The organism is Bacteroides sp. ET71 (genome assembly GCF_023336905.1).
Classification (GTDB): Bacteria; Bacteroidota; Bacteroidia; order Bacteroidales; family Bacteroidaceae; genus Bacteroides.
The window spans coordinates 1-57,671 of record NZ_JAMBLS010000005.1 but is presented as its reverse complement, the minus strand read 5'-3'; the positions used below and the strand labels follow the sequence as shown (position 1 = coordinate 57,671).

At 57.8% G+C, this 57,671-nt stretch carries 40 protein-coding genes (1 of these 40 running past the window's edge); 15 read left to right on the top strand and 25 right to left on the bottom strand.

The annotated features are described in order from the left end of the window. The 4 genes in view from lpxA to miaA are tightly spaced (at most 56 nt apart) and all read left to right on the top strand, a layout consistent with a single transcriptional unit that may run on beyond the window. Nucleotides 1-621: the 3' portion of an acyl-ACP--UDP-N-acetylglucosamine O-acyltransferase gene (gene lpxA, locus M3090_RS04675; protein ID WP_249054235.1), read on the top strand. 156 nt of this gene lie to the left of the window's left edge; the window shows 621 of its 777 coding nt (coding positions 157-777); the start codon falls outside the window, past its left edge; the stop codon is at nucleotides 619-621. Between the two features lie 30 nt (nucleotides 622-651). Then, nucleotides 652-1,218, top strand: a complete 567-nt coding sequence (locus M3090_RS04670) for a plasmid pRiA4b ORF-3 family protein (RefSeq protein WP_249054234.1) — start codon at nucleotides 652-654, stop codon at nucleotides 1,216-1,218. A gap of 25 nt (nucleotides 1,219-1,243) precedes the next feature. Continuing rightward, the gene (locus M3090_RS04665) at nucleotides 1,244-2,377 is read left to right on the top strand and encodes a DUF5700 domain-containing putative Zn-dependent protease (RefSeq protein ID WP_249054233.1); all 1,134 of its coding nucleotides are present in this window, start codon (nucleotides 1,244-1,246) and stop codon (nucleotides 2,375-2,377) included. 56 nt (nucleotides 2,378-2,433) lie between these two features. Then, nucleotides 2,434-3,333 carry a tRNA (adenosine(37)-N6)-dimethylallyltransferase MiaA gene (gene miaA / locus M3090_RS04660; protein WP_249054232.1) on the top strand — a complete coding sequence of 300 codons (900 nt, stop codon included), beginning with the start codon at nucleotides 2,434-2,436 and terminating at the stop codon, nucleotides 3,331-3,333. A 7-nt stretch (nucleotides 3,334-3,340) separates the two neighbouring features. On the opposite strand, the gene M3090_RS04655 is transcribed toward miaA, so the two are convergent. After that, complete coding sequence (locus M3090_RS04655; RefSeq protein ID WP_249054231.1) at nucleotides 3,341-5,656, bottom strand: TonB family protein; 2,316 nt, start codon at nucleotides 5,654-5,656, stop codon at nucleotides 3,341-3,343. 2 nt (nucleotides 5,657-5,658) lie between these two features. Further along, the gene (locus tag M3090_RS04650; RefSeq protein WP_249054230.1) at nucleotides 5,659-6,021 is read right to left on the bottom strand and encodes a BlaI/MecI/CopY family transcriptional regulator; all 363 of its coding nucleotides are present in this window, start codon (nucleotides 6,019-6,021) and stop codon (nucleotides 5,659-5,661) included. Nucleotides 6,022-6,416: 395 nt separating this feature from the next. Here M3090_RS04650 and M3090_RS04645 point away from each other — a divergent pair, with 395 nt between their 5' ends. Together M3090_RS04645 and M3090_RS04640 are read left to right on the top strand one after the other, a co-directional pair. Further along, complete coding sequence (locus M3090_RS04645; protein ID WP_249054229.1) at nucleotides 6,417-7,121, top strand: hemerythrin domain-containing protein; 705 nt, start codon at nucleotides 6,417-6,419, stop codon at nucleotides 7,119-7,121. Further along, the gene (locus M3090_RS04640; RefSeq protein ID WP_249054228.1) at nucleotides 7,111-7,722 is read left to right on the top strand and encodes a response regulator transcription factor; all 612 of its coding nucleotides are present in this window, start codon (nucleotides 7,111-7,113) and stop codon (nucleotides 7,720-7,722) included. The genes M3090_RS04645 and M3090_RS04640 overlap by 11 nt, the downstream gene beginning before the upstream one ends. A gap of 320 nt (nucleotides 7,723-8,042) precedes the next feature. Here the strand turns inward: M3090_RS04640 and ccsA are convergent, their stop codons facing one another. The 13 genes from ccsA to M3090_RS04575 all read right to left on the bottom strand — a co-directional run bounded on the left by ccsA (nucleotide 8,043) and on the right by M3090_RS04575 (nucleotide 25,649). Further along, entirely contained in the window at nucleotides 8,043-10,292 is a 2,250-nt protein-coding gene (gene ccsA, locus M3090_RS04635) for a cytochrome c biogenesis protein CcsA (protein WP_249054227.1), read from the bottom strand. Nucleotides 10,293-10,500: 208 nt separating this feature from the next. Beyond that, nucleotides 10,501-12,189, bottom strand: a complete 1,689-nt coding sequence (locus M3090_RS04630) for a di-heme oxidoredictase family protein (protein ID WP_249054226.1) — start codon at nucleotides 12,187-12,189, stop codon at nucleotides 10,501-10,503. 121 nt (nucleotides 12,190-12,310) lie between these two features. Further along, entirely contained in the window at nucleotides 12,311-13,621 is a 1,311-nt protein-coding gene (locus tag M3090_RS04625) for an imelysin family protein (protein WP_249054225.1), read from the bottom strand. Between the two features lie 42 nt (nucleotides 13,622-13,663). Continuing rightward, on the bottom strand, nucleotides 13,664-14,989 hold the full coding sequence (locus tag M3090_RS04620) for a hypothetical protein (RefSeq protein ID WP_249054224.1): 1,326 nt from the start codon (nucleotides 14,987-14,989) through the stop codon (nucleotides 13,664-13,666). Between the two features lie 208 nt (nucleotides 14,990-15,197). Continuing rightward, the gene (locus M3090_RS04615) at nucleotides 15,198-15,662 is read right to left on the bottom strand and encodes a hypothetical protein (protein ID WP_249054223.1); all 465 of its coding nucleotides are present in this window, start codon (nucleotides 15,660-15,662) and stop codon (nucleotides 15,198-15,200) included. A 117-nt stretch (nucleotides 15,663-15,779) separates the two neighbouring features. Further along, nucleotides 15,780-15,998: an Arc family DNA-binding protein gene (locus M3090_RS04610; RefSeq protein WP_249054222.1), complete on the bottom strand. Its 219-nt coding sequence runs from the start codon at nucleotides 15,996-15,998 to the stop codon at nucleotides 15,780-15,782. A 51-nt stretch (nucleotides 15,999-16,049) separates the two neighbouring features. Further along, a complete protein-coding gene (locus M3090_RS04605) occupies nucleotides 16,050-17,405 on the bottom strand; it encodes an alpha/beta fold hydrolase (protein WP_249054221.1) in 1,356 nt (451 codons plus the stop codon). 16 nt (nucleotides 17,406-17,421) lie between these two features. Beyond that, on the bottom strand, nucleotides 17,422-18,387 hold the full coding sequence (locus M3090_RS04600; protein ID WP_249054220.1) for an SPFH domain-containing protein: 966 nt from the start codon (nucleotides 18,385-18,387) through the stop codon (nucleotides 17,422-17,424). Nucleotides 18,388-18,520: 133 nt separating this feature from the next. Next, nucleotides 18,521-20,848: an outer membrane beta-barrel protein gene (locus M3090_RS04595; protein ID WP_249054219.1), complete on the bottom strand. Its 2,328-nt coding sequence runs from the start codon at nucleotides 20,846-20,848 to the stop codon at nucleotides 18,521-18,523. A 438-nt stretch (nucleotides 20,849-21,286) separates the two neighbouring features. Next, the gene (locus M3090_RS04590) at nucleotides 21,287-22,930 is read right to left on the bottom strand and encodes a hypothetical protein (protein WP_249054218.1); all 1,644 of its coding nucleotides are present in this window, start codon (nucleotides 22,928-22,930) and stop codon (nucleotides 21,287-21,289) included. Nucleotides 22,931-22,941: 11 nt separating this feature from the next. Then, the gene (locus M3090_RS04585; protein ID WP_249054217.1) at nucleotides 22,942-24,111 is read right to left on the bottom strand and encodes a MalY/PatB family protein; all 1,170 of its coding nucleotides are present in this window, start codon (nucleotides 24,109-24,111) and stop codon (nucleotides 22,942-22,944) included. A 24-nt stretch (nucleotides 24,112-24,135) separates the two neighbouring features. Continuing rightward, the gene (locus tag M3090_RS04580) at nucleotides 24,136-24,750 is read right to left on the bottom strand and encodes a CPBP family intramembrane glutamic endopeptidase (RefSeq protein ID WP_249054216.1); all 615 of its coding nucleotides are present in this window, start codon (nucleotides 24,748-24,750) and stop codon (nucleotides 24,136-24,138) included. Beyond that, nucleotides 24,747-25,649, bottom strand: coding sequence for a prenyltransferase (locus M3090_RS04575; protein WP_249054215.1), 903 nt, complete (start codon nucleotides 25,647-25,649; stop codon nucleotides 24,747-24,749). Before M3090_RS04575 ends, M3090_RS04580 begins: the two co-directional genes overlap by 4 nt. Nucleotides 25,650-25,910: 261 nt before the next feature. Between M3090_RS04575 and M3090_RS04570 the strand changes: the two genes are divergently transcribed. From M3090_RS04570 to M3090_RS04555, 4 genes are all read left to right on the top strand, one after another. Further along, the gene (locus M3090_RS04570; RefSeq protein WP_249054214.1) at nucleotides 25,911-26,699 is read left to right on the top strand and encodes a Cof-type HAD-IIB family hydrolase; all 789 of its coding nucleotides are present in this window, start codon (nucleotides 25,911-25,913) and stop codon (nucleotides 26,697-26,699) included. Next, entirely contained in the window at nucleotides 26,696-28,441 is a 1,746-nt protein-coding gene (locus M3090_RS04565; RefSeq protein WP_249054213.1) for an ATP-dependent RecD-like DNA helicase, read from the top strand. Before M3090_RS04570 ends, M3090_RS04565 begins: the two co-directional genes overlap by 4 nt. Before the next feature lie 79 nt (nucleotides 28,442-28,520). Then, nucleotides 28,521-29,132, top strand: coding sequence for an L-threonylcarbamoyladenylate synthase (locus M3090_RS04560; RefSeq protein ID WP_249054212.1), 612 nt, complete (start codon nucleotides 28,521-28,523; stop codon nucleotides 29,130-29,132). A gap of 83 nt (nucleotides 29,133-29,215) precedes the next feature. Continuing rightward, nucleotides 29,216-30,304: a linear amide C-N hydrolase gene (locus tag M3090_RS04555; protein WP_249054211.1), complete on the top strand. Its 1,089-nt coding sequence runs from the start codon at nucleotides 29,216-29,218 to the stop codon at nucleotides 30,302-30,304. A gap of 64 nt (nucleotides 30,305-30,368) precedes the next feature. Here M3090_RS04555 and M3090_RS04550 read toward each other — a convergent pair whose 3' ends face one another. The 8 genes from M3090_RS04550 to M3090_RS04515 form a co-directional block, all read right to left on the bottom strand. Then, nucleotides 30,369-32,921 carry a glycosyl hydrolase family 95 catalytic domain-containing protein gene (locus M3090_RS04550; protein ID WP_249054210.1) on the bottom strand — a complete coding sequence of 851 codons (2,553 nt, stop codon included), beginning with the start codon at nucleotides 32,919-32,921 and terminating at the stop codon, nucleotides 30,369-30,371. Nucleotides 32,922-33,208: 287 nt separating this feature from the next. Next, nucleotides 33,209-35,428, bottom strand: coding sequence for a glycoside hydrolase family 3 C-terminal domain-containing protein (locus M3090_RS04545; RefSeq protein WP_249054209.1), 2,220 nt, complete (start codon nucleotides 35,426-35,428; stop codon nucleotides 33,209-33,211). A gap of 81 nt (nucleotides 35,429-35,509) precedes the next feature. Then, nucleotides 35,510-38,035 carry a glycoside hydrolase family 2 TIM barrel-domain containing protein gene (locus M3090_RS04540; RefSeq protein WP_249054208.1) on the bottom strand — a complete coding sequence of 842 codons (2,526 nt, stop codon included), beginning with the start codon at nucleotides 38,033-38,035 and terminating at the stop codon, nucleotides 35,510-35,512. Between the two features lie 148 nt (nucleotides 38,036-38,183). Further along, nucleotides 38,184-41,066 (bottom strand): TIM-barrel domain-containing protein, encoded by a 2,883-nt coding sequence (locus tag M3090_RS04535; protein WP_249054207.1) that lies wholly within the window; start codon nucleotides 41,064-41,066, stop codon nucleotides 38,184-38,186. Nucleotides 41,067-41,186: 120 nt separating this feature from the next. Beyond that, entirely contained in the window at nucleotides 41,187-45,269 is a 4,083-nt protein-coding gene (locus tag M3090_RS04530) for a hybrid sensor histidine kinase/response regulator transcription factor (protein WP_249054206.1), read from the bottom strand. Nucleotides 45,270-45,412: 143 nt separating this feature from the next. Beyond that, on the bottom strand, nucleotides 45,413-47,431 hold the full coding sequence (locus M3090_RS04525) for a glycoside hydrolase family 2 protein (RefSeq protein ID WP_249054205.1): 2,019 nt from the start codon (nucleotides 47,429-47,431) through the stop codon (nucleotides 45,413-45,415). A gap of 56 nt (nucleotides 47,432-47,487) precedes the next feature. After that, complete coding sequence (locus M3090_RS04520) at nucleotides 47,488-47,664, bottom strand: hypothetical protein (RefSeq protein ID WP_249054204.1); 177 nt, start codon at nucleotides 47,662-47,664, stop codon at nucleotides 47,488-47,490. A gap of 26 nt (nucleotides 47,665-47,690) precedes the next feature. Beyond that, nucleotides 47,691-48,980 carry a glycoside hydrolase family 5 protein gene (locus tag M3090_RS04515; protein ID WP_249054203.1) on the bottom strand — a complete coding sequence of 430 codons (1,290 nt, stop codon included), beginning with the start codon at nucleotides 48,978-48,980 and terminating at the stop codon, nucleotides 47,691-47,693. 496 nt (nucleotides 48,981-49,476) lie between these two features. On the opposite strand from M3090_RS04515, the gene M3090_RS04510 reads away from it, so the two are divergent. The 5 genes from M3090_RS04510 (at nucleotide 49,477) to M3090_RS04490 (ending at nucleotide 56,455) form a co-directional block, all read left to right on the top strand. Next, entirely contained in the window at nucleotides 49,477-51,045 is a 1,569-nt protein-coding gene (locus M3090_RS04510) for a glycoside hydrolase family 43 protein (protein WP_249054202.1), read from the top strand. A 63-nt stretch (nucleotides 51,046-51,108) separates the two neighbouring features. Further along, on the top strand, nucleotides 51,109-51,336 hold the full coding sequence (locus tag M3090_RS04505) for a hypothetical protein (RefSeq protein ID WP_249054201.1): 228 nt from the start codon (nucleotides 51,109-51,111) through the stop codon (nucleotides 51,334-51,336). 127 nt (nucleotides 51,337-51,463) lie between these two features. Further along, nucleotides 51,464-53,494 (top strand): M13 family metallopeptidase, encoded by a 2,031-nt coding sequence (locus tag M3090_RS04500; RefSeq protein ID WP_249054200.1) that lies wholly within the window; start codon nucleotides 51,464-51,466, stop codon nucleotides 53,492-53,494. A 181-nt stretch (nucleotides 53,495-53,675) separates the two neighbouring features. Continuing rightward, nucleotides 53,676-56,159 (top strand): TIM-barrel domain-containing protein, encoded by a 2,484-nt coding sequence (locus M3090_RS04495; RefSeq protein WP_249054199.1) that lies wholly within the window; start codon nucleotides 53,676-53,678, stop codon nucleotides 56,157-56,159. A gap of 125 nt (nucleotides 56,160-56,284) precedes the next feature. After that, the gene (locus tag M3090_RS04490) at nucleotides 56,285-56,455 is read left to right on the top strand and encodes a 4Fe-4S binding protein (RefSeq protein ID WP_249054198.1); all 171 of its coding nucleotides are present in this window, start codon (nucleotides 56,285-56,287) and stop codon (nucleotides 56,453-56,455) included. A gap of 171 nt (nucleotides 56,456-56,626) precedes the next feature. On the opposite strand, the gene M3090_RS04485 is transcribed toward M3090_RS04490, so the two are convergent. Together M3090_RS04485 and M3090_RS04480 are read right to left on the bottom strand one after the other, a co-directional pair. Then, a complete protein-coding gene (locus tag M3090_RS04485) occupies nucleotides 56,627-57,133 on the bottom strand; it encodes a hypothetical protein (protein ID WP_249054197.1) in 507 nt (168 codons plus the stop codon). Nucleotides 57,134-57,454: 321 nt separating this feature from the next. Further along, a partial coding sequence (locus M3090_RS04480) for an ABC transporter C-terminal domain-containing protein (protein WP_249054196.1) occupies nucleotides 57,455-57,671 on the bottom strand: 217 nt, incomplete at its 5' end.

Below are 57,671 nucleotides of genomic sequence, written 5' to 3'. Positions count from 1 at the left end.
GGAAACACCATCTTCCCGGGAGCAGTTATCGGCGCCGTGCCCCAAGACCTGAAGTTCAGAGGCGAAGAGACTACCGCCGAAGTAGGTGACAATAACCTCATCCGCGAAAACGTAACCATCAACCGCGGCACAGCAGCCAAAGGGAAAACGGTAGTAGGCAACAACAACCTGCTGATGGAAGGAGTGCACGTGGCCCACGACGCAACCATAGGAAACGGATGCATCATCGGTAATTCCACGAAGATGGCAGGCGAAGTGGTGATAGATGATTACTCCATCATCAGCGCCAGCGTACTGATGCACCAGTTCTGCCGCGTGGGCGGATACGGCATGATACAAGGCGGCTGCCGTTTCAGCAAAGACGTTCCGCCCTACATCATTGCCGGACGCGACCCCATCTGCTATGCCGGCATCAACATCGTGGGACTGCGTCGCCGGGGCTTCTCCAACGAAACCATCGAGCAAATCCACAACGCTTACCGCATCATTTACCAGAGCGGCCTGAACACGACAGACGCTCTGAAGAAGATTGAGGAAGAAATGGAAATGACTCCGGAGCTGAACTACATCGTGACCTTCATACGCGAATCGGCACGAGGCATCATCCCGGGCAGCAAATAATTACTGAAAAAGACCAACGAACTTACAACTATGATATACAGATTTACCCTTATCTCGGACGAGGCGGAAGGCTTCCTCCGGGAAATACAGATAGACCCGGAAGCCACGTTCTATGACTTGCACGAGGCTATCATTCAGTCAGTAGGCTATACCGATGACCAACTCACGTCGTTCTTCATCTGCGATGACGACTGGGAAAAAGAGAAAGAAATCACCCTCGAGGAAATGGACGACAATCCGGAAATGGACAGTTGGGTGATGCGTGACACGCGCATTAACGAACTGGTGGAAGACGAGAAACAGAAGTTGCTTTACGTGTTCGACATCATGACGGAGCGCTGCTTCTTCATCGAACTTTCTGAAATCATCACCGGCAAACACATGACGGGCGCCAAATGCACCAAGAAAAAAGGCGACGCCCCCAAGCAACTGATGGACTTCAACGAGTTCGAAGCCAAAACCAACGCTGCGGCCATGGACCTGGATGAAAACTTCTACGGCGACCAGGACTTCGACATGGACGACTTCGACAAGGACGGCTTCGGCGGCTTCGACGAAGGAAGTGGCGGCAATCCGTACGACGACGAAAGATACTAAAAGGAAAGTATAAACCGAGCGGAAAATGAAGAAAGCATTTGTCATCCTAAGCCTGTCCTTGTGCATAGGCTTAGGATTTATTTCTTGTTCACAAAAGAAGATACCAGTAGAAGGCGAAGAATACTCCATCGAGTCTGCCCAACGTTTTATGGAAATGGCGCGTCAAGCCATGGACGGCACACAACCCACCGATGAAGACTGGCGTGCCTTGTTTGCCACGAAAGGTTACCACACTTTCTTCCAGGTATGGAACTGGACAGACTCTACCGAGTGGCAACGCAATATCCGCAACGGCTTCGACCTGGCTTTCAATCCCGCACGCAAGGCACAGTTAGACAGCATCGTCGCAAGACCGTTGGGCGAGGAAAGCTCGGACGAAGACTTCTTCACGTACAACTTCTACCTGACCAAGCAACGCTTTAACGAACTATACGAGTTCATCCACACAGCCGACTTCGGCCAAGTGATGCAGCAGGCCCACGAGCGTGTACTCCAGTTCCTTCCCGCCGGGGCAGATACCCTGGATTTGCCGCCCATGAAATGCTACTACCTGGCTTTCGACCCCGAAGAACGTACCGGCAACGGCGTCATCTTCTACGACTATAACACCGCTTTCGAAGACGGACCGGAAGGGCTGGTCAACGGCATAGCCCACGAACTCCACCACCAATACATGGGTTTGCTGATGAACGCACGTTACCACAGAGACTGCGACGATGCCGCCCTCCAGGCCATCGTGCGCAACCAACTGGAAGGTGCGGCCGACCTTATCAACAAGGGCACGATGCCCGTAGACAAACTGGGCGCTTACGGGCCGGACATCGTGAAGATGTACAACGATGACTATTTCGACAGCCCCAACGTGCTTCGCCAGCTCGATTCGCTGACCTGTGGTTACCTGGCAGGCAAGCTGGACGCCAAGCAATACCAGGCCGCAGCCGGATGCGCCCACTTCGAAGGCCATACCACGGGCGACTACATGGTGTTCCTCATCCGCGACCAACTGGGCCAACAAGCAGCCATAGACTGCCTGGGCGACTTCTCTGCTTTCGTCCAGCGCTACAACGAGGCAGCGCGGAAAGCCGACGGGTATGTTTTCAGCGAAACTTTCGTGTCGCACATAGACAGTATTTGTTCGGATTTGCAGACGGGAGAATAACTGCTTGCCCCTTTTCTGATAAGATTTTCCTGGTTGAAATACAAACAATGCACCCAATGCCCACCCTCATCGTACTTATCGGCCCCACGGGCGTCGGGAAAACCGAACTGAGCCTGCGCCTGACCGAAGCTTTCCGCACCTGCATCCTTTCGGCCGACTCACGGCAACTGTACGCCGACCTGCCCATAGGAACGGCTGCGCCCACGCCCGAGCAACTGGCAAGGGTGAAGCATTACTTTGTCGGCACGCTCCGACTGACAGATTATTACAGCGCCGCACAATACGAGGCCGATGCACTCAGGTTGCTGGGTGAATTGTTTGCCACACACTCTACCGTGGTACTGACGGGCGGCTCGATGATGTATGTCGATGCCGTATGCAAAGGAATAGACGACATCCCCACCGTCGATGCAGACACGCGCCAACTGCTCCTGCAGAAATACGAGACCGAAGGGCTGGAACGCCTGTGCGCCGAATTGCGGCTGCGCGACCCGGAATATTACCGCGTGGTCGACCTGAAGAACCCCAAGCGCGTCATCCACGCACTGGAAATCTGCTACATGACGGGGCGCACCTACACTTCGTTCCGTACACGGACAGCCAAGGAGCGGCCCTTCCGCATACTGAAAGTAGGACTGACGCGCGACCGCGAGGAGCTGTACGACCGCATCAACCGGCGTGTGGACCAGATGATGGACGACGGACTGCTGGACGAGGCGCGGCGTGTCTACCCGCTGCGGGCGTGCAACTCGCTCAACACCGTAGGCTACAAGGAACTGTTCAAATACATCGACGGCGAATGGACATTGCCCTTCGCCGTCGAAAAAATCAAGCAAAATTCGCGCATCTATTCGCGCAAGCAGATGACGTGGTTCAAGCGCGACGCCGCCATCCGGTGGTTTCACCCCGACCAGGAAGCGGAAATCCTGGCCTACCTGCGCGAGCGTGTAGAGTAAAGAACCGCTATTCTGCCTTCAAGGTTATTTTCATCTCCGGTTGCGCATCGGCACGGACAGTCTCAAAGCCCACGTACATGCACTCCAGCCGGGCGTCTTTCGGCGTCTTCAGACTGAAACGCCCTTCGGTGTCGGTCACGACTCCTTTTCCCGAGCCGTCCGTCCGTTGCACGATGGCGCCGACGATAGGTTCGCCTTTCTCATCCACCACCTGGCCGTTCACGACAAGCTGTCCTTCGGCCTCGGCGGCAGCTTTCGTGGTTATCTCGATAGCTCCGTCCTTGGCCTGGTCGCCATATTTCTTGATGGCCTGTTCACCTTTCAACACGCGCATCTCGGCGATGTCCGACGGGGGCAACGCCTTGACTTCTTCATAAGAAACGACTTTTTCGTCTATCACCCACACAGACTTCTGCCGGGGCAACGCTCCGTCTTCGTTCAGCGAGAAGGCGACGGGCACCGTGTAGCGCACGGACACCGCCTTGCCGTCCTGCATTCCCGGCGTCCAACGCGGCATGGAGTTCACCAGGCGGATGGCCTCGGCGTCCAACGACGGGTCGATGCTGCGCACCACCTTCGGGTCGGTCACCTGCCCCGTCTCGTCCACCACAAACTGGAGGATGACGCGGCCTTGTATGCCGTTTTCCTTGGCAATCTGTGGATACTGCAAGTTTTCTTTGATGAACTTCCTCATCGCCTGCGGACCGCCGGGAAAGGCAGGAGCCTGCTCCACCACCTCGTAGACACCGGCCACTTGCCCTTTCAGCCCGCCGTTCTGTGCCTTGGCTCCCTTCGTGACAACCACCATCACGCCGTTCTGCTGCCCGCGCGTGCCATAGGCAGCGGCTTGCTCGCCCTTCAGGACAATGACGCTCGCAATGCGGTCGGGCGTTATCTCTTTAGAGAAAGAAGCCTCGTCCATTGGCTTGCCGTCCACCACTATCAAGGGAGACTCTTTCTGCTCCACCTTAGAGAAATTCTCGGCCAGCGTCGAGGGGAAATCGACGTACACGACATAGGTGGAGGCTACGGGTTTCCCGTCCTTCATCATGGGTGTCCAACGGGGCATCTCTTTGACGAGGCGGATGGCTTCGGCGTCAAAGGCTTCGGCAATCCCTTTACTGACCTTAGGCTGAGTGACACGCCCTTCTTCGTCAATGACAAAGCTAACGATGACCGTCCCGCTCCGGGTGTCGGCCAAGGGCGAACGCCGGTTTTCGGCCAGATACTTCTTTAAAGCCTCCTGGCCGCCCGGGAACTCGGGCACCTGTATAACGGTGTCGACCGATGCCGGGGTCTCGGCCACAGCCGGGACGTCCGGGGCAGCCTCCGACGGCAGGACGGACGTTTTTTCCACCTTGTTTTCTTTCACAATCGCCGCCAAATCCGTAACTTTGGCGCCGGAAAGCTGGTTACTGACTCCCGATACTTCGGGCCGGGCGAAAACGGCAACCGCTACGGCTGCCAGCGGAAGTACGTAGAGATACTTCGCACACGCCCACTTACTTGATTTTTCTTTCGTCATCATAGTGATACGCTTTTTAAGTTTACTGTGATTCAAGCTGTTGGCCATAGAGTAGAGCCTTGTGCCAACAGCTTTTTTTATTAACAAGAGTTGATATTCCTTCGCGTTGACGCCGGCGCAGAGCACCGCTTCGTCGGCCTCGTATTCGTGCACCGTCTGCAGCTCCTGCTTCAAGAGCCAGGCGGCGGGGTTAAACCACTGCACGAAGCAGCAGAGGTCGGCCAGCAGCAAGTCCCACGAGTGGCCGCGCCGGATGTGCGCCAGTTCGTGCAGCAGGATGGGGCGGCCTTCTTCCTCCAAGTCGCGGCGGGCGATGACGATGCACCGCATCCAACTGAACGGGGCGATGTCCTGCCCGTGCACCAACAGCCAGACACGGGGCGCACCGGGCACATAGCGGCGGATGTCTTCGCGATGCGTCCCCCGCAGCAGTTGGCCCAGGCGGAAGAGCGAACAGACGTTGCGCCCCAGAAAGAAGAACACGCCCAAGGTGTAGACCGACAACAGCACCAGCGGCCACACCGCCCTCGACTCCTGCACGGGGGCGGGCGACGCCTCGGCCATCGCTTCGGCCAGGGCCAGCCACTCTTCCAGCGTCAGCATCCCCTGCCCCACGCCCGTGGGTTGCTTCGTGCTGACCTCTATCAGCGGCACCACGGCCGACAGCAGCAGCACGCCCAACAAAGCCACGCGGTTGAAGCGGTGCAGGGTCTCACGGCTCAGCAACAGGCGGTAGAACAGGTAGAACGCCGCCAGGCAGAGGGCGGACTTGAGGATGTAGACTAAGAAGATGCCCATCGTCAACGTCCTCCTTCCTCCACTTGCTTAATCAGTTGCTTCAGCTCTTCCACCGAAATCTTCTCCTCCTGCACCAGCGACGAGACGACGCCCAGGTAGGAATTGTCGAAATACTTGCTGACGACGCCGCGCAGCGTGCCCCGGCGGTAGTCGTCGCGCGTCACCGTGGCGTAGTATTGATACGTGTTGCCGAAGGTCTTGTGCGACACGAAACCCTTTTCCTCCAGCCCGCGCACCACGGTGGACAGGGTGTTGAAGTGCGGCTTCGGGTCGGCGTAAAACGCCAGCATCTCCTTCACAAACAGCGGGCCTTTCTCCCAGAACAAGGCCATCGCTTCTTCTTCTTTCGCAGTCAGTCTTTTCATCGTTTCTTGGTTTTGATTGCAAAGAACTAAAATATTTAGTTCATTACCTAATTCTTTTAGTTAAACAAAACTAAAGGCTTTAGTTTACCACGGCGGACGGGCGGCAGCAGAGGGTCGGCGGCCCGTGTGCGGAAGAGGCAGGGCTCGCTCCCGGAAGAGGCACGGCCCGTGTCCGAAGGAAATCTCCAAGCATCTCGGAAAGGCTATCCAAGCATCTTGGAAAGGGCGTCCAAACATCTTGGACAGGGTGTCCAGGCATCTTGGACGCCGGAGAGAGGCATCAGCACAAATAGGTAGGCCGCGTGCGGAAAATACCTACAAATGGCGATTGCAGATGTCGGCGGAAATGCCTTACTTTGTGGGTTGAAACGAAACCAAGTAACCAGTAAACCGCAATGAATGAACCGCATAAATACCGCGCGACGGACAAGATGAGCGACCTCATCTGCGACAACTACTCGCTGCTGATGGTGATGAGCCGCTTCGGCCTGTCGCTGGGCTTCGGCGACAAGAGTGTGAAAGACGTCTGCGAAGCACAAGGCGTGGACTACCGCACGTTCCTGGCCGTGGCCAACTTCATCAGCGAAGACCAGTGCACGTACGACGAAGACAGCACCGATTTCTCGCTCGCCGCCCTGATGGACTACCTGAAGCGCGCACACACCTACTTCCTGGACTTCAACCTGCCGGCCATACGCCGAAAGCTCATCGAGGCCATCGACTGCTCGGCGCCCGACGGCGTGGCGATGCTCATACTGCGCTACTTCGACGAATATGCCAAAGAGGTGCGCCGCCACATGGAGTATGAAAACGAAGCCGTCTTCACCTACGTCGACGGGCTGCTGGACGGACGGCTGGACGACCGCTTCAGCATAGCCACCTTCGTGAGCAAGCACAACAGCATAGACACCAAGCTGAAGGAACTGAAGAACATCATCATCAAATATTATCCGGAGACGGGCAACAACAACCTGCTGAACGCCGTGCTGTTCGACATCTTCAACTGCGAACAGGACCTCGCCTCGCACTGCCGCGTGGAGGACTTCCTCTTCGTACCCGCCGTGACGCAAATGGAAAGGAAACTGAAAGATGAACAATAGCCCATCATTGAAAATAGTCGTCGCAGAGACCTCGGTCATCATACGCAGCGGACTGGCTTCCGTACTGAAGCGCATCCCCAACCTGAACGCGCAACCGGTCGAGATTGGGTCGCCCGAATCGCTGTCACACTACATGCAGATGCACACGCCGGACATCGTCATCGCCAACCCCACCTTCGGCGGATGGTTCGACCTGCTGGCCTTCAAGGCTTCTCACGAACGGGCGGCAAGCACCAGATTCATGGCGCTGGTCTGCTCGGTGATTGACCAGAATGTGCTGAAAGCCTACGACGGACACTTCTCCATCTGCGACGACACCGACGCCATCAGCGAACACATCAGCCGCCTGCTGCACACCGGCGACGAAGAAGAAGATACGGGCGGGGCCGACGTGCTGAGCCAGCGCGAAAAGGAAATAATCACGTGCGTGGTAAAAGGCATGACCAACAAAGCCATCGCGGACAAGCTGTTCCTCTCCATACACACCATCATCACCCACCGCAGGAACATCGCCCGCAAGCTGCAAATACACTCACCGGCCGGACTCACCATCTACGCCATTGTCAACAAGCTGGTGGCACTGGAAGATATCAAATTATAATGGTGAATGGTTAATGGTAAATGGTTAATACGTTTCTGTTGAAACATATCGCTTACTGCACACCTCGTAATAATCACTAACCATTAACCATTGACCATTAACCATAAAAAACATTCCCGCCTCCCGATATCACATCGGAAGGCGGGAAATCTTTTATCTTCATAAAAGTGGTTACGTAATTATGACTAACTAATTCATTCAAATCTCATGCGACAAAGGTACGGCTTCCTGCCCAACCGTGCAATCGCTTGATTTAGGTATAATACGACGCTCCGGTCATTACAAATAGGTAATGCTGCGGACACGCCTCCCGCCCCGCCTCAGGCATAACTGTGCATCCCCCCCAGCAGGAAGTTCACCCCGAAGTACGTGACCAGCACGCACAGGAAAGCCAGCACGGCAAACACATGGAAGAACAGCGGCCGGCGAAACCAAGGCAACGAAGCGGAATGTAGCGCAAAGGCATAGACCAGCAGCGTGACGAGCGCCCACACCTCCTTGGGATCCCAACCCCAGTAACGGCCCCACGACACGTTGGCCCACACCGCACCGATGAAGATGCCGACGGCCAACAGAAAGACGGCCGGATAAAGCAGCAGGCGACTGAGCACCTGAAGACGTTCCACCTCCGTGCGGGAATCTTCGCCGCGAGCAGTCAGGTGCACTACCAAAGCCGTCACGCCGTTCAGCATGACGAAGGCCAACAAGGCGTAAGCCAGCATGATGACCACCACGTGAAAGCTGAGCAGGGGCGACGAAAGGACAGGCATCAGGTGTGACACTTGGGGATTGGCTTCGCCCATCATCGACACAAGCAGAGCCAGACCGCCCAGCAGGAAACCGAAAGACACCGACAAGGGCAGGCGACGGCGGAAGAACCAGGCCAACAGCAAGGCACAGGCCGCCAGCAGTTGCATGGTCTCGTGGCCGTTGGACAGGGGCAGGTGCCCGCTTGCCAAACCGCGCAGCGTCATCGTCGTGCAAAGGAAAAGCAACTCGACAAACAGCAACACGGCCAGCCCGCGACTGACCCACGTCTGTCCCCGACGGCGGAGCATCAGGCGGCGACAGTAGTAGACGAAGGCCAGTAAGCCTATCGTCACCGAGGCGATGGCCAGCGGACGGCTGTTGTTCAGGCGGTTGTACAGCATCTCGGCACGGAAGCGCAGGGACGAAGGCAGATAGCCTGCCGCCGCCCGCTCCTGATAGGTGCGAATCTTCCCGACCAAATGCTCCACCTGCGCAAAGTCCTTGCGGGCCACCTGTTCGGCCACGTAGTTCATGCTGCCGCGCACGAACGACTGCTCATCAAGAGGCATCGCGCGAGGCGGACGGTCGGCCAGAGAGAGCCACGTCAGGTGCTGCCCGCCCGGCAGGCTGTCGGCCTCCTCCACAAAGGGGTAGAGGCGCCAGATGCTTCCGGCCGCCACCTGGCTGACCAGGCTGAACTGCTCGTTTGCCTCTTCCAAAGCGTGCCGTTCTTGGGCGGAAGCGCGTTGCAGCACGTCTTCGTCCAGCTTATAGCCCTCGCGCCCCACGAAGTCCGTCAGGCAGGCATAACGCCCTTCAATGCCCAGACGGAAGCGCACCGCCGCACTCCGGATGCGAATGACGGGCTCGGCCTTCCAGTCGTCGTAATAAAAGAACCAGCCGGTCAGCACCTGCTCGGGCGTCAGGCCCTTGTAGGAGGGTTTTCCGCAGAGCTTCACGGTGAAGTCTTTCGCCAATGTCTGGAGGGGACAGATGCGGTCGTTGTAGTAGACATAGAGTCGGCCGAAGGCGGCAGCCGTCTCGCGGGGCAGGGCGCGGGGCGCATCGGACGACGCGGCTGCCGAGAGCGGCAACGACAGGGTGCACAGGCAGGCACAAACGGCCGCCCCGCGCAGCAAAGGATGATGCCACAGCCGGCGGAACTCGCTGCGGCGGTCGAAGAAGAAGAGGATGCACGCGAGCAGCAGCAAGGCATAGCCCGCGTAGGTGATGCCGATGCCCCACGGGTCGTAGGCGACGGACAAGGTGGCGCCCCGCCCGTCGGAGTCGTAACGTGCCTGGTAGAAGCGGTAGTGGCGGTGGCGGAAGATGCGGTTCATGGACACTTCGCCCTCGCGGGAAGTGCCGTCGGCCTCCGTCACGGTGAAACGGCTGACGAAGTCCATCGGTGCCGTCGTGCCCGGGTAATACTCCAGCCGGAACTCCCTGAGCGAAAGTCCGAAAGGCAGAGGTTCTTCCCCGCCGCCGGCCGATGTGAACGTGCGGAGCGGTGCGGGGGCATCTTGCCTGAGATGCACCGACCCCTGTTGCCCGGACAGATGAGTCACCAATGCCCCGGCCAGAATCAGCAGGAACGAGACGTGGAGCAGGAACGTGGGCAAGCGGCGATATAAACGATGCTCCACGTAAACCGCCGAAGCTACGGCCACCACTGCCCACAGCCCGACGAACCAGGGCGAAGCGTAGACGGCCTCCAGCGCAAAGGCGGTGCCGCGCAGTTTCTCGAGCACCGTGGCTGCCATCAGCACCAGTACCAGCACGGCAGCCCCGCCAAAAGATAGATATTTCAGTCCTTTCATACGGATAGTTTTTGTTCTTAAACAGACGCGAAAAGACCCCACTCGTGGGGTCTTCCGATACCCCACGAGTGGGGTATCACAAAGGGTCACTCGTGGGGTACCTCAAGGGGTCACCCGTGGGGTATCTTCATAGGCCACTCGTACCCTCCTTTAAAGGGTCTTCGTGCCCCTCCGGCCGCCCCTTCGGCATATAAGAGGAAGAATCTGCTCAAATGGAATCCAGGAACTTGACCACTGCGTCACGGTCCTCCTTCGACAACTCACGGAACTTCACGACTGTCTCGTAAGCATCACTCTCCGTGCTTGTGCCGTGCCACATGATGGCCTCGAGCGTGGTACGCGCGCGGCAGTCGTGCAGACGGTCGGCATACTCGGCGCCCGTGCACCGCTGGTGCAAGCCCCGTCCCCAGAGCGGAGTGGTACGGCACCAACCTGTCCGGATGTCGTTCACCATGTGCAGCTTGTGCTGAACCATGTCACTGTACGGCCAGATCTTCTGATAGGGATAGCGGGGCAGTTGGTCCGCACGCTCGCCGACGAAGAATCGGGCCGGGTCGCGGATTTCGTCGCTGCCCGTCGTCCACGACGGCTTGTGGCAATAGGCACAGCCCAGCTCCTCGAACAGTTGCTTGCCGCGGAGCACCTCTTCGTCGTCCACGTTGCGGGCGGCGGGCACGGCCAGTCCGCGGTGCCACACCATGAGGTCGATGTAGTTCTGGTCGGAGACTTCGACGTCCAGCTCCTTCGAATTGAGGTAGTTGTAGATGTTCTGTTCTTCATCATACGTGCCGTCCGGGCGTTGGATGTGCCAGTCGGCGTGGTTGCGTTCGGGGTCAGCCTCCTCGATGTATTCCCTGAATCCGGCCTGCACCTCCGGGTCTTGAGATGAGTATAGTGCGTACGTGCCCGCTGCATCCAAGTAATGGAAGCGACGGTCGCTGCGCGTGGCGTTGGTGATGTTCCAGAAAGCATTGGCACCGGCCGCATCCTGCAGAGGCCCGCGGCTCAAGGCATACGTGTATCGGTAGGGATACTTGGTACCGTCGCCGCCCTGCGTCGTGTTGGCATACTGTCCGGTCCACTCGCCGTTGGCGAATATGTTAGGGTTCAGTCCGTTCTTCAAGTATCCGTCCTGTTCCTGCTTGGTGTATTCCGCCTTCAGGTCTTCGTCACTGATGGCATCCAGCAGTCCCGTGCCATAGATTCCGATGGTCGACTCCAGACGCACCTCGTAGCTGCCCACGTCGTAGCCCTTGTTGGCCACATAGATGGCGCTTTGGGGAATCTCCACCTCCGGGTAACGCAAGGAATATGTCTCGCCGTCGGGAAACTCATTGTTCCAAGCATCGGTATATTCATGCCACGACAGGCTAATCTGGCTCTCGTCCAACGGCTCCTTGAAGGGTGCTACAGCCTTGGTCTGAGGCATACCGGCCAGCCACGACACATAGGCATTGGTGGCCGGGTTATATACTACCAGCAGATAGCCGTTGCCAATCTGCGTGGTGTTGAACGAGCCTTCGGGCTGGCTTTTCCCGTGGCCGTAGCCGGGATGGCAATGCGTGCAAGAGGTACGGATATAGACCGGGCCGAGTCCGTGGCGCACGCCGGAGAAGTTGGTCGTAAACGGTTTCTCGAAGAGCTGCTCGCCGCGGTTGAAGCAGTCCGTCATGTTGGCGTCGGCGTCGACCACCGGCGTGGGCTGCTCGAAAGCTGTCTGCGAGGAGACGAACGACGTGCCCAGTTCGCCGCCCGTATAGTACCAGTCGGGCAAATCCGTAGGTTCTTCGCCGCCTCCGGGCACTTCGCCCGACACTTCGTCGTCCTGGCAAGCCGCCAGCGACAAGCCTGCGCATAGCAGGGCCATGACATAAAAGCTGTGTTTTTTCAATAACATAATGAATGGTTTAGTTAGTTAGACATATCAGTTTCAAGCACTGCGGGCGAACACCCGCCCCAACAGGCCGATGTCCGCCGACAGGTTTCACGTTCAGCATCTTCCGCTCTGCGTACCTCTGTCAACGTTGTTCCTCAATCAGTCGCAGCACTTCGTCGAAGATGTCGTTCAACGCGTTGCAGGCCGTGATGGCGGCGCGGTTCACCTCGACATACGGTCCGGACGAGGAGCAGGTCACTACGAACGGCTCTTGCATCTCGCTGATGGCATCGTAGGCCGCCGTGATGGCTGCCTGCACGCGGGCATCGAGGTCGGCATCCAGCGAAGCCACGTAGGCGCTGAGCGAGTGGTCCACCGGACGGATAAGGGTTTCGCCGCTGTTGTAGTCCTTGGAAGACTGGATGCCCATGTAGGCATTCTCGATGGAAATGATGTTACCCTTGAAGTCGTTAATCGAATTGAGGCTGTAGGGCGACTCAATGTAGTTGGGGTCGTACTCGAAGTCGTCGCCCGTTCCCATGCCGGTGGGGTTGCCTATCTTCACGTTGCCCACCTCGTTGGCAATGTTCTGGATGCCGTCGGTCACTACGGCCTGGATGGCGTCCAGGTAGTTCACAAAGTCGTTTCCTCCGCCTTCGGACGGATTCTTCATCAGGTCGGCATAACACAAGCCGTTGGCCAGGTCGGTCAGCACCGTGCGGATGGAAGTATTGTTGGCTGCAAAGTCAGCCACGCTGCGTACTTGTGCCAGAATGTCTTGCTTGCTCGAACTGATGTTGTCCTCGCCCACCCAGGCTGCCTCCAGAAAGATGCAGTGGTTGCGCAGGTCGCCCGCCACGCCGGCAATGTAGCTGAGCTCTTCGGCCGTATAGTCCGTGCTGTGGGGCACTGACGTCTGCGACATGCCCGAGCCTTCGATGGCAAAGAGCATGTACTCCAGCGCATGGAAGCCCAGCAGGCCGTAGTCTTGGGAAGAGATGTACACGCCATCCGCATCCATCTTGGCCATCTCGGAGCTGTTGGCCAAGAGGTCGTCCAGCAGTCCTTGGTCCAAGGGCCAGGAGTCGATGTGGGGGTCGACGTTGTAGTCGCCGGCCGGGCCATAGAGCCAGGCTTCGCTACGCTCCCAATACTCGCGGGCCTTCTTCCAGGCCTCGCCGGCCGTCTCCACCTGGGCCGACGTGACGTTGCCCACGCCGGCGTTGTACATGGCCAGACACGCCGTGTGCAGTTCGACGGAGGCATCCGCCAGTTGCTCATAGGTAGGAATCACGGTGCGGTCCACGTAGTCGTTCACTACAAGCCGGAGGGCGGCTTCGCGCTCGTCGCGCGCACTCGTGCCGGGACCTTCGTCGTCACTACAAGATGCCACGCCCGCAGTCATCAGGGCGAGGCTTGCCACGTAAAGCGGCATTTTCAGATACTTTTTCATGTTCATTGTTGATAGGATGTTTAAATGATTGTTATTCTGAGATTACATGTTGAACAAGCCTGCGTAGGCCACACCGAACGAAAGCGAAGGTTCGTTGTTGTAGCGGCTCTTCAGCAGCCCGATGGAGTATTCGCCTTTCAACACTATGTCCTTGATGGGGTAATAGTTCACACCCACGGCCACGCGGTGGCGTCCGCAGTACTGGAAATCGACGATGGAAGGCGCCGTGTCGTACATGGAGTCGTAGTAATCGTAGCGTCCGAAGAGGTAAAACTTCTGGCCCTGCTGGTGCAGCTTGTTAATCTGCGAGAAGATGTTGTAGCCCACCTCGATGCCTGCGGCCAGGGCAGCAGAGCCCACCGACTGCTTGGGGCTGGGCGAAGTGTTGGTACCGTCCATGTTGTAGGCCGTGATAACGTCAGAGTCGGACAGGTGTCCGTAGTCGAAGTTGCCGCGGGCCACCCAGTTCCAGCGGTCGAAGTGGAAGTCGAAAGCACCTATCAGCACCGTGCCTTTCACGTTGTCGTAGCTGCTGGAGGGCGTTTTCAGGGTGTTATGGAAAGAGTTGCCGGCATAGCCGCTCACAGAGAGGCGCAGGCCCTTGATGGAATAGTTGTCGATGCGGAAAGCCCCTGCCAGGGAGTTGGCAATCTTAAACTCGTAGGGCGATGCCGAACCGTCGTGAATCCAGCCCTTGCGCCCGAAGCGCTCCGAGTCGAGGCCGGCAATCAGCAAGGCTTCGTAACGCCAGTCGCCCGTCTGGCCCCAAAGGCTGACGCCCGTCTCGTGCCAGGTGCAGGGGAATATAGTGTTTTCGCCCTCGGGACGGTAGACGCCGAAGAACTCGGTGGGCAGATGGTGGGCATTCGTGGCACCCACAGGTACGATGATGTGACCCAGACGGATGTTGAACTGGGGACAGAAGGACTTCTGAATCCAGAACTGCTCCAGGGCCACTTCCCCGCCGCGCTCGATTTCGCTCTCGTATTCGCCGCCTTCTTCTTCTTCAATCTCGATGGCACTCTCCGTACCGCCGTGCTCAAACTCGATTTCGGTGCCGAACGACCAGCCTTTGCCGAAGTCGTAGCCCAGCATCAGCACCACGTGCGGCAAGTCGAAGCGGCTGTGCTTCTCGTCTTTGTGGGCATCAGCACTGGTATAGCGCAGGTAGCTGTCGCTGTAGAAGTTGCGGCTGTAGACCGCCTCGCCATATCCGCCGATGGTAAAGCGCGATTTCTTCGTCTCCTTCTTCTCCGTGTCATTATGAGCGGCAGCATCGGCCTTGCCAACCTCTCCCAGCCCCTCTGCCCAGGCAGTGCCCAGACCGAACAGCGCGCCCAACAGAACCATTAACAGTTTTTGTCTCATTGTCTTTTTTCTTTTGATTTTTCCTGCCGCAAAGGTAGAGGGAGTTAAAAAGTGGGGCAATACCTAAAAAATGGTATAATACGGAGAAACTGGTAATGAGTAGGTATGGCGCATTTCTCCCTAAAAAAGTCCCCTGAGACCTTCCGGCAACAACGGTGGGAAGGAATCAGGGGAAGAAAGACAAAGGGACGGAAAGGGGCGGCGGACGTCAGCGGGCGCGCCACGCCAGCCAGAAGTAGCCTGCGAAGACCGCTATCAGCAGCACCAGGCAACCCGCCCGGGCGGCATCGGCCCAGGGATGGAAGACGGCCAACGTGGCGAAAAGGAACATCAGGGACAGCACGATGTTTATCGCCCGGCAGAAGCGAAGCGCCAACACGTATTGGCGGGCGGCGGTGTGCGGCTTCAGACGGAAGGGGAAGTTGATGCTGTTCAGAGGCAAGTAGCCCGCGCCAAACAGCAGGAGGAACAGCAGCAACGCCGTCAGCAGCAAGGAGTAGCAGTCGGAAGGCAGGGCATCGCCCAGCCGGCGCCATTGCACCAGGACGTAGATGCCGTTGGCCAGCAGCGGCAGCAGGGCCGCCAACTCCAGCAGGCGGTCTGCCGGGGCGGGACGGAAACGGAGGTTGGGAAGGTTTTGCGGGGAAGCGGGCCCCAGATGAATGAGTTTCATAAGCTGATTACATGATGTTCTACATAAAAATAGACGAAGCGGAGAGACGCCATGCTTCTTCCGCACACGAAGGAAGGCTCTTGTCCGCACGAAGCGTGCCCCTTGCGGACGGCAGGGTCAGCCTGTTTCCTCTTCCGCAGCGGGAGGGTCAGGCGGGGCGGCCGGACGGCGCGATTTCTTCAGGCGTCCGTTTTTGCGCAGGGCTTCGGTGATAATCCACTGGAGCTGGCCGTTGATGCTGCGGAACTCGTCGGCAGCCCACTTCTCGAGGGCGTCCATCGTGGCAGCATCCACGCGCAATACAAAAGTCTTTATGTTCGATTCTTTCTTTGCCACTGTCTGAATGAAGAATGATGAATGAAAAGTGAAAACATGAGAAGCAGACCTTCAGTCCACGCGGCCGGTGCGGATGAAGCGCACCAGGTCGTCGGCCACATAAGCCGGGACGGGCGAGGACTGCTGGTATTCGTCGGGCGTGGCCTTTCCCGTGCCTTCCTGCAACAGATGGTTCAGGCGCGGATAGGACTTGCAGACGGCGTTCCGCTGCCTCAACAGCCCGGCACGCCACAAGCCGAAATCGTGCATCGTCACCTGATAATCGCGCTCGCCCTGCAACACCAGCAGGGGGCACGTCAGACGGACGGCTTCCTCCACAGGGCGACAAGCCACGGCATCGGCCCAGTACGAGCGGGGCATCCCCAAGGGCAAGGCGATAGTGTCGCAAAACGCAGACGTGCCCAGCCGCTTGACGTTGGCCACCTGCCGCTTCAGCTCAGCCTCCTGCCGACGGCCTTCCGCCGAGGGGGCAAGGCTGTTCAGATAGGCCACCTGTTCCAGCAGCAGATCTTCCAGCGGGCGTGCCGGGGCAGCCAGCAGGATGACGCCGGCCAAGGCTTCTTCGGAACGGAGGGCGATGCGCGGCGCCAACATCCCGCCCAGGCTGTGGCCCAACAGGTAAACGCTGTCGGCATCCACGCCGGGCAGTCCCCCTTGCGCCAGGGCGATGGCGGCCACAGCGTCGTCCACGACCTCGGTATCATAATCGGCCTCGCGGCCTTCGGGCACGAAATCTTTGCCGTAGACCCGCGTGCGCTTGTCATAGCGTAGGGTGGCGATGCCCCGCTCGGCCAATCCCCACGCCAGGTCGCGGAAAGGCTTGTTGGGACCAAAGGTCTCGTCGCGGTCTTGCGGGCCGGAACCGTGCACCAAGACCACGCAGGGCACCCGTTTGCCTTCCGGCAGGCGGGGCAGGGTCAGCGTGGCGGGCAGTCGGAACTTGCCGCAGGCCACCACCGTGTCGCGCTCTTCCATCTTCCGACTGTCAAAAGCCGCAGGCGGTTCGGACGAAGCACGGGGCGCAGGCTTCACGAACAACCCCGCGATGCGTCCCCCGGCATCGAAAGCCGCCTGGAAGCGCAGGGCATAACGCTGGAAGGTCATGTCGCGCAGGCAGACTTTCAACCCTTGCGCCTCGACCTGTTGCCACTCGCCCTCCGACTGCAAGGGGCCAAACTGGGCTTCCAACTGCGCATACATCCCGCCCAAGACCTGTGGCGACAGGGCGGCCTGCATCTCCGCAGTGAGCATGACGTAGAGGCTGTCCCCCTGTCCGGCCACGAAGTAACGGTAGGCGCGCCGGGCTTCCGACAGGGCGTCGGACTCCTGCGCCTGCACCCTGACCGGCCACAGGACACACACCGCCGACAGCAGACACGCATATAAGAATAAGGTATAAGGCTTCATCGTCGGCGTCCTCCGGTCAATGGTTAAGGGTTCCTGTATTCAGCACCGGCTGGGCGGACTCGTCGGCACAGAGCACCACGAGCAGGTTGCTCACCATCGCCGCCTTCTTGTCCTCGTCCAGCTCTACTATGTTGTCTTTCTCCAGCTTCTCCAGCGCCATGTGTACCATGGACACGGCGCCTTCCACAATCTTCTCGCGGGCGCCGATGATGGCCGATGCCTGCTGGCGGCGGAGCATGACGGCGGCAATCTCGGGCGCATAGGCCAGGTAGTTGATGCGGGCCTCCACCACCTCCAGGCCGGCCATGACGAGGCGTTCGTTCAGTTTCTGCTCCAACTGTTCGTTAATCTCCTCGCCACCCGAGCGGAGGGTCAATTCACCGGCCTCGCCCTCGTTGTCATCGTAGGCATACTGCCCGGCCACCTGGCGCAAGGCAGCGTCGCTCTGCACACGCACGAAGTTCTCGAAGGCATTCATCCGTCCGGCCACGGTGTTGCCGGCGTTAATGCTCACTTCCTTGCCGTTGCCGGCGGGGACGGAAGCCGCAGCCATCGTCTGCGAATCGATTTCGAACATCGCCTTGTACGTGTCCTTCAGTTTCCACACCAGCACCAGACCGATGAGTATCGGGTTACCTACCTTGTCGTTCACCTTGATAGGCTCCACGTCCAGATTCCTGGCGCGGAGGGACAGCTTCTTTTTGTCGTAGAACGGATTCACCCAGTAGAAACCCGTCTCCTTGAACGTGCCCTTGTAGCGTCCGAAGAACACCATTGCACGCGCTTCATTCGGCTCCAACTGCATGTAGCCCGCCAGCAGAATCAGCCAACACAAAATGCACACGCCGCCCAAGACATAGAGGCACGTGCCACCCATCCAAAAACAGGCCACAATGAAGGCCGTAAACACAACTAAATGAAGGAAAAGCATCCCGAACCCGTTCAGGCGGAAGCCTCTGAAGTTAGTCTCTTTCGTTTCCATAACTATACAAGTAAAGTGATATTAAATTGATAGCACAAAAGTAGTGAGAAAAAAAGAATGTAGCCATACTTCGGAGGCAATATTTCACCGATATATGCTGCATAACATACAGAAGCATCGCCGGAGGCTGTCGCTACATGCGGCTGCGCTGCTCCTGTCCCGCACCGGTGCCCTTGTACTTGCTCTTGGCGGCGTTGAACTTATAGCGCAGGGTAAGACTGACGCGGCGGCGTGTCTCCTGGTCGATGGTCATCAGGCGGTTGCCGCTGTACAGGGTCAGCGGGGCACGGCTGGAGTTGAAGAGGTCGGTCGCCCGAAGCTGGAGGCTGAGGCGGTCGTTGAGGAAGCCTTTATAGAAGGAGGCATCCATGTACCAAGAGGGACGGAGCACGCGATAGCTCTCGTCATGGCCGCGCGTCTCGGCCCAGAAATCCACGTCCAGTTGGAAGCCGGCAGGCAGGCGGAAGTTATTGTCCCACCGGAAGGAACCTACGGGACGGCCGAAGTTCTCGCGCCCCCGGGGCGTATCGACGTAGAACCATTGCTTGGACAGCATGGAGGTGAACTGGGGCGACCAAAGGCCGATGGTGGGAGCCAGGGTGAGGGTGGCGTAGAAACGGTCGGCATCGGTGGTGTTAACGTATTGGACGAGGCTGATGGCGGGGGACTCTTCGCTATACGTGCCGCTGTGATAGAGGAAGCCGTCCCGCACGTGCAGGTAGCGCAAGTTCAGGTAGACCCAGCGGTACGAAGCGTTGAGGGACAGGCGGTGCATCAGCGAGGGCTTCAGCACGGGGTTGCCGCTCTCGTAGGTATAACGGTTGATATAGGTGACACTGTTACGGAGCAGCCAATAGTCGGGGCGGTTGATGCTGCCGACATAGGAAAGCTGCAACTGCACGTCGCCCACGGGCAGGGCCAAGGAGACGGAAGGGAAGACGTTGTCGTACGTACGGCTCTGGCCAGCGATGCGGCGGCCTTGTTCGTAATAATCGGAGACGAGGTGCTCGTAACGCACGCCCACCTGTGCCTGCAAGGGGCCAAAACTTCTGGCATACTCCAGGAAGGCCGACCAGGCGTTCTCGCGGATGCGGCTGTCGTCGTTGCGGAGGATGCCTTCGGCGTTGACGTAGCTGTTCTCGGTGTGGCTGTACGTATATTCGCCGCCGAAGGAGAGATTCCCTTCCCACAAGGGATGGCTCGCGATGAGCTTCGCGGCATAGAGGCGGCTGCTTCTGACGGTGCGGTTGGTGACCGGCTGCTCGGTGGTGCCGGTGGCCGAGGTGACTTGCTCCAGCATGTCTTGCGGGGTCTTCGAGTCCGTCCAATAGCCGTCGGCGTTGAAGTCGATGGACCAGTCGGCAGCGCGGCCGTTGTAGTAGACGTTCACGGCATGGGAAGTGTTCAGGCGATTCTCCCAGCCACTGCTGAGGCTGGTTTCGCAGGGTTCGCCGTCGCGATAGACGATGGTGGGCAGGGGAAGAATGTCCCACTTATCCTTGGGCGTGCGGTCGAAGTCATAACGGAGTCCGGCGGAGTGGCGGTCGTTAAACTGGTAGTTCGCGGAGAGGCTTGCCGACAGGTTCTGCTTGTGGGCGCGGCTGTTTATCGTGCTCTCCTGCCGCCAATCGTAGTCGAGGAACGTCTCCTGTACCAGCCCCTTGTTGTCCTCGTCGTGACTGTCCGAGGCGAAAAGCATGGCGCCGAGGTCGAAGCCCCCGCGACGGTAGTTCATGTTCAGTTGGTCGAGCACGCTCCACCCGTATTGGTAGCTGGTGTAGAAGCGGTTGTTGAAGCCGAAACCTTCCCCTTGGGGCTTGCAGGTGTAGATGCGCACCACGGCCTGCACCGAGGCATCGTAGCGGGCGCCGGGGTTGCGCACGACCTCCACGCTCTTGATGTTGTCCGACGAAAGTTGGTCCAGCTCCGAAGGGTCACGCATCTTGCGGCCGTTGATATAGACTTCCGCCTGCCCGCTGCCAAAGACATTCACCGTGCCTTCGTCCGCCGAGACGCCGGGCAGTTTGTCCAGCAGGTCATTGCCTGTGCCGGCCTTTTCCAGCACACTGCCCTGCACGGTGGTCACTTGGGCGTCGCCTTTCAGCCGCACTTTGGGCAGGTTGGCACGGACGGTCACCCCGTCCAGCATCTGCGCGTCGGGCAGCAGCGTCAGAGTGCCCAGGTCCGGGCGGTCTGCTACCTTATATATAGTGGTGTATCCGACGAAGGAGACACGCAGCAACAAGCCTGCTGCCGGGGCCCGTAGCGAGAAGCGTCCGTCGTCGCCGCTCACCGTACCGGCCACGAAGGCGGAGTCGGACGGGGAGAGAAGCACGACATTGACATAGGGGAAGGGCTGACGGTGTTCGTCGACCACCTGTCCCGAGAAAGTTTGTTGGGCGAAGGCGCCCGTGCCCGCCAGCAGGAGGAGGCACAGCAAAGAGAGAATGAATCGTTTCATATCAAGTATCTGTTTGAGTTTCTTTGCCTGCAAAGTTAGGCCGGAAACGCCTCTCAAACGGTCTATATGCACGATTAAAAAGTCTATATCACACCGAAGGGGAAGGCTGATAATCAAGCCCTTCCATCGCTGTCATTCTATATCGAAGGGGGCGGAAGCTATATGACGTCTATACCGTGGTAACTTAATTCTCCTCCTCCGGGGAGGAGGAGTACTCATAGAGGGAGGCGGTAGCGATAGTAGTATACTTAAAAATATGGGCTTGTCTGCCACTACCACCCCGCCCTGCGGGCACCCCTCCTCCGGGGAGGAGGGGAATTAAGTTACCTGCCGTTCATCCGATGTGAGACTGTACAGTTTGCCATTAACGACACTCCCTAAGGGTACGTACCCCCACCCGCCTAAGGGTGCACACCCCCACCGGCGGAAACGGCAAGGTTATGCGTTCAGGAAGCCGATGATGTCCCCCTTCTCGTCCATGCCGAGTTTCTTGCGGATGGTGGTCTTGCGCTGGTAGATGGTGGGGACGCTTTGGGCGGTGAGGACGCTGATTTCCTTCGTCGTGAAGTCGGCGCGGAGCAGGCAACAGAGTTGTTGTTCCTTGTCGGAGAGCAGCGTGCCGAAGCGGGCGACGAGCCGGGCGTGGAAGCCGTCGTACAGGCGGTCGATGAGGGGATAGAGGTCGTCCCACACCAGCAATCCCTCGCCGTCCACGCCCGGATGCGGCAGGGTGGAGAAGCGGCGGAGCAAGTCCTGGTTCTGCGCCGTGGGCTGCCCAGCCACGAGGCGAATCAGCCCCAACTGTTGCAGGAGGGTGCGGCGCAGCAGGTGGTCGTCGTCGGCAGGGACAGAGGCCGGGACAGGCGCGGCGGCAGATGCTTCGGCCAGCAGGCGGTCGAGCGTCTCGATGCGCTCTTCGGCTTCGACAAGACGGGCACGGCGACGGCGCAGGTAGTAGAAGGCCGCCCCGCCCGTGAGCAGCAGGAGCAGCAGCGCGCCCAGCAGCCAGAGCTGCATCCGTTGGCGGTCCACCAGCAGGCGCAGGTTGGCGGCAGAGAGGTCGTCGTGCGTATGGTCTTTCTGGCGGATGGTGCCGCGCAGGGCGTAGAGGGCGTTGCCCACGGAGTCGTTGTAGCGCATCAGGTCGAGGTAGTCGAAGGCGCCGGTGCGGGTGTAGGTGATGAGGCCTTGCAGGTAGCCCAGCTGGTTCTCGGCCGTGACGAACTTGCGCCCTTCGCGGCGGTAATACTCACGTCCTTTGTCCAAATAATACTGGGCAGAGTCCAGAAGCCCCAGCTTCAAGAAGCACTCGCTCAGCGTGCAGCAGGAGATGTCCAGCACGTCTGCCCGGTCGGTCAGGGCCATCAGGCGATGGAACTGGCGGATGGCCGCGCGGTAGTCGGACGCGACGTAAACCATCATCTGGGCGTAGTTGCGCAGGTAGTGGAGGGCACGGGCGGTGTCGCCGCGCTGCATGGCCATCTGCACGCTGAGGTCGGTGTGCCATAGGGCCGAGTCGGCCTTCAGCAAGCCCAGGCAGATGCCCAGCGAGAAGTGGTTGTCGGCGGTGTCGCGCAAACGCAAGGCCGCGCGGTAGGAATCGGCGCCCCGGCGATAGTCTTTATAAGTATAGACATAGCACTCGCCCTTCTCCGCCTGGTAGTCGCCCGCCCAAATGCTGTCGCCCAAGGCCAGGGCCCGCACGCTGCCGCTGTCCAGCACGGCCAGTTCCCCGGCGTGACGGTCGCGGGCATGCAGGTAGGCGGCCTTCAACAGATAAGAGGTCAGCAGGCGGGCGGTGTCGCTTTGCGCCGTGAAGTAGTCGAAGGCGGGGAGCACCAAAGAGTCCTCGGTCATGGACGTGTAGTTTGCCTGATGCACGTATGCCCTCAGCCAACCATAGCGCAACAGCTCCTCGCGGGGCAGGAGTTCGGGACGCCTCACTTGCGCCAAGAGGGCGGCGGTGCTGTCGGCATCCGTCTGCCAAAGGGCATCGGCGCGGCGCAGCAAGGCGAGGTCGTCCGTCGGGCGGTGACAGGCGGCCATCAGCAGGCAACAGGCTATCAGCAGCAGGAGACGCATCGGCTTCGTCGTTATAGGTGAGAAACGGCCTCTTCCAACTGCTCCAACGCCCGGCGGAGCACCGAGCGAGGGCAGCCCACGTTGAGGCGCATGAAGCCTTCCCCTCCGCGTCCGAACATCGTGCCGTCGTTCAACGCCAAGTGCGCCTTGTCGACAAAGAGGTTCACCAGTTCGGGTTGCGGCAGGCCGAGACGGCGGCAATCCAGGAAGATGAGGTAGGAGGCCTGCGGGCGTATCATGCCGATAGCGGGGATGCGCTCTTTCAAGAACTGTTCCGTAAAGTCGATGTTGCCCTGTATGTAGTCCAGCAGTTGCCCGAGCCACTCCTCGCCCTCGCGGTAGGCGGCGGCACAACCCACGTAGGCCAGCATGTGTCCCTCTCCGAACTCGCCCGCCTCCAGGAACGTCTGGAAACGGCGGCGGATGCTCGGGTCGACGGCAATGGCGTAAGAGGATGCCAGCCCCGGCATGTTAAAGGCTTTGCTGGGCGCCATAAACGTCAGGCTGATGGCGGCAGCCCGGGGCGACACGGTGGCAAACGGATGATGGCGATAGCCGGGCAGGGTAAGGTCGGCGTGTATCTCGTCGGACAAGACCATCACGCCCCGGCGATGGCAGATGTCGGCCACGCGGCGCAGCTCGTCTTCCGTCCAGACACGGCCACCGGGATTATGGGGATTGCAGAGGATGAGCACGCGGCACCCGTCGAGGTCTTGTTCCAGACGGGCATAGTCGATGTGGTAGTGGCCGTCGCGCAGCACCAGAGGCGAGAAGACCACCTCGCGCTCCAGCCGTTGCGTCACCAGGAAGAAGGGATGGTAGACGGGGTTCATCACCGCCACGCGGTCGCCCGGGCGGGTGAAGCACAACAGGGCCAAAGCCTGCGCCCGCACAATGCCGGGCACGAAGCTAATCCACCCGGTCTCCACCTGCCAGCCGTGACGGTGAAGAAGCCAGTCGCAGATGGCGGGCGCCCAGTCGGCACAGGGGCGTGTATAGCCCAGGACACCGCCCGAGAGCTGCCGCTTCAGGGCCTCCATCACAAAGGGAGGAGTGCGGAAGTCCATGTCGGCCACCCACAGGGGCAGCAGGTCATCGCGTCCCCACACATCACGCACGCCGTCCCACTTCACCGAATCGGTGCCTCGGCGCTCGAGCAGTTCGTCAAAGTCGTATGTCATAATCGGAGAGTATAAGGTAGTTTGCTAAATCGGGAACCAGATGAACACGGCTACGTCCCACAGGGCATGGGACAGGATGATGGCCGCGAAGCGCTCGGGGAAGAAGCGGTAGAGGCCGCCCCACATCACGCCTGCCACCAACGCCGCCATCACGAGCATGAAGTTGCACGACCCCGCATGAACCAGGGCGTAGCAGAGGGTGGAGACCGCAAAGCCCGCATTGGCACCCCAGCGCAGGGAAAGGGTGCGTTGCACGTAGCCGCGCCAGAAGATTTCCTCGGCCGGACCAATCAGAAGGAGCATCAGCACACTAAGCACCCACGGCGACCAGCCGGACTTCATCCCGTAGATGGCATCGACCTGCGGCCGGGCGAAGTCGAAAAGCCAGGCAGACACCTTGTCGCCCGTCCAAAACACCAGCCAGAGGCCAACGGCGACGAGCACGCCCAGCACAACGTTCGAAGCCGACCAACGTAGCTGCCGCCACCAGCCAGGGTTGAAACAGGTGGACAGGATGCAGAGCGTCAGGGCCGAACCAGCCATCGTCCACCAGAAGGGGACGTGCGGAGCCGTCCACGGCGAGAACATCACCGTCCACAGCACCAGGGCCAGCAGCAGGGTGAAGACGAGCCGCTTCATGAGGCAGACAATCCAACAACGACAAAGGCCACGGTCAGCACCAGGCTGAACAGCAGTTGCAGCTTGGCCGTGGCTTCGTCCAGGTTAGCAATGGCCGTGGCCCCGCCGCGGAAGTAGCTGATGACCACACGGACATTCATGCAGGCAGGAACAAAGGCAAGCCAGGCCAGCAACGTCCACAGGGGCAACACACCCGCCAGGGCGCACCCGCTAATCCACAAGAAGGGGAACAGCACCTCGAAACAATAGAGCCACACCGACGCCCGTCCGCCCAGGTTCATGGCCAGGGTACGGATGTGCGCGCGGCTGTCGGTCTGTATGTCTCGCGTATTGTTACAGTGCAAAATGGCGACGGTTATCAGCCCGATGGGCACCGCCAGCAGCAGCACCCTCCAGTCTACGTGGCGCGTGGCCGCGTAGGCCGTGCCCAGCGTAGGCAGCAGGGCATAGGCCACGAAGATGACGTAGTCGCCGCACGCCCGGTATTTCAGGTAGGGATAAAGCAACGAACAGAGCAGTCCGCCGAAACCGATGAGCAGCAACGGCCAACCGGTGCGCAGCAGCAACCCCACGCCGGCCACCAGCGCGACGGACAAGAGGATAAGGGAAAGACGGTAGATTTCGCGCGGCGAAAACATACCGGTGGTCAGCGTATGCACGCCGTAAGTGTCTTCAGCATCCACCCGGCGTTTGTAATCGAAGTAATCGCTCCACGTGTTGCCTGCGGCATGAAACACGACAATATTCACCAAGGCCCACAACCCGTTGGCCCAATTCATCTCTGTCCCCGAGGCAAACAGATAGCCCAACGTCACCACCACCGGCATGGCCGAGGCAGGAAACGACCACGGCCTGACGGCTATCATCCACTCACGAAACGTATGCTTCTTCTTTCTCATGCGTATACATCGATTTTTCAATATTGGCCGCAAAAGTACGAAATTAGCGGGAGATTTCGTACTTTTGTACCCAAAATATACACCGGGCGAAAGGCACTCCGGACGCCACCACAAGCCGCCGCCACACCCCCTCCGGAAGCGGTCGGCCCCGTGTCCGGAACGGGCAGGCCCCGCGTTCGGAAGAAGCGCGCCCCGTGCCCCCAAGAAGCAACGCCCTTGTGTGGCTTCCGCCCATCTTCACCGACAAACAAGAAAACGATTATGGTAAAAGCCATCTTTTTAGACATCGACGGGACGCTGGTCAGCTTCCAGACCCACGAGATTCCCGAATCCGCCGTCAGGGCCATCGCCACGGCACGCGGACGCGGCTCGAAAGTATTCATTGCCACGGGACGCCCCCGCATACTCATCAACAACCTGGGAGCGTTGCAAGAGCGCGGCCTCATCGACGGCTACGTCACCATGAACGGCGGCTATTGCTTCGTCGGCGACGAAGTCATCTACAAAAGCGCCATCCCCGCCGGCGAAGCGCACACGCTGCTCAGCTACTGCACGGAGCGGTCTGTCCCCTGCGTCGTGGTGGGCGAGCACGACATCTGCGTCTGCCATGCCGACCAGCGGGTGCGCAGCATCTTCTACGACTACCTGCACGCCGCCCCCATCCCCGAGGTGGCGCCCGACGAAGCCTTGCGCGGCCGCGAGGTGTTCCAGATGACGCCCTTCATCGTCGAGACACAGGAGGCTGAGCTGCGCCCGCACCTGCCCCATTGCGAGATAGGACGCTGGCACCCCGCCTTTGCCGACATCACCGCCCTGGGCAACACCAAGCAGCGGGGCATCGACCAGGTGTGCCGTCGCTTCGGCATCGCGGTGGACGAGACCCTGGCCATCGGCGACGGGGGCAATGACATCCCCATGCTGCGCCACGCAGGCATCGGCGTCGCCATGGGCAATGCCAACCCCACCGTACAGGCAGCAGCCGACTACGTGACGGACACCGTAGACAACGACGGTCTGGCCAAGGCCTTGCAACACTTCGACCTGGCATGAAATTCCAGCCCGACACCAGCAACCGCGAGTTCCGCCAGGCGCTGGAGCTCGTCAAGTACACCCGGCAGTCCCTCTTCTTGACAGGCAAGGCCGGCACGGGCAAGTCGACCTTCCTGCGTTATATCTGCGACAATGTCCGGAAGAAGCACGTCGTGCTGGCCCCGACCGGCATCGCCGCCATCAACGCCGGAGGCAGCACGCTGCACAGCTTCTTCCGCCTGCCTTTCCACCCACTGCTGCCCGACGACCCCAACCTGAGCCTGCAGCGCGGACGCATCCACCAGTTCCTGCGCTACACCAAGCAGCACCGCAAGCTGCTGGAAGAGCTGGAGCTGGTCATCATCGACGAGATTTCCATGGTGCGGGCCGACATCATCGACGCCGTAGACCGCATTCTGCGCGTCTACTCGCACAACCTGCGCCAACCCTTTGGCGGCAAACAGCTCTTGCTCGTGGGAGACGTCTACCAATTGGAACCGGTGCTGAAGGCCGACGAACGCGAGATATTGAACCGCTTCTACCCCACCCCTTTCTTCTTTTCGGCACGGGTGTTCAACCAAATCGACCTGGTGTCCATCGAACTCCAGAAGGTCTACCGCCAGAGCGACCCGGCCTTCGTCAGCGTGCTCGACCACATCCGCAACGCTGCCCTGGGCGACGACGACCTGCGCGTGCTGAACGCCCGCTGCGATGCCCGTATCGAAGACAGCGAGGCGGACATGTACATCACCCTGGCCACGCGGCGCGACACCGTAGACTACATCAACGAGCGCAAGCTGGAGGCACTGCCGGGCGACCCGGTCACTTTCCCCGGACGGGTGGAGGGCGACTTTCCCGAGAGCAGCCTTCCCACGACACGCGACCTGGAACTGAAGCCGGGGGCGCAAATCATCTTCGTGAAGAACGACCCCGAGCGCCGCTGGGTCAACGGGACCATAGGCGTGGTGAGCGGCTTCAGCCTGACGGACGACGTGCTGTACGTCATCACCGACGACGGCCACGAATGTGACGTGCGGCCCGAGTCGTGGCGAAACATCCGCTACCGGTACAACGAAGAGAAGCGGGAAATAGAAGAAGAAGTGCTGGGCACCTTCACGCAATATCCCGTCCGCCTGGCTTGGGCCATAACCATCCATAAGAGCCAGGGGCTGACCTTCAGCCGCGCCGTGGTCGACCTGACAGGCGGCGTCTTTGCCGGCGGACAGACCTACGTGGCCCTGAGCCGATGCACCTCGCTCGAAGGGCTGCAACTGCGCCAGCCCATCCGCCGGGCAGACGTGTTCGTGCGGCCGGAAATCACGCAGTTCGCCCGCCGCTTCAACAACCCGCAAGCCATCGACCGCGCTCTGAAACAGGCACAGGCCGACATCCAATATGCTGCGGCTGCCCGCGCTTTCGACCAAGGGGACTTCGACACCTTCCTGACGGAGTTCTTCAAAGCCATCCATTCGCGCTACGACATCGAACAGCCCGCCGCCCAACGCCTCATCCGGCGCAAGCTCAACGTTATCAACCGCCTGCGCCAAGACAACATGCGCCTGCGCCAAGAAGCCGTGGAGAAGGAGAAAGCCCTGGTGAAGTACGCCCGCGAGTACATACAGATGGGCGACGAATGTCTCGACCTGGGCATGAAAGACGCGGCGATGCGCAACTACGAGAAAGCGGTGACCCTTTGCCCCAAGTTCAAGGAAGCATGGACCAAGATTAAGAAGCTGGAGAAGGAGCTGCGGAAGGAAACATAAGTTTTATCTGCCCGAATCGCGTCCACCTTTTGTTTTTTATAACTACCTTTGCCCATGAAACCTCAATCTTCTCACACTCATGCTACTGAAACTCTACGACAAGAACAATGACCCCGAGGATTTGCAGCGCGTCGTCGACACGCTGAACGACGGCGGCCTCCTCATCTACCCCACCGACACGATGTACGCCATCGGCTGCCACGGCCTGAAGGAACGAGCCATCGAGCGCATCTGCCGCCTGAAAGGCATTGACCCGAAGAAGAACAACCTTTCGATTATCTGTTACGACCTGGCCGCCATAAGCGAATACGCCAAGGTAGACAACAACACCTTCAAACTGATGAAGCGGAACCTGCCAGGCCCGTTCACCTTTATTCTGAACGGCACGACGCGACTGCCCAAAATCTTCCGGAACCGGCGCGAAGTCGGAATCCGCATGCCCGACAATCCTATCATACGGGAGATAGCACGGCTGCTGGACGCGCCCATCATGACCACTACCCTGCCCCACGACGAAGAAGACGACCCGGAATACAGCACCGACCCGGAACTTATCAACGAGAAGTACGGCGAACAGGTCGACTTGGTGATAGACGGAGGCATCGGAGGACTGGACGGCTCGACGGTAGTGGACTGCACGGGCGACGAACCCGTCATCGTACGCCAAGGAAGCCAAGAGCTGGAGTATTAAAAGGGGAAATGAACAATATCAGCCTGCCAGCGGTTAATAAGTAGTATATCTCAGATTTATCACCCCCTTTATTCATTTTATTTATGAGAAAGACATTATCCATCACACTACTGGCAGCCGCCCTGTCGGGCGCAGCCGCTCTACCGGCTGACGCCTGCACCGGCATCACCCTGAAAAGCAAAGACGGGCATACCGTCGTGGCACGCACCATCGAATGGGGCGGCAGCGACCTGAACAGCCAGTACGTCGTCGTGCCGCGCGGCTACCGGCAACAATCGCTGTTGCCCGGCGGACAAACGGACGGCATGAACTTTACGGCCCGCTATGGTTACATCGGGCTGTCCGTGGAACAGGAACAATTCGTGGCCGAAGGGCTGAACGAAGCCGGGTTATCTGCCGGACTGTTCTACTTTCCTGCGTATGGCCAATACGAGGCTTATGCACCGGAGAAAAAGGCGTCTACCATCGCCGACCTGCAACTGGTGGCATGGTTGCTGGGCGAATGTGCCACGATTGACGAAGTGAAAGAGGCCGTGAGGCAGGTTCATGTGGTGCAGATAGACCCGCGTGCCTCGACCGTACACTGGCGCTTTGTCGACAAGACGGGCCGCCAAGTGGTGCTGGAGATTGTCGACGGCGGGGAACTGCGTTTCTACGACAACCCGCTGGGCGTGCTGACCAACTCGCCCGACCTGCCCTGGCACCTGACCAACCTGAACAACTACGTCAACCTCTACCCCGGCCCTGCCCCGGCCCAGCAACTGGGCAGTGCGGAGCTGAAGCAGTTTGGCGCCGGCAGCGGATTCCTGGGCATCCCCGGCGACGTGACACCGCCTTCGCGCTTTGTCCGCGCGGCTTTCTACCAGGCTACGGCTCCGCAGCAAGACACTGCCGAAAAGGCCGTATTGCAGGGATTCCAGATACTAAACAATTTCGACATCCCTGTGGGCATCGAATTTGCCGGGGGCAAGGTACCGGCCGACATCCCCAGCGCCACGCAGTGGACTTCGGCGACAGACGCTGCCGGTGGAATCATTTACTTCCGCACCATGTATAACAGCCGCATCCGCAGCATCGACCTGAACAGGATTGACTTCGCCCGTGTCTCCTATCGCGCCGTACCCATGGACAAAGCCAAGGCACAGCCGATTGAGGACATCACCATCGAATGAGCAGAAAGGAATACGAGAACAGGCTCGGCGCACACTGTCTGTGCAGTCCGAGCCTGTGTTGTTTTCAATAAGAGAAGCTGATGCTGACAAACTGCCTTTCCGACAAGTCCAACTCTATCATCGAGCCGGCACGCGTCATGTCCCAAGCCCGGCCGTTCACCTCGGCAGACACGGCTCCGGCAGGAATCTTCACCCGGAACGTGCCCGGCCGGAGGGCATGAATCGTGACCGACCGTGCTTTCCCGTCTGCCCAATCCAGGTCTACGGCAGCCCCTCCCCTTACGCGCAAGCCCCGGAAGCTGCCTTCCCGCCAGCAGTCAGGCAGGGCAGGAAGCAGGTGTATGAAGCCTTCGTGGCTCTGCAACAGCATTTCGCCAATGCCGGCCGTGCCCCCGAAGTTTCCGTCTATCTGGAAAGGCGGGTGTGAACAGAACAGGTTGGGGAACGTGCCGCTCCCGTGTTGGCCGCTGGCCGGGTCGACTGCCGGCTGCAGAAGACTACGGAATAGCTTCCATGCCCGATTCCCATCGCCCAGGCGCGCCCAGAAGTTCATCTTCCACGCCCGGCTCCAGCCGGTGGCCTCATCGCCCCGACGGTTCAGGGTGACACGGCAAGCTTCGGCCAGTTCGGGCGTACGCGAGGGAGAAATCTGGTTACCGGGATGCAAGCCGTAAAGGTGAGAGACGTGGCGGTGATGTACGTCGGTCTCGCGGTAATCCTCCAACCATTCCTGCAAGTAACCGCGCTCGCTGATTTGCATGGGCGGGAACTGCTTCATGTCCTTCTCCAGACGGGCGGCGAACGCCCTGTCCCGGCGCAAGATGCGGGCTGCGGCCGCCACGTTGGTGTACAGTTCGGTGAGCAACTGCACGTCCATCGTCGGCCCCATGCAGACGCTGACGGGATGCGTACTGTCGCCCGGCAGGTAGAAGGAGTTCTCGGGCGACGAGGTGGGCGCCGTCACCAGCCAGCCGTGCCCGGGTTCGTGCACGGTGGTGGAGAGGAAGAACTCGGCCGCCCCCTTCAGTATGGGATAGATACGCTTCAGGTAGTCCACGTCCTGCGTGTAGAGGTAATGGTCCCACAAGTGCGCACAGAGCCAGGCGCCGCCCGTGTTCGTGGCGCCCCACGACGGATGCTCGCCGGGCGCGGTGTAGTTCCAGACGTTGGTCATCATGTGCAGCACCCAGCCGCGTGCCTCGTCGCCATAGAACGCCCGGGCGGTTTCTTCGCCCGAAGGGAGGAGACGCTCAACGAGCGTGACTAGCGGGGGGAAGAGGTCGGACAGTCCCGCCTGCTCCAGCGGCCAATAGTTCATCTGGATGTTGATGTTGGTGTGGTAGTCGCCGTTCCAAGGCGTCCACAGCGTGTTGGCCCACAGGCCTTGCAGGTTGGGCGGCAAGGAGCCGGGGCGCGTGCTGCTAATGAGCAAGTAACGGCCATAGTTATAGTAAAGCGCGGCCAGACCGGGCGAGGGGTTCTCCTTGAACCGCAGCAGGCGTTCGTCCGTGGGTAAGGCGTCGTCGGGCGAAGCGGGCAGGGAGAGGGAGACGCGGTCGTACAGATCCTGGCACGTAACGAGGTGCATGAACAGGAGATTCTCACCCAAGTCGAACGAGTTCAGTATATCGAGCAGCTTGGGACGGGCGGAAAGGCTGTCTCGCTCCGACTGGCGATGCCGCCCCAAAAGATAAAATCTATCGGTTATAGCCAAAGGCATCTTTGCCAACCGCGCAGCCTGCTCCAACAGCTTGTCGCACTCGGCCTCGTAGCGTTCGCCGGGGAAGTCCGTGCCCGCCGCGGCAAAGGAAGTTGTGGCCGAAATCAGCAGGCAGGCTTCCGTGCCGCCTTCCAGCGAGAGCCCTTCGGTTGAGGCTTCCGTCCGACCGTCCTTGGCAATCAGGCGCATGGCCACGCGGTATTTCATGCCCGCTTTATCGGGATTGCCGCTGTCCAGTTGGCCGGTCATCACCAAGGCATCGTCCTCGACGGCCAGCGAACAACGTTCCTGCCGACCCAGCGCAGCGGAGAAGGAAAGCGCGCCCGGACGGTCGGCCACGAGGCGGATGAACATCACGTCCGGCTGGCGGGAGACGAAGTAGGTGCGCTCATAACGCACGCCGCCCCGGGTGAAGGACGTGCGTGCCACGCCGTCGCGCAGAGACAGCTCGCGCACATAAGCCTCCGCCACCGTGTCTGCACCGGCATAGCGGAAACGCAGGTCGAGATTGCCCAACACCTGGTACGAGCCATAGCGCCCATCGGTCTCCTGCTTCTTGGGCACGAAGCTGCTGTACATCAGTTCCTGCGCCTCGAGGTTCTTGCCTTCGAAGAGCAGTTGGCGAATCTGCGGCAGGCTCCGGGCGGCGTCGGGGTTGCGGTAGTCAGCCTCCGAACCGCTCCACAGGGAAATCTCGTTGAGGACGATGTGTTCGTGGCTGATGCCGCCGTCGGGCATCATGCCCAGACGGCCGTTGCCCAGGGGCAAGGTTTCCTCCCAAATGCGGGCGGGGGTTGTGTACCACAAACGGTGGTTGCACGTATCGGCAGGGACATCGGCCACTGCCGCAAGAGAAACTGACAGGCAAAAAGACAATAGGGTCAAGAAAGGTTTCATACGCAAAATGGTTAGACTTCAAAATAGCGGACGCACACAGGCACATCCTCAGAAAAAACAAAAAACACCGGAAATGGTTCACCGGCGGATGGGAAGAACAGCATCTGCCTCTCTGAACAAGACCCGCCGGAAACGGAAGGATTTCCACCCCCGAAAGGAAAAGCGTCCTTGTCCGAAAGAAGCCGGCTTCGTGTTCGGAAGAAAGGACGCTCTTGTCCGGAAGGAAGAAACGCTTGCGGCGCTTCCTCCTTTCCCTTGCTCAAAACGGCAGATGCTGCAACCGCTGGCTACAACAGCTCGAAGGTCGCCGTGCCACGAATGTCGGTAGACGAAGCACCCACGTAGAGTTTGAACTTGCCCGGCTCGGCCACCCACCGGCCGACACGGTCGTCGTAGAACTTCAGGTCGTCGGGCGTGATGGTGAAAGTCACCGTCTTCTCTTCGCCGGGCTGCAGCAAGATTTTGTCGAAATGCTTCAGTTCCTTTTGCGGACGGAGCAGGCTGCACTTTTCGTCGCCCACGTAGAGCTGCACGATTTCCTTGCCGGCCACGCTGCCCGTGTTCTTCACCGCCACGGAAAGGGTCAGCGTGCCGTCGGCCTCCATCTTCTTGGCAGAAATGACAGGCTTTCCGTACTCAAAAGAAGTATAGCTCAAGCCATAGCCGAAGGGGAAGAGAGCGGGAATCTCTTTCGTGTCATACCAACGATAGCCCACCAGAATGTCTTCCTTGTACTCTTCCTTAATGCTGTCGCCGGGATAGGCCATCGAGTCGAAGGCGTGTGCCGGGCAATCGGTCAGCTTCTTCGGGAAAGAGAAAGGCAACTTCCCGCTGGGGCAGACGGCGCCTCCCAAGACATCGGCCAGCGACTTGCCACCCATCGAACCCAGGTACCATCCCTGCACGATGGCAGGCACCTTGTCCAGCCACGGCATATCCACCGCATTGCCGGTGAGCAGCACCAGCACCAGGTTCGGGTTGACAGCCTGCAAGGCCTCTATCAGTTCATCTTGGCCGAAAGGCAAACCAAAGTCGATGCGGTCTCCTCCCTCGCAGTCCTGGTGGTGGTTCTTGTTCAGACCGCCCACGAGGATGACGAGGTCAGCCTCGCGTGCCATCGCCACAGCCTCGTCGCGCAACGAGTCGACCACCGCCTGCGGCACTTCTTCTACCTGTCCGTACATGGGACGGCCGGCCAGGTAGCCATGCGCATACTGCACCTTGTCACCGTAGAGTTCGCGCAACCCGTCAAGGGGAGAAACCATGTCTTTCACCTTCAGCTCGGACGAACCGCCGCCTTCGTTGAGCAGCCGCACGGCATTGTCGCCCACCACGAGGATGCGTTCGTATTTCGACGCGTCGATAGGCAGCAAGGGGTTGCCTTTCTTCGTCACGGGGTCGTTCTTTAAGAGGACAATGCCTTCATCACCTATCTCACGAGCCACGGCATAGTGTTCGTCGGTGCAGAGCGAGCCGTATGGCTTCTGCCGGTTCATGGCTGTGCGGAAGACAAGGCGCAGGATGCGGGTGACCTTCTCGTCGACGGTCGACAGGGGCACCTTACCTTCTTTCAGCATCTTCAGGTAGGGGTCGGCCAGGTAATAGTCATTGTAACCGAACTCACTCTCTGAAGTCAGGCCGTTGGTGTACGAACCCATCTCGACGTCCAGGCCGTTGACGGCAGCCTCGTAAGTGTCGTGCGCACCGCCCCAGTCGGTCACGACCACGCCGTCGAAGCCCCAGTCGCCTTTCAGTATCTTGTTCAGCAGAAGCTCGTTGTGGCAGCAGTGCTGGCCCCGGAACTTATTGTAGGCTCCCATGACAGTCCAGGCACCGCCCTTCTGCACCGCTGCTTTGAAGGCGGGAAGGTAGATTTCGTACAGCGCACGGTCGCTGGCATAGACGTCGATGTGGTCGCGCCAGAGTTCCTGATTGTTCAAGGCATAATGTTTCACGCTGACGGCCACGCCGTTCTTCTGCACCTCCTGGATGTAGGGCACGCACATCACGCTGGCCAGGTAAGGGTCTTCGCCCATGTACTCGAAGTTACGGCCGTTGAGCGGGGTGCGGTAGATGTTGACCCCGGGACCCAGCAGAACGTCTTTCCCGCGGTAAACGGCCTCTTCGCCAATGGCTTTTCCGTACTTAGCGGACATTTCGGGATTCCACGTGGCAGCCAGACAGGTCAGTGCGGGGAAGGCTGTGGTGCTGTCGTTGGTCTGGTTGGAGTAGCCCCAGTCGTTCCAGTTGATTTCGGCACGGACGCCGTGGGGGCCGTCGCTCCACCATAACTCGGGGATGCCCAGACGGGGCACGCCGGCGCTGGCAAACTTGCCGTAGGCGTGACACAGGGCGACTTTCTCTTCCAGCGTCAGGCGGCCGAGAGCGTCTTGCACGCGGGCCTCGATGGGCTGACTGTCATCCAAATATATCGGCGTCTGGGCCGACAAGCTACCTGCGGTGCACAAGGCGGCACAGGCAAAAGCGGTTAAGAGCTTGTTCTTCATTGCTTTTTCGTTTTAACGTTAGTATACAATTAAGTAATTCCATTAACAATCATTCGCTCTTGGACGGGTGCACGTCCAGGGTCAGTCGGCCTGCACCTCCATGTCTGCTTCCTGCAAACCATCGGCCGTAGCCGTCAGACGGATGGGGCCGTCTTCTCCGTTGTTTTGGACGACCACGAGGCATTTACCGTAAAAAGCCTTGCGGTGATTGTCCTTGAAGCGTTCCAAGGAGATGGGGCTGCCGTTGTCGACCCCCGCAATGAACCCCGCACCTTGTACGTCGAAGGTGACATCGTTGTCGGCCCACGGACAAAGGTTGCCCTCCCGGTCCACAATCTCGACAGTGACGAAGCACAAGTCCCGGCCGTCGCACCGGATGGCAGTCCTGTCGGGAGTCAGGCGAATCCGGGCCGGTTCGCCAGCCGTACGGATTTCCTGTTCGGCCACGACCTGTCCCCCACGACGGGAAACGACCCGCACGGTGCCAGGTTCGAAGGCAACACGCCAGGAGACATGGAAATCGTCCTTACCCTTGCGGCGCAATCCTTGAGACTTGCCGTTGACAAAAAGCTCTACCTCGTCGGCGTTGTTGTAATAAGCCCAGAGGTCTACGTCCTGGCCTTCCTGCCAGTTCCAATGGGGGAAGAGATGAAGCACGTCCTTGTTCGGCCGCCACTCACTCTGATACATATAATAAATGTCTTTGGGGAAACCGGCCAAATCGACAATGCCGAAATAAGAACTGCGGGCAGGCCAACCATAAGGCGTAGGCTCGCCCAGATAGTCGAAGCCCGTCCAAATGTACTGCCCGGCGATGAAGTCGTTGTTCTTCACATGGCGCAAGGTGCCCTCGTGACTGTTGCCCCAGGGGACGTGACAGTTGTCGTAGGACGAACAGGAAAAGGACTCATCGTGGAAAGGTATGTCCCAACGGGTGGGCCAGATGAACATCGAGTCGGAAGGCATGCGATAGTAGCCACGGGTCATGAGGCCGGAGACGCTCTCGGTGACGATGAAAGGCTTGCCCGGAAAGTTCTGCGGCACGCCGGCAAACCAGTCGTCATGGTAATTGAAACCGATGATGTCCAACGCTCCTGAACGGAACAGGTGGTTGCCGGGATTGGGTTCGTTACAGCCGGCAGTGACGGGCCTTGTCGGGTCGAGTGCACGGGTCATATCGGCCAGTTTCCTGGTCAGCAGGGAATTGACGGACAACTCCTTCCCTTCTTTTGCCAACATGTCGGCACTGTGCCCGAAATTCAGGACCAGATTGGCTTCGGCCAGACTGAGGGTGTCAGCCTTGGCATCGCTCCATTGCTCCAGCACTTCGTTGCCGATGCTCCAGATGAAGACTGAGGGATGGTTGCGGTCGCGCATCACCTGGTCGGTCAGGTCGCGTTCGTGCCATTCGTTGAAGTAGCGTGCATAGTCGTGCGAGGTCTTTTTCTTCCGCCACATGTCGAAAGCTTCGTCCATGACGATGAAGCCCATGCGGTCGCACAAGTCCAGCAGTTCGGGCGCAGGCGGATTGTGCGAGCAACGTATGCCGTTGCAGCCCATTTCTTTGAGAATCTCCAGTTGGCGCTGGATGGCCCGGACGTTGACGGCCGCACCCAGGCAGCCCAGGTCGTGGTGCAGGCAGACACCGTTTATCTTCACGCGGCGGCCGTTGAGGATGAAGCCCTTCTGCGGGTCGAAACGGAAAGAACGGAAACCGAAAGGTGTCATATAGGTATCTACCGCCCGGCCATCGGCCAGAAGCGTGGTGCGCACTTGGTAGAGGTAGGGCCGTTCTATGCTCCACAGTTCAGGGGCCGTGATGTCCATCTGCTGCAAGGTGTCGATGGAAGTTTCCGGAGCAACGGTCAGTGCCGGAAGAAGTGTTTCGGCCACGACCTTGCCTTGTTCGTCCAGCAGTTCGGTGCGGAGTCCGAAGGAAGTTGCGTCGGCCGAGGCGTTTTCAATGGTGGTCCGCACGTTCAGACGTGCCTCGTCCTTGGTAACGGGATCTGCCGTCGCGTACGTCCCCCAGTGGGCCACGTGCAAGGGATGAAGCTTGACGAGCCAGACGTTGCGGTAGATGCCGCAACCGGAATACCAGCGGGAGTTGGGTTGCTCGGAGTTATCCACACACACGGCCAAGACGTTGCGTCCTTCCCAATCGAGATAGGGGGTCAGGTCGTAACGGAAAGAGATGTAGCCGTAAGGACGCGTGCCGAGACGGTGGCCGTTGATGTAGACGGTGGAGTTCATGTAAACCCCGTCGAAGTCGATGTAGACGCATTTGCCTCGGTCGGACTTATCCAATGTAAAGACTTTGCGGTACCACCCTACACCACCCGGCAAGGCTCCGCCCCCGGTACCCGAGGGATTGTCTTGGCTGAAATCGCCTTCCACAGCCCAGTCATGAGGCAGATTCAGGCGGCGCCAACGGGAATCGTCATAGGTCGGTTGGGCGGCGGCCGTGTCATCCGTCAGACAGAAAGTCCAGTCGGCCGTAAAATCAATGCGGCGGCCATCTGTCCCGTGGTCAGGTGAAGACGAGGTACAGGCAGCAGGAAGAAGTGCCAGCAGGCATATCGAAAAGAGTAAAATCAGTTGTTTCATAATCATCTTTATTTACATCACACAAGCTTGTTCCGGACAAAGGCCGGATATCTCTCTAGGAAAGGATATACCTTTGCCCAAGAAAGGTATATCCTTTGAGCACTTCCCCTCAGAATGTCTTGCGACAAGGGCTGAGAAGAAGAGGCATTCAGAGCTTGACCGTCTGCTTGCGGCCGTCATACTTTATGACAATTCCCCGTGCACCGAGGTCAAAAGGACGTGCCCGTTCCGGGGTGACCTTGACGATGTTGAAAGTACGTTCCTGCAACATGCCCGGGTATCCGCCCCGACGTTCGCCCAAGGTCAGCTCTCCCTTGGCTTCGTCATAGGCAAAGGGGATAAGAGCATACTGGCCTTTCTCGTAATTGTAATTCGTTCCCTCGTCTTCGTAAAGCGTAAACGCTCCGTCCTGCCCGGTGTAGACGTAAAGGGTGATGACATCGGCCGGTTTCTCATCGCTGTACTGCATATCAGGGCCGTAAGGGATGATGGCTCCTTCGCGTACGTAGAGCGGGATGCGTTCATAGGGTGCATCCACAGCCAGACGCTGCCCGCCGTCAGTGTGTCGGCCGGTATAGAAGTCATACCATCCGCAACCGGCGGGGAAGTAGACGTCGCGCTTCCGAGCCCCGTACTCGTAGACAGGCGCCACCATCAGGGCGGGACCGAACATGAACTGGTCGCCCACATCATAAGTCTGGCGGTCGGCCGTGAAGTCCATCACCAGCGGGCGCATGATGGTGTAATCCTTGAAATAAGTCATGCCGGCCAACGAGTAAATGTAAGGCATCAGGTTGTATCGCAGCTTCGTATAGTAAACAATGGAACGGTAGGCAGGATGGCCCTCCGGAGCAATGTTCCACACTTCGCGGTAAGGATACTGGCCGTGTGCACGGAACAAGGGGCAGAAGGCACCAAACTGATACCAGCGGGCGTTCAGCTCGCGCCACTCCTTGTAGTCGGCATTCTCACGTCCCGTCCGGTTAAACTCCTGCTGTCCGGCCACATAACGGTTCTCCACGCAGAAGCCTCCGATATCCATCGTCCAATACGGAATACCACTGACAGCAAAGTTCAATCCGGCAGAAATCTGGGCTTTCATGTCTTCCCAGCGCGTGGCAATGTCGCCACTCCACGTAGCCGTGGAATAACGCTGCAAGCCGGCAAAACCCGACCGAGTCAACAAGAATACCCGACGGTTGGGGTCTACCCCGCGCTGCCCGTCGTAGATGGCCTCGGCATTCATCAAAGCGTATGCATTAAAGAACTGCGCCGAAGGTCCCAGGTAAGTAGGACCGCACAAATCCTTACGATACTGCAAGTCGGTGCAGTCACGCACATTGGGTTCGCTGGCATCCATCCACCAGGCATCGATGCCCAACGGGTAATAATGCTCATACATCTGCTTCCAGAACAACTTGCGGGCTTCCGGTTGATAAGCATCATAGAAGCCATACGTATAACCGGGACCTACCCAATCTTTCAGACTGTCCTTGACAGATTGCATGTACATCCATCCCCGGTCGGCAAACTCCTTGAAATGTTCAGTGCTTGTATAGAACTTAGGCCATACGGAAATCATCAAACGCCCGTTCATGGCATGTATGGAATCGACCATGCCCTGCGGGTCAGGAAAACGCTTTCTGTCAAACTCATGGCTGCCCCATTTGTCCTGTTCCCAATGCAACCAGTCAATGACAATGTTATCGATAGGAATCCGACGCTCACGGAACTCTTTCAAAGTAGAAAGCACTTCTTCCTGCGTATTATATTTCTCACGACTCTGCCAATAACCCATCGCCCATTTCGGCATAATCTGCGACTTCCCTGTCAGCGTACGATAACCACTGACCACGTCATCCATGTCTTTGCCATAAACAAAGTAATAGTCTATCTCATCCTGCATTTCGCCCCACCAGGACAATTTATTCTGCTCATCCTCCGGGACAGGTGTCAACACACGAAGCCCACAATAAGAAACTCCTCCATCCGGTTGCCAATCAATCTTAATGGGAACACGTTTGCCTGCCTCCAACTGAACAGCGAACTTATAACTGTTCGGATTCCACGCTGTACGCCAACGCTCAGGCACCACCAATTCATTGTCTATATAAACTTTTGTATAACCGGCATAATACAGAATGAAACGGAATAGCCCACTCTCCGATGGCTCTATCTCCCCCTCGTAGGTGACATGCGACCCCATGAAAGGGAAATCCTTGGGCAAATTAACGACATGATTCAAATCGCCACGCACCAGATGCTCAAAATACAGAGAATCTTCACGGCGTACCAACGTCTCTACACCCGATTTGGCATCAGGCACATAAGTCCCTGTCAAAGCGCCCTCCTTCCCGGAGTTGTCATACAACTTGAATACATCGCCCAACTGTGAATAATCACGGGAATCACCGAAACGGCACAACGAATAACTGTCCCACAATACACCATAATTCTTGGTTGATACGATGAAAGGCACAGATACCTTCGTATTATACTGGAAAAGTTCCTCGTTCTTTCCCTTGTAATTGAATTCATCTGCCTGATGCTGTCCAAGTCCATACCATCCTTCGCTCTCGTCGGCAGACAGGAAAGTTTGATGTACAGAATAAGCCTTAGTTCCTTCTACCTCAATTGGCCGGAACGTACGGCTATCCTCTGCCAGAATCAGATTACCTTGGGCATCGAAGAAACGCACCTGCCCTGTTGTGCGGGACACAACGGCAGACACTTGCGACGTTTCCACAACAATCTCATCCTCCTTTTCATTGATCTTGAAGTCAGTCTTCTGCTTTTGCGGAACAACAATAAGGCTTGGAGATTCTGAGAATTTTCTCTCCGGTGTAGCCGAGACATGGAACAATTTTTCTCCCATCACTTCTACACGAACTTTACGTACCTCTGTCGGTTGTGCCTGGTCAACGCTCACAACCACTCCCATACCATCATCGGTCAACTGGTAGCCAGCACCAGAACAGGCTGCCAGCACCAAGCCGGAAAACAAATAAGCTGAAGTGTTTCTCAATTTCATAACATACAATCAATTAAAAATAGTTCTCTACTTACAAAAATAAGCATTCTTTGCGGAGGAAAGTTCTTCTATATGTTGAAAGAAACGGGTTCTTTTGAATCAATAAGTATACAATATGTTTCATCTTGGAGTATTATTTGTCATTTTACCTTCCATTTCCTGATAAACTGAGGGCAATACGCCGAACTCCTCTTTGAAATAACGACTGAAATACTTAGGATTATTAAATCCCAACTGATAGGCTATCTCAGAAACATTCTGTTGGCTCTCACGCAACAATTGTGCCGCTCTTTTCAAACGTATGATACGAATAAATTCGATGGGAGTTTTACCTGTAATCTGCAACATCTTCTTATACATATGAGCTCGACTCATGCCTAATTCCCGGCTCAATTCTTCTACGGACAAATCGCTACGGGAAATATTCTTTTCTACATAACTAATAGCATTAGCAATCAGTTTCTCATCCAAAGGAGTTATAGCAATTTCTTCCGGCTCCGGCTCTATATATCCTCGGGGCTTTGCATTGCGGCTTAGTTCTATCAACTTACGCATCCGTAATATTAGGACCTCCAGATTGAAAGGTTTAGTCACGTAATCATCAGCACCAACAGTCAGACCTTCTACTTTTGTTTCCACAGACTGCTTAGCAGTAAGTAAAATAAATGGGATGTTTGCTGTCTGTTTATCAGACTTCACGCGTCGACACAATTCTTTTCCATCCATAACAGGCATCATCCAGTCGCACAAGATTAAATCCGGATGAGTTTTCTGAAGCATCTCCAATGCTTCTTGCCCGTTCCTGGCTGTTTCCACAGAGAAATACAAATTCATAGTATCTTTCATGAACTCCACAAAATCATCACTATCGTCCACTATCAGAACCAGTGGTTTCCCTTTTCTTATCTTTGACATCGGGCGTTTATCTACCGTGTCCGCTGATTCTTCCTGCGTTTTATCCGGCATCTGTTCTGTGGCAGGTGGTGCAAGTTCTGAAACGGCAGCGACATGCTTCACCGGGAGCTTGACGACGAAAATACTGCCTCCGCCTGCATTATCAACCACTTGTACCGTTCCTCCATGCAAAGATACAAAATCGCGCACCAGACTAAGCCCGATGCCACTTCCCGTGGAAGCATGCTGTTCTTCGGAATGTTCTACCTGGTAAAAGCGGTCAAAAACATGTTCCTTGTCTTCATCTTTAATGCCTATGCCAGTATCTGCCACTTTTATCTCCAGCATATCCGGCTGACCGTCCAAAAGGCCGAGCGAAACAGTCACAAGTCCGCCGTTCGGCGTAAACTTGAAAGCATTGGACAAGAGGTTCATCACAATCTTACCTATCTTATCGACATCAAAGGCCATATTCAAAGAATCTACGGCAGAATGGAAAGTCAGATGCACGCCTTTCTTTTCGGAGAGCATCAGGAAAGAGTTGCAGATATTCTGCACAAAGGAGACTATATCTCCTTCAGACAAATGCAAGTGTGAACCTACCATTTCGTTTTTACGAAAATCAAGCAACTGGTTCACAAGATTGAGCAAACGCAAGGCGTTGCGGTGTATCATCTTCAGTTTCCCGGCTGTCTGTTCGTCTTGCACATCTTTCATCAAACTTTCCAACGGAGAAAGAATCAGCGTCAACGGTGTACGCAATTCGTGGCTCACATTGGTAAAGAAGCGGAACTTCATCTGGTTCAGTTCTTCATTCCGACGGGCATCTTCTTCTATCTGACGCATCCTATACTTATTGCGTTCATGGCGTTTGACCCGTACATAGGCCAAACATAAGATGCCAATCAGCAACAGAGAATACAGCAGGTAGGCCCAAGAGGTCAACCAGAAAGGAGGAAGAATGACTATTTTCAGGCGAGCTTCTTCTTCACCGCTAACGCCGTCACTATTAGCAGCCCTCACTTTCAGCCAATAAGTGCCAGGCGCCAAGTTCGTGTAAGTCACCCGGTGCATGTTCTCTTTGTCGACCAGCCAATCATCATTAAATCCTTCCAGCATATAATAGTAGCGCGTCTTTTCCGGCAAAATATAGTTATCAGAAGCGAAAAACACCGTAAAAATATTCTGTTTATAGTCCAATACGACCTCCCGCGATTGGTTTAAAGACTCTTTCAGTATCACCTGCCCATCGAACGGGATGCCTACTCCGACCTCTTCATTGAAGAGTTGCAAACCTGTAAACATAACATGGGGCACACACTCATTGTACTTAATATCACCCGGCCAGAAGGTATTGACGCCATACAAGCCTCCGGCCAGTATTTGCCCCGTGTGCAAACGCTTCATCGAGCGCTGGTTAAAATCGCAACCCTGCAAGCCGTCTTTATCACTGTAAACATGGCAGCGGAAAGTCAGCCGTCCCGTTTCTGCATTTTCTTCCGGCACCACATTAATCAGTTCTCCTCCGACACTTATCCACATGCCTTGTTGCTCATCTTCCACGATTCCCAGCATCAATTGGTGGGAATAATCGGTATTCAAGCGTACTTCGTAGAGCGTGTCACGCTCCAGGTCGCAGACGTTCAGCCCCGAGCGGGTAGCCACCCAGAGGCGTCTGTGCCCATCTTCGTACAACTGCATCACGACATTGTTAGAGAGCGCTGATTTCCCGGAGCGCGTACCCAGAAAGCGGGTAATCTTCTTTGTCTTCATGTCCAATGAAAAGATGCCTCCCGTGGTCCCTATCCACAGATTGCCATTCCGTCCCATATCCAGCGAAGAAATCCAAGCGGAAGTCAGGCCAGAATTGGTTGCATTATATAAGGTGAACTTTCCGGTTTGCGGATTCAGGTGTTGTACCCCACCTCCCAAAGTACCAATCCAGATGCCTCCGTCCGCATCTTCTTCCAAAGCCCACACATTGTCGTTGACCAACGAATTGGGGTCTCCGCTGCGATGCTTATAACGAACGAAACGGCCACCGTCGTAGCAATTCAGGCCATTGTAATAGGTTCCTGCCCACAAGCGGCCGCGGCTGTCGCGCAAAAGCGATACCAGGACATTGCCGGAGATGGAATGTGGATCGCCCGGCACGTTTGTAAAGCAAGTTTGCCGCCCCGTAGTCATGTTCCGATGAATCAGGCCGTCGCCGTTGGTGCCCAACCAGACCCAACCGTCGCCACCGTCTTCGATGCAATGGATGTCGCCCACTTCGAGCAAGTCAAACTTAAACATGCTTTCGTTGTAGAGAGCCACACCTTTCTTGTAAGTCCCTACCCACATGGTACCGGCTTCGTCTTCGTAGAAAGCGGTCACCGTGTTGGTCGGCAGGCTGCGCCCGTTCTTGGGGTCGTTTTTCACGGAGACTGTCCGGCCGTCCGGATAAATGATTTGGATACCGCCCAGGTCTTTTCCCAGCCAAATCCGGCCTTTCCGGTCTTCCCACACTGCGCGCACCACATCAAAAGGGGTAGCGCAATGCTGACGCCGCAACCACTTCCGGTGCACCAGGTCGTAGCAGCCTATGCCACGCATGCCACAAATCCAGACACGGCCGTTTCTGTCGGCATAAAGGGAATAGGCGCATGTCTCGGGGCCGCCCATGAAATCAGCAAAGTCATTCTCCGCCCACTTCAGTTCCAGCGAAATCATGTCCACGCAATACAGTCTTCCGGCATCGTCCACGGCCAGCAATCCTTCCCCGCCATCGGCAAAGTCTGTCAGGGTGACGTTTTTCAGGGATTCCGAAATGTTATCGAGCAGACGTGCTTTTGCCGTACCTGCCTTGTAATGATAGAATTGTTTGTCCCAGGAAAAGTACAACCAAAAGTTTTTATCGGCATCAATATGGATATGTGTCGGCTCACCGCTGATGCCGATGTTCCACATCCATTCGTCGATGTTGCAGTCGAAGCTGTCCGTAACGGGATTGTACAAAGCATACCCGCCGTCAGTATGTATCCACAGAAAGCCATCCGCATCTTCCTGAATGGTATCAATGTAGTTGTCCGGCAAAGGGATGGAATCGTTGGAATCGCTGCGATAGACTTTCACATTGTAGCCGTCGTAGCGGTTCAGCCCCGAAGCCGTGGCAAACCACATGAACCCCTCGGAATCTTTGTAAATGGCATTTATCTGATTGTTGGAAAGCCCGTCTTTCAAACCTAAACATTTAAACATGTAGTTATCTGCCCAGAACGGAAGGCAAAAAAACAAGCAAAAACTTAATACTAAGGACTTTTTTTTCATACGAACGGTAATCAAAGGTGTTCTTTCTGGGAAGCAAAAAAAACAAAAAACAAGGAGAAAAACAAGGAGGAAAATGCTTTTTTGCCCCACACGTTCCGGGCTTTCTCCCCCCTTATTGTATCTCTACTTTCACTGCGAACGGTTCATAAGTCTGTCCTATCCGCTAAGAACCAGGTGCAACGGTCTTCCCCGTATTTGTTCTTTAACAGCAACTCATTTTTTCCTTCGCGCAGACGCACGTTTTTCCATTCCATCACGTTCACTGCGTCAGGCACGGCTTCCCCTAACGGCTCGCCATTGAGGAAAAGCTCTGCCGGACCGCTGTTGCTGAAGGCTTGCACCGTCGTCACGGACCGGGTACGGCGGTCGGCGCGGCGCCCGGCCAGGTAGACGAACTTGTCTTCGGTATTCCAGTTGGCTTTGTAGAAATAGAAGGCATCTTTCTTGATTCTCCGGTCAACGGTGACCAGGCCTTTGTCGTTGCGCCCGGGGTCGGAACCTTCGCGGCGACCGGCGGCCGAGAAGTCGAACATACACCAGACGAAGTTGCACCAAAGGTAAGGCCGTGCCTTCAGTTGACGCCAATTCTCGATGTGGTAATAGGTCTGCCAGTTCTCCGGATGCCAAGGGCCTCCGGCAGTCGGCCGCTCCAGCGTGTCGGCCTGTTGGAAGGGGCTGCCTCCCGCACCATATTCGCTGATGCCTATCTTCCGTTCCGGGTGGGCGGCATGTTCCCGGTCCAGCCACTCGCCCATCTGGTCCGGCTCGCCGTCATACCAGCCGAAGTAACGGTTGAACGCTATCAGGTCGGTAAACCCATTGAAGTCATCCTGCTGGTTGCTGGCGCCCATAGTCAGACGGGAGGGGTCAAGGCTGTGGGCCAGTTCATGCAGTTCCTGGGCCATCGCCGAAGGGCGGTCCAGCCATCCGGAATTGATTTCGTTGAACAGTCCCCAAGCCAGGATACAAGGATGGTTGTAGTTCTGGTAGATGAGCTCCTTCAGTTGTTGGCGCAGGTTGTCGGCATAGGCCGGATGAGCGACATAGACGTTGACAAAGGGAATTTCGGCCCAGGCCACCAGTCCACGGCGATCCATCTGGCGGTGCACATACTTGGCCTGCGGGTAGTGTGCGAGACGCACGGCGGTGCAGCCCATTTCCTGCATCAAGTCCAGGTCTTCGTCGTGGTCGGAGGGATAGAGGGCGACGGCCCGTTCGGCCCGTTCCTGGTGACGGCAGACACCGTTCAGCCGATAGGGATGTCCGTTCAGGAAGAAGCCTTGCTCCGGGTCGGCGTGGTAGTAGCGGAAGCCTATCTCCTCGGTGCGGCGGTCTATCTCCTGTCCGTCGCGGCGGAGGATGACCACGGCTTCATACAGGTGCGGGTCGCGCACGCCGTCCCAAAGATGCGGCCGTTGCACGGTTGTCTCCGCACAGGCCCGGCCGTCGGGCGTAAAGTCGCGAACGGTGGCGGTATGAATCTGCCGGCCTTCGTCCCAAAGTTGGAACTCGACTTCACAGCCGTCCAGCGTGGTATTTTTGTGCGACAGCAAGGCTTCCATCCGCAGGCGGGCACTCCGCTCGCTCACTTCGCTCTGGGTGAAGAAGACGCCCGACGAAGCATAGAAATCGGGGGCGATGCACACCTCGTCCGTCACCAGCAACTCCACGCCGCGGTAGAGGCCGCCCGGCTGGGTGAAGTCGCCGCAGATGGGCGCAATGTCGAAGGAGGCGGTGTTGTTGACATAGATGGCCAACTCGCTCTCTTGGCCGGGTTGCAGGAAGTCGGTCAGTTCGGCCACGAAGGCGGTGTATCCGCCACGGTGCTGCATGACGAAACGTCGGTCTACAAAGACGTCGGCCACGGTCTGGGCTGCCTCTACGCGCAGGAAAATGCGTTTGCCGGCCCAGCGGGCGGGCACAGCCAACGGACGGGCGTAGCGACACAGGCCGCGGTAGTAGTCGGCGGTGCCATACATGGCGTCGCCCTTGTTCCAGGTATGGGGCAGGTCGACGGTCTGTACCTCGCCCACGGGTTGGAATCCATGGTGAAACGTCCAGCCGCGGTTCAGGGGATAGACCTCGGCGGCGGCGCAGGGCAGTTGCGAAGCCAGAACGGAAAGACAAAAAAACAGGCAGAAAGACAAAAGTTTCTTTTTCATGGTGGTTGTTTTTTAAGATGAACAAATCGGGGTAGGGCGAAGACGATGCTTGCATTTTACGCAAAAATAAGCATTTTTCTCCACCCCAGCCCCTTCTTCCTGTCGAGAAAAAGGGTGGCTTTTGATTCATCCGGGTATCGTACGTTTTCTTTCAGGGCATCATTTGTTGCCCCTGCTCCTGCTGCTTGGCCTACGGATAAAAAAGAGCTATGCTGAGATAGCTCTTTTTTCACCTTTTTACCTATGAAAACTTGTCTCTTTATTCGGGCGCACCGTCATAGACGCTTTGCAGGGTGTAGGAGGTATCGGTCGTGAAGACGGCCTTCTTCATGGCGTTGACCATCGTCTCGGCATCGTTCAGGAAGTTACCCGTAGCACGGTCGAAGAGGCCCGACTGTTCCTTGCCGGCGCCGGCATAGCCGTTATCCCAGCAGAAAGGCACGATGCCGTAGTCGTGGGCAGCCTTGAAGACGTATTCGAAGTAGTAGCGGCGGAACTGTTCGCTGCGTTCGCTCTCGTGGCGCACGCAACCCATCTCTCCGAAGTAGACGGGGATGCCGTTGTCCACGAAACGGGTCTTCAGCGCGCCGAACACGGCCTGTACATTGTCTTCGTTGCCACCCTCCACGTAAGTACCGGAAGCGGCGGTGTGTCCCCATTCGGAGTATTCGGCGGTCAGGGTGAACTCGGTGGGTTCATAGAAGTGTACGCTCACCAGCAAGCGGTTGGGGGTGGGGTCTTCGGGAAGTTCCATGTAGTCGATGGTGAGGTCTGCATCGGTGGCATATCCCGGCACGCCGAGGTAGCGGTTCGTGTTCTGTCCGCCTGTGGCACGCACGGCGTCCACGAAGATTTGGTTCCATTCGTTGATGACACCGTATTGGGCGCCACCGTCCAAGCGATTTCCGCCCTGTCCCCAGTCGCCGTCGTGCACTTCGTTAAAGCTTTCGAAGATGAGGAATTCGCCTTTGTCCTGGAAGCGCGTGGCTATCTGCGACCAGACGGCCCGGAAGCGGGCGTTGATTTCGGCACGTGCCGACTCGTTGCGGGCAGCTTCTCGGACGTCCAGCCACATGGCAGGGTTGTAGTCCGAGCTGGTTCTGTCGCTGTAGCCATCGTGGTGGATGTTGATAATCACGTTGAGCCCGGCATTTTCCGCATACCCTACGACTTCGGCCACGCGGTCCATCCAAGCGTCTTCTATCTTATAATCAGGAGCGTCGCCAATGTGCCCCATCCACGTGACGGGGATGCGCACCGACGTGAAGCCTGCCGCGGCCACACGGTCGAAAAGAGCCTGCGAGGCAGGAGCATTGTTCCAAGCCGTCTCGTCAGAGACACCGTTTACATGTGCATCGAGTGAATTTCCAAGATTCCAGCCCAAGCCGAGGCGGTCGGCTATCGTGCGTACTTCTTGCGGTACTTGTCCGCCGGGGATGCCGCCCGTGCCGGGATTGTCTTCATCGTCATTGCAAGAGACCAGACCAAACATGAACATCAAACAAAGCGAGGCTACTGCACGCCAACGCCAACGAAATGTATTCTCCATACTGATATTAAATTATTGAGTGATTAAATATGTACTCTGCCTGTCGGCAGGACGGACGAAACCGCCACGTCCCCGGGCTCTCCGACAGACAAAGGTATATGGATTCTTCCGAGAAAGAAGTGGCGCGGGGGAAGTATTTTCGGAAGAAGGCCGAATTATGTCAGGAAACAAACTTTGCTGATAAGAAACAAACCTTTTGACCTGCCTGCGGCCTGGTCGGGCGAAGGGTAATAGCAGGAAAAAGCAAGCGTGCCGGAGGGCTGCCGCCCGTGTCCGCAAGAAGCACCGCCCGCGTCCGCAACAGCCACGCCTCTTGCCCGCAGGAGGCAACCCGACCGCGCTCCGCCTCTGGCGGAAGGAAACGGCAGGGGGGCTTTTGTTTCCAAAAAGGGAGGCAGATGTTGCTCCAGGGCAAAATGCCGGAGATTCTTTTGCGCAAACGCGCGGGTTTGACTACATTTGCCGGAAACAGCCTATATCAAATATCGAAACAGTTATGCGTAAACAGACATTGCTGGCAGCACTGGCCCTCAGCCTCTCCTGCCTGGCCCAGCAACCCCTGGGCTACCAGAACCCCGTCATCGCGGGTTTCCATCCCGACCCGAGCGTCTGCCGCGTGGGCGACGACTTCTACCTGGTCAACAGCAGTTTCCAATACTTCCCCGGCGTACCCATCTTCCACAGCCGCGACTTGGTGCACTGGCAGCAGATAGGGCACGTGCTGACGCGCCCCTCGCAACTGCCGCTGAAGAACGCCAGCACGGGGGGAGGCATCTATGCCCCCACCATCCGACACGACGGGGAGCGTTTCTACATGATTACCACGAACGTGTCGGACAAAGGCAACTTCCTGGTGCACGCCACCGACCCGCGCGGTCCCTGGTCGGAGCCGGTGTGGATTGAGCAGGGAGGCATCGACCCGTCGCTCTACTTTGAGGATGGCAAGTGCTACCTGGTGAGCAACCCGGACAACTGCATCCACTTGTGCCAGATAGACCCGCTGACCGGCCGCCAACTGACCGAATCGCGACGCATCTGGACCGGCACCGGAGGGCGCTATCCCGAAGGGCCGCACATCTATAAGAAAGACGGCTGGTACTACCTGCTCATCTCGGAAGGCGGAACGGAATACGGACACAAGGTGACCATCGCACGAAGCCGGCACATCGACGGGCCGTACACCGGCAATCCCGCCAACCCCATCTTGACGCACATCAACATGAACGCGCAGAGCAACCCCATCCAGGGCACCGGGCACGCCGACCTGGTGGAAGCACCCGACGGCAGTTGGTGGCTGGTCTGCCTGGCCTTCCGCACCCAGGGTGGCACACACCACTTGCTGGGGCGCGAGACCTTCTTAGCCCCCGTGCGCTGGGACGAAGGAGCCTGGCCGGTGGTGAACGCCGACGGCACCCTCTACCCGCAGATGAACGTCCCCACCCTGCCCCAGCATCCCGCAGCCCCGAAACCTGCCCGCACGGAGTTCGATGCCGACACGCTGGCCTACGACTGGGTGTACGTCCGCAATCCGCACCCCGAAAACTACGAATTAAGAAAAGGCCGCCTCGTCCTGAAAGCCACGCCCGTCGGCCTGGAACGGATAGACGACAGTCCTACCCTCGTGTGCCGCCGCCAGGAGCACATGAGCTTCAGCGCCACCACCTCACTGCGCCTGCGCGATGCCTCGACGGGCGACGAAGCCGGGCTAACGGTCTACATGTATGAAGACGCCCACAGCGACATCCTCCTCCGACGGAAGGCCGACGGACAGAACTACATCACCCTACGCCACAAAATGGGACTACTGACGCACGAAGAGCCGGAAGTGGCCGTGGGCCGGGGAGACGTACACCTGCGCGTCACAAGCGAATCGCAATACTACGCCTTCTCCTACTCCACTGACGGCAAGGACTACCACGAACTGGGCAAACTCAACACCCGCTACCTCAGCACGGAGACCGTGGGAGGCTTCACGGGCATCATGCTCGGCCTGTTCGCCACGTCCGCCCTGCCGGGGTCGGAAGCCCGGGCGGAGTACGACTTCTTCGACTACGAAGGAGAGTAAACAGACACGAAAAGGCGGGAGACAGCCGAACAACGCCTGTTCTGGACCACCGTCTCGCTCGCCATGCTGCTGGCGGCCGTGGGAGTGGTCTGCCTGCGGATTGCCTGCGGGGAAATGTGGCAAAGCCTGTGGAAACAAGTGGCCGAGAGCTTCCAAAGCATCGAACTCGCTCCCTATGGAGGCATCGGATTAGTGGTACTGATATTGCTTGCCCTCGACCTGGGGATGCGGCATGCCTACCACGCCTGGGGATGCGGCATGCCTACCACGCCCGGCGACGCAGAAGCCTGAAACGTGACTGAACGCGTCGGGCAAAACGACCGGACCGAAAGAAATATCCCACTCTGCGCACCAGCCTAAGCCTAAAAATGCGTACCTTTGCACCCCGACAAAGGAATCACTTTTATTTAAAGTATATATGAACGCTAAACACTATTTCTCCGTTGCAGCCCTCTGCCTGAGCATGGCAGCCTGCAACTCGGGCAAGGGCAACCTGACCACGGGTATAGACCTTGCCAACCTGGACACTACGGCACTGCCGGGCACGGACTTCTATCAGTATGCCTGCGGTGGATGGATGAAAAACCACCCCCTGACAGACGAGTATTCACAGTATGGTTCCTTCACCGTCTTGGCCGAGAACAACCGCAAGCAGATGCAGGGACTCATCGAAGAGCTGGCCAAGGGACAGCACGAGGCCGGCTCGGTGGCCCAGAAGATAGGCACTCTGTATAACCTGGCCATGGACAGCGTGAAACTGAACCAGGAAGGCACCGCCCCCATCAAGACCGAACTGGAAGAGATTGCCTCGCTGAAGAACAAGGCTGATGTCTATGCACTGCTGGGCTCGCTCGAGCGCCGCGGCATCACCAGCTACCTGGGCACGGGCGTGGGCGCCGACCAGAAGAACAGCGACATGAACGCCGTCTACACCAGTCAGGCGGGGCTGAGCATGGGCGAACGCGACTATTACCTGGCCACGGACGAGGCTACGACCAAAATCCGTGAAGCCTTCAAGGTGCACGTGGCAAAGATGTACCAACTGGCCGGGTTTGACGAGGCTACGGCCAACCGCGGACGCGACATCGTGATGGACGTGGAGACGCGCCTGGCCAAGACCTTCCGCAGCATGGTGGAACTGCGTGACCCGCAGGCCAACTACAACAAGATGACGCTGGACGAACTGAAGCAGAAGTATGCTTCCTTCAACTGGGATGCGTACCTGACCAACCTGGGGCTGAAGAACGTGCAGGAGATTATCGTAGGGCAGCCCGAGGCGCTGGCCGAGGCGGCCAAGATACTGGACTCGCTGCCCGTGGAACAGCAGGTGCTGTACTTGCAGTGGAAACTGATTGACCGGGCCGCTTCGTTCCTGAACGATGAGATTGTGGAGCAGAACTTCGACTTCTACGGACGTACCATGAGCGGGGCGAAGGAGATGCAGCCGCGCTGGAAGCAGGCCGTGTCGGTGACCGGCTCGGTGCTGGGCGAGGCCGTGGGACAGATGTATGTGGAGAAGTACTTCCCCGCCGCTGCCAAAGAGCGCATGGTGACGCTGGTCAAGAACCTGCAGACGGCCCTGGGCGAGCGCATCCAGGCCTTGGAGTGGATGAGCGACAGCACCAAGGCGCGGGCGCTGGAGAAACTGGCGGCTTTCCACGTCAAAATCGGGTATCCGGACAAGTGGAAGGATTATGGCAAGCTGGACATCAAGGACGACTCTTACTATGCCAACATCGAGAGGGCGACGGTATGGGCCAGCGACGAGAACATGGCCAAAGCCGGGAAGCCGGTCGACAAGGAGGAATGGCACATGACGCCGCAGACGGTGAACGCTTACTATAACCCGACGACGAACGAAATCTGCTTCCCGGCAGGCATCCTGCAGCCGCCTTTCTTCGACATGCAGGCGGACGATGCCTTCAACTACGGGGCCATCGGCGTGGTTATCGGACATGAGATGACGCACGGGTTTGACGACCAGGGACGCCAGTATGACAAGGACGGCAACCTGAAGGACTGGTGGACGGCGGAAGACGCGGAGCGCTTCAACCAGCGTGCCCAGGTGATGGTGAACTTCTTCGACAGCATACAGGTGGCTCCGGGCGTGCATGCCAACGGCCGACAGACGTTGGGCGAGAACATTGCCGACTACGGTGGCCTGCAGGTGGCCTACCAGGCGTTCAAGACCGCCACGAAAGATGCGCCGCTGGCCACGGTGGACGGCCTGACGCCCGAACAGCGGTTCTTCCTGGCCTACGCGGGTGTATGGGCGAACAACGTCCGCCCCGAGTTTGTGCTGTATCTGACCAAGATGGACGTGCACTCGTTGGGTGAATGGCGCGTGAATGGTGCCCTGCCGCAGATTGACGCGTGGTACGAGGCTTTCAACATCGGCGAGGCTGACCCGATGTTCGTGCCCAAAGAGGAGCGTGTGGCCATCTGGTAAACGTGCTGCACAGCATCCGATAAAGGGGCGGAAACAACATTTCCAACCATAAATGGTAACATTCTGCCCCCTACCCGTTCACAGAATATGACTATCTTTGTCAGGCTGATTTACCCCACACCGGGAAATCAGCCTGACTTGTATCCGTCCCATCGGAATCGCTTACTCAATAGATATAACCATGAAAAAAAGAAAACTACTTTTCACGGCCATGCTGGCCATTTGTCTGGCCTCGTCGGCACAGACCATACAACAGACAGGGCAAGGCGCCAAGTTCCAAACCATCGACTCGAAACTTTCGGGCGAAGTCATCTTCTACAGTTCCGACATCGTGCGCATCCTGAAGTACCCGACCGCCAATGCCCCAGAAAAGAAAAGTTTCCCTGTCGTCAAAATACCCGAAAAGGTAAAAATAGCCTACTCTTCCCCCCAAGAAAACGTGTTATGCATGCAAACCGGCTGCCTGACGGTAGTACTGGATGCCGTTACGGGCCGTATAATCTACAAAGGTCCACAGGGAACGACTTTACTCGCGGAGAAGGAACAAGGTACTCGCTTCACTCCCGCGCAAGACGCTGGACAACCCACGTACAACGTAAGCCAAGCGTTCACGCTCCAACCCGATGAAGCCATCTACGGCTTAGGGCAACGGCAAAGCAACGCCATGAATCATCGCAACCAGCAAATCTATCTGTGTAACACAAACACCAACATCTGCATACCTTACTTCACTTCCTCACAAGGCTACGGTGTCTACTGGGACAATCCGGGCATCTCCTACTTCAGCGACACATCGGCCGAAACCTCTTTCACGTCGCAAACCGGCTTGTGTGCCGACTACTACTTCCTCTATCGCGACGGTTCGCAAGACGGGGTTATCGGTTGCCTGCGCGAACTGACGGGACGCGCCACCATGTTCCCGCGCTGGGCTTTGGGCTACTGGCAGTCGCGCGAACGCTACAAGAGTCCGGACGAACTATGCGACGTGCTCGACCGTTACCGGAAGTTGAAAGTTCCGCTCGACGTCATGGTGCAAGACTGGCAATACTGGGGTTGCGACTCCAACTGGAACGCCATGCGGTTTATGAACCCGCGCTACACCAACCGCATGGGTGACCCCGAAGCGATGCGCTACCTACCCAACGGTGAAGACCCTGCCGCCCGTTATGACTCACGCATCAAAAGCCCGGAGGAGATGATAGATTACATACATGGACACAACGCGCACCTCATGATTTCCGTATGGGCCAGCTTCGGCCCGTGGACAAGCCAATACCAGGAACTGGACAAAATGGGAGGCTTGCTGAAATTCGAAACCTGGCCGCCCAAGTCGGGTGCCCATCCTTACGACCCTTTTAACCCGGCAGCCAGAGACTTATATTGGCGTTACCTCAGTCATTTGTATGACATGGGCATAGATGCTTGGTGGACGGATTCGACCGAACCAGACCACTTGAATCCCAAAGAGAGCGACTTCGACTTGCTTACGGCGGACGGTTCGTTCCGTTCGGTGCACAATGCCTATCCGCTAGTGCATAACCGTGGGGTGTATGAACACCAACGTGCAGTGTCGTCCGACAGGCGCGTCATCCAGATGACCCGTTCAGGTTACTTGGGAGAACAGCACTATGGTACCCTGAGCTGGAGCGGCGACGTGGCATCGAGCTGGGAAGTGATGCGCCAGCAGATTCCTGCCGGGCTGAACTTCACCTTGTGCGGCATCCCGTTCTGGAACACCGACCTGGCGGGTTTCTTCAGCCACGAGTACAACAATGACTGGAAGAACCTGGCCTACCAGGAGCTGCACGTGCGCTGGTTTCAGTGGGGATGTTTCCTGCCCTTGATGCGCAACCATTGTTCCTCGCCGATGCTCAACGAGATTTACCTGTTCGGCCGGGAGGGAGACTGGGCCTATGATGTGCAGAAACGCTTCATCGAGCTGCGTTACCGGCTGCAGCCCTACCTGTATAGTATGCAAGGAGACGTGGTGCTAAATGATGGCAGCATGATGCGTCCGCTCATCATGGACTTCCCGCACGACCGGAAAGCCATCTTGCTGGACGATGAATACATGTTCGGCCCCGCCTTTCTGGTGTGCCCCGTCACACGGCCGCTTTACACGACGAAGGACGAGCAGAACCGGGGCATTTCCCTGGTGCCCGATGGAGGCATAGGGGCTGCGTCGCTTCCCTTCGAGGTCTATTTGCCTGAAGGAGCCGACTGGGTGGATTTCTGGAGCAATGAACTGATGAAAGGGGGAGTGGACATCAACCGCGACTGTCCTGTCAGCCTCATGCCGCTCTACGTGAAGGCTGGCAGCATACTGCCTTTGGGGCCTGAGGTGCAGTATTCGGGCGAGAAGGCTTGGGATGTGCTGGACATCTGTATTTATCCGGGTGCCGACGGCGAGTTTACGCTGTATGAAGACGAGTTTGACAATTACAACTACGAACAAGGATGCTTCTCGACCATCCGGTTCCATTGGGATGAAGAGACTCGGACGCTGACCATCGGGCAACGACGGGGCGAGTTTGAGGGCATGTTGCAGGCACGTGATTTCCGCCTCACGTTGATGACTCCGGACAAGCCTTCGGCAGAAAAGCCCGTGGCACACCCTGACCGGCAGGTGCACTACGAGGGGCATGAGTTGAAGATACGCTTTTGAGCGGCGCTATTTAGAAGCCGTACAAATTAGTTTTTTTCCACGGGGTGTGGGTACAACCTATGGTGAAAAACTTTACCTTTGCAGCATCAATTTTGATAAATACTAACTTTTAAACTGAAAGAACAATGGCTTACGTAATTAGTGACGACTGTATCGCCTGTGGCACTTGCATCGACGAATGTCCGGTAGGCGCAATCTCCGAGGGAGACAAGTACTCAATCGACCCTGAAGCATGCACCGAGTGCGGCACTTGCGCCAGTGTATGTCCCTCCGAGGCTATCCACCCGGCAGACTAAGGTCCGCGATTGAGCGAAGGACATGGAAAAGGGGCGCTTCCTCACGGAAGCGCCCCTTTTTTGTGCGGGCAGGCCTCCGGGGGTCCGGTTGGGCATGGCCTGCCTGGGCACATCACTTATAAAATCCAAATTACTATGGTATCTGCACTAAGAATTCCTGGTAGGTTAGGGTCAGCCGAAGGTGCCCTGTCCGCTGTCGTCGGGGTCGGAGCCGTCGCTGCCGGGTTCTTCGGTGGAGAGGCCCTTGGCCTTGCGGTAGGCGGCCAGCGAGGAGTAGTCCACGCCGTCGTCCAAGACTCCGCCGCACTCGAAGGTCAGGTTGTTGATGACGCTTTCGCGGAACTCCTTGGAGGGTGTGAACCGCAGTCGTACGTCGTAAATCATCTGTCCGGCGTTGACCTCGTCGATATTGTCCACTCCCTTGCTGCGGAAGGTCACTTTCAGGGTGCCCAGGTCGCCCACGCGTACGCTTTCGCCTGCCAGGAGGCGCTTGCGGGCGTAGTTGCCGAAGAGGCCGAGTGCTGCCTGCATCTCGAGCGGGGCGGTAGAGGTGTTCTCCGTGGCCGCCCGGGTCATGGCGGTGATGGTCTCGGGCTTGTCGATAATGGGGGTTGCATACCACTTGGCGGGTGCTTCGCGGTCATTGGGCAAGGGGCGCTTCAGGTACTTAATCTTCATGGGCATGGCATTAAAAGGGCTATGTGCCGTCTGTGGACGGCGGGTTAAACATGGGCAGGTGTGTGGCCTGCGGGTTCTCCGTAGTGGGGGTGGTTGCTACCCTCGAGTGTAGCTCGTTGCTACACTGGTGTGTAGCTCGATGCTACCCTTGAGTGTAGGCGATTGCTACACTGGAGTGTAGCAACCGCCCGATTTACCACTTAACCATTTTGGCATTCAAAAAACCTTGGCAGCGAAGGTAGGGGATAATTTTGAGTTATGCAAGTTTTCGGGTTGTTTTTTCTCCGGAGGGCGGGAAAAAACTTTGCCCGCGGGCCGGGGTCAGGCCTGTTCGAGTGCCTCGGCGGCCTGTTCCCAAGCCTCCATGGCCTGGTCGAGCCGGGCTTTGAGGCGGCCGTGCTCTTCGTAGAGCGAGGGGTCGGCGGCGCCCTGGGGGGTGGCCATCTGCTGCTCCAGGCGGGCGATGTCTGCCTCCAGGCGGGCGATGTCTGCCTCGCAGTCGGCCACGGCTTTCTCCAGCTTCTTGCGCTGCTTCTTC

Bases quoted from the DNA above. Each gene is read 5' to 3' on its own strand.
- M3090_RS04670 (WP_249054234.1), top strand. From the start codon at position 652: ATGATATACAGATTTACCCTTATCTCGGACGAGGCGGAAGGCTTCCTC.
- M3090_RS04665 (WP_249054233.1), top strand. From the start codon at position 1,244: ATGAAGAAAGCATTTGTCATCCTAAGCCTGTCCTTGTGCATAGGCTTA.
- miaA (WP_249054232.1), top strand. From the start codon at position 2,434: ATGCCCACCCTCATCGTACTTATCGGCCCCACGGGCGTCGGGAAAACC.
- M3090_RS04655 (WP_249054231.1), bottom strand. From the start codon at position 5,656: ATGGGCATCTTCTTAGTCTACATCCTCAAGTCCGCCCTCTGCCTGGCG.
- M3090_RS04650 (WP_249054230.1), bottom strand. From the start codon at position 6,021: ATGAAAAGACTGACTGCGAAAGAAGAAGAAGCGATGGCCTTGTTCTGG.
- M3090_RS04645 (WP_249054229.1), top strand. From the start codon at position 6,417: ATGAATGAACCGCATAAATACCGCGCGACGGACAAGATGAGCGACCTC.
- M3090_RS04640 (WP_249054228.1), top strand. From the start codon at position 7,111: ATGAACAATAGCCCATCATTGAAAATAGTCGTCGCAGAGACCTCGGTC.
- ccsA (WP_249054227.1), bottom strand. From the start codon at position 10,292: ATGAAAGGACTGAAATATCTATCTTTTGGCGGGGCTGCCGTGCTGGTA.
- M3090_RS04630 (WP_249054226.1), bottom strand. From the start codon at position 12,189: ATGTTATTGAAAAAACACAGCTTTTATGTCATGGCCCTGCTATGCGCA.
- M3090_RS04625 (WP_249054225.1), bottom strand. From the start codon at position 13,621: ATGAAAAAGTATCTGAAAATGCCGCTTTACGTGGCAAGCCTCGCCCTG.
- M3090_RS04620 (WP_249054224.1), bottom strand. From the start codon at position 14,989: ATGAGACAAAAACTGTTAATGGTTCTGTTGGGCGCGCTGTTCGGTCTG.
- M3090_RS04615 (WP_249054223.1), bottom strand. From the start codon at position 15,662: ATGAAACTCATTCATCTGGGGCCCGCTTCCCCGCAAAACCTTCCCAAC.
- M3090_RS04605 (WP_249054221.1), bottom strand. From the start codon at position 17,405: ATGAAGCCTTATACCTTATTCTTATATGCGTGTCTGCTGTCGGCGGTG.
- M3090_RS04600 (WP_249054220.1), bottom strand. From the start codon at position 18,387: ATGGAAACGAAAGAGACTAACTTCAGAGGCTTCCGCCTGAACGGGTTC.
- M3090_RS04595 (WP_249054219.1), bottom strand. From the start codon at position 20,848: ATGAAACGATTCATTCTCTCTTTGCTGTGCCTCCTCCTGCTGGCGGGC.
- M3090_RS04590 (WP_249054218.1), bottom strand. From the start codon at position 22,930: ATGCGTCTCCTGCTGCTGATAGCCTGTTGCCTGCTGATGGCCGCCTGT.
- M3090_RS04585 (WP_249054217.1), bottom strand. From the start codon at position 24,111: ATGACATACGACTTTGACGAACTGCTCGAGCGCCGAGGCACCGATTCG.
- M3090_RS04580 (WP_249054216.1), bottom strand. From the start codon at position 24,750: ATGAAGCGGCTCGTCTTCACCCTGCTGCTGGCCCTGGTGCTGTGGACG.
- M3090_RS04575 (WP_249054215.1), bottom strand. From the start codon at position 25,649: ATGAGAAAGAAGAAGCATACGTTTCGTGAGTGGATGATAGCCGTCAGG.
- M3090_RS04570 (WP_249054214.1), top strand. From the start codon at position 25,911: ATGGTAAAAGCCATCTTTTTAGACATCGACGGGACGCTGGTCAGCTTC.
- M3090_RS04565 (WP_249054213.1), top strand. From the start codon at position 26,696: ATGAAATTCCAGCCCGACACCAGCAACCGCGAGTTCCGCCAGGCGCTG.
- M3090_RS04560 (WP_249054212.1), top strand. From the start codon at position 28,521: ATGCTACTGAAACTCTACGACAAGAACAATGACCCCGAGGATTTGCAG.
- M3090_RS04555 (WP_249054211.1), top strand. From the start codon at position 29,216: ATGAGAAAGACATTATCCATCACACTACTGGCAGCCGCCCTGTCGGGC.
- M3090_RS04550 (WP_249054210.1), bottom strand. From the start codon at position 32,921: ATGAAACCTTTCTTGACCCTATTGTCTTTTTGCCTGTCAGTTTCTCTT.
- M3090_RS04545 (WP_249054209.1), bottom strand. From the start codon at position 35,428: ATGAAGAACAAGCTCTTAACCGCTTTTGCCTGTGCCGCCTTGTGCACC.
- M3090_RS04540 (WP_249054208.1), bottom strand. From the start codon at position 38,035: ATGAAACAACTGATTTTACTCTTTTCGATATGCCTGCTGGCACTTCTT.
- M3090_RS04535 (WP_249054207.1), bottom strand. From the start codon at position 41,066: ATGAAATTGAGAAACACTTCAGCTTATTTGTTTTCCGGCTTGGTGCTG.
- M3090_RS04530 (WP_249054206.1), bottom strand. From the start codon at position 45,269: ATGAAAAAAAAGTCCTTAGTATTAAGTTTTTGCTTGTTTTTTTGCCTT.
- M3090_RS04525 (WP_249054205.1), bottom strand. From the start codon at position 47,431: ATGAAAAAGAAACTTTTGTCTTTCTGCCTGTTTTTTTGTCTTTCCGTT.
- M3090_RS04515 (WP_249054203.1), bottom strand. From the start codon at position 48,980: ATGGAGAATACATTTCGTTGGCGTTGGCGTGCAGTAGCCTCGCTTTGT.
- M3090_RS04510 (WP_249054202.1), top strand. From the start codon at position 49,477: ATGCGTAAACAGACATTGCTGGCAGCACTGGCCCTCAGCCTCTCCTGC.
- M3090_RS04505 (WP_249054201.1), top strand. From the start codon at position 51,109: ATGCTGCTGGCGGCCGTGGGAGTGGTCTGCCTGCGGATTGCCTGCGGG.
- M3090_RS04500 (WP_249054200.1), top strand. From the start codon at position 51,464: ATGAACGCTAAACACTATTTCTCCGTTGCAGCCCTCTGCCTGAGCATG.
- M3090_RS04495 (WP_249054199.1), top strand. From the start codon at position 53,676: ATGAAAAAAAGAAAACTACTTTTCACGGCCATGCTGGCCATTTGTCTG.
- M3090_RS04490 (WP_249054198.1), top strand. From the start codon at position 56,285: ATGGCTTACGTAATTAGTGACGACTGTATCGCCTGTGGCACTTGCATC.
- M3090_RS04485 (WP_249054197.1), bottom strand. From the start codon at position 57,133: ATGAAGATTAAGTACCTGAAGCGCCCCTTGCCCAATGACCGCGAAGCA.